Genomic DNA, 55,308 nt, shown 5'->3' with positions numbered 1-55,308 from the left:
CGCAGGTATGCCATGCCGATGGCGCGCATGCGCTCTTTTGCCGTCGCTGTTTTGGAGGCCGCGCCTCCCATGTCGGCCGACAGTTCGCGAAAACCGGTCTCGGCCACTGCGGCGAGCAAGGCCTCCTTGTCGGTGAAATGCCGGTAGGGCGCCATATGCGAAACGCCGGCGGCACGGGCGACCCCGCGCAGGGTCAGCGCTTCCAGTCCTTCATGCTCCAGGATGGCGATGGCTTCGCCGATCAGCCTGTTGCGCAGGTCCGTCCCTTGTGCGATGGGGAGGGGGGAGTGTTTCGTAGCCATGAGGCAGTCCGTTCGCTAAGTTTGTTTACATTGTACACACGGAATACATTGTTTACAGTGTAAGCTCGGGTAGTGGGTGCACACGAGTGTGCGCCCTGTCGCCGACCGTACGGACCAAGGAGTGCTTCGCATGTCGATAAGTGAAATTCTGCGCCACACGCCCACGTGGGTGTGGTTGCTGCTGGCGTTTTTGCTTTACCGGGGCCTTAAGGCCATGGTGCCGAGGACGATGGCGCCGAGGCGCATGCTGATCCTGCCGGTGGTTTTCTTCGTCTGGGCCGTGCACGGGATGCTCGGCGAGTTGGGGGCGCTCGGCTACGCCTTGACCGGATTTGGGGTCGCGCTGGTGGTCGGAGTGCTGTTCGGCCGTTATCTGGGCTACCGTCAGGCCGCGCCGGAATACGATCCGGGGCATGGAGTGATTCGCAGGCCCGGTTCGGTCGTTACCCTGGTGCTGATCGTCGTCGCTTTCGTCTCTAAGTACACGCTTTCGGTATATCTGGCCTATCGGCCGGAGTTGGCTGTGACGGTGGGGTACTGCGGGCTTTACGGCGCGCTGTCCGGCCTTACCGACGGCGTGTTCTGGGGGGTGATGTTCACGCAGCTCGGGCGCGCCATACGCGGTGCCGGAATCGCTCCTACGCCGGCGAACCTGCTGCAGGTCATGTTCGCGGAGTCGCCGGCGGCCGAAGTCTCCGGCCGGAGGCGTTAGCCGACCGGTTCGATGCCGGGCATGTTCACATAGCCCGGCAGCGCCTGGATGCGGCCCAGCCAGTTGCGTACCGACGGGTAGGGTGTGAGGGGGAGGTCGCCCTCGGGCGCCAGGGCGACGTAGGGATAGCATGCGATGTCGGCGATGCTCGGCGCACCGCCGCCGGCCAGCCAGTGCTGAGTGGCCAGCTGCTTCTCGAGCAGTTCCAGCGCGCTGCGCCCCATTGCCTGGCAGGCTTCCAGGTCGAACGGCCGCTGGAACAGAAAAACGGCTCGTGCTCGCGCCAGTCCGTAGAGAATTTCGTTTTCGGAGACGGCCAGCCACTGCATGGTGCGGCTCAGAGCGAGCGGCTCCTCGGGCAGCCAGCGCGTGTCGTGGCGGCGCGCCAGGTAGACCAGGATGGCCATCGAGTCCCAGATCACGGTGTCGCCGTCGACCAGCACCGGCAACTGCCCGCGCGGATTCAAGGCGAGGAACTCCGGCTGCCGGGTGTCGCCGCCGTTCAGGTCGACGGTGATGCGTTCGTACTCCAGGCCGAGCAGGGACAGCAGCAGACGGACCTTGTGGCAGTTACCGGAGAGTTCGAAGTCGTAGAGGTGTAATCGGTTCATGAGAGAGGCTTCCAGGAGATGCGGTTTTTGCCGGACCAATGAGTCTAGCCCGCCTGTGTCACCGATTTCCCGGATGAGCGCGCCAAAGATGGTTCTGAATGCTCGCTTGGACCGAGGGGCATAGTCGTCGCTATGCCCCGAGGGAGAGTGGGCGCTCAGGACCTTGTCGGGAGTGCTATTGCCGGGAAAGCCCGGCAGTGGGGCAGTGTGCATCGGTCGGCTTGTTGAAGATTTTACGTCAGATCGATCCATGTGAACTGATCAGGGCGGATTGACGGCAGAGTCCTATTCATACCGATTGCACGGCGCGCTACAAGCCGGGGATGCTGCTCAATCCACCGTATACGCCGAGTCCCGCGGTGACCGCGCTCACGCCGAGCACGAGCCACAGATAAGGGCCGCGCAGGCGGTGCCTGGGGGGCAGCGCCTTGATCGCCAACGCGATCAGAAAGCCCAGTACCAGCGGCAGCAGCAGTGCGTTCATCACTTCCACGCCGAGGCTGAGGGTGACCAGGTTTGGAATGAAGATTACCGCCAGCGCACCGACTATGACGGCGAGGGTGTAGATGGCATAGAACCAAGGCGCCTCCTGCGGATGATTTTCCAGCGAGTGGCGATAGCCGCTGACTTCGCCGAAGCCCCAGGCCGCGGCCAGAGAGACGACGATCGCTGCCACCATGCCGGCGCCGAGTATGCCGAGGCTGAATACCACGCTGCCCCAGTCCGTACCGAGAAACGGTGTGAGGGCGTGGGCGATCTGCCCCACGGTGTCCAACTGGGCGTTGGGGTTGGAGCGCCCGAGCGTGGCGGCGGTGGCGACGAGCACCGCCGCCATCACCGCCTGCGTGAGCACCGCGCCGATGGCGGTGTCCAGGCGTGCGTGCCGATAGTGTTCGGGACGCAGGCCTTTATCGGCGACCGCTGACTGCTGGTAGAAGATCATCCAAGGCATGATGACCGCACCGATATTGGCCGCGACCAGGTACATGTACTCGGAATTGCCTAGAGGGACATGGGCCAGTCCGGCCAGGATGGCGTGCGGATCGGGGCGGGCGGCCAGTGCGACGGCGAAGAACACCAGCTCGAACAGGCCCAGCAGGATGGCGATGCGTTCGACGCGACGGTAGGAACCGGTCCAGACGACCGCCAGCAGGAATACCGCCGCAATCAGTACGCCGACGGCGCGCGGCAGGCCGAAAAGCTCGCTGACGCCGGCAACGCCGGAGAATTCTGTCAACAACGCGCCTACGGTGGCGATTCCCAGACCGCTGACCGAGACCCAGGCCCAGGCCGGGCCGAAGGTTTCGCGGATCAGTTCGCCGTGGCCCTTGCCGGTGAAGATGCCCAGACGCACGGTCAGCTCCTGCACGATATACAGGATCGGCACCAGCACGAGTTGCAGCAGCAACAGCTTGTAGCCCCATTGCGCGCCGCTTTGCGCTGCGGTGATGACGCTGCCGACGTCGGTGTCGGCAAGCATGACGACCAGCCCGGGGCCGAGCACGGTGAGAAAAATCTTCCATGAGGAAATGGGGCGAGATGCGGGCTGGATCGTTGCGTCCATCGTGGACTCCGCGAGAATGAGAACGATTGTCGTTCTTGAGAGTGCGTGTCGCTGAAATAGTTCAACGCCGAACGTACACCTTGCATGCACAACGGCGTGGCGGCCGGGCGTCGTGACTGTGTGGGGCAAATAGGGCAATATCGCCGGATACATGCAAGGATTGCGGAGTTGTACGATGCGAGTGGGATTGTTCGCGACCTGCCTCGTGGATCTGTATCGGCCAAATGTCGGTTTTTCCGCCGTTGAGCTGCTGGAACGCGCTGGCTTCGAAGTCCAGGTGCCTGCGGGGCAGACTTGTTGCGGGCAGCCGGCCTACAACAGCGGCGACCGTGACGACGCGCGGCGGATCGCGCGCCAGGTGATCGAGCAGTTCGAGGCGTTTCCCTACGTGGTGGCTCCGTCGGGTTCCTGCGCCGGCATGCTCAAGCTGCATTACCCGCGCCTGTTCGAAAGCGATCCGCAGTGGCAGGCGCGTGCCGAGGCCTTTGCCGGAAGGGTGTATGAACTGACCGCCTTCCTGGTCGATGTCGTGGGCATGGGCGGCGTCGAGGCTCGTCTCGACGGCAGCTACACCTACCACGATTCCTGTTCGGCGCAGCGCGAACTCGGCGTACGCGAGCAGCCGCGCAAACTGCTCGCCTCGGTGCAGGGACTGGAACTGCGCGAAATGGAGGACACCGAGGTCTGCTGCGGCTTCGGCGGCACTTTCTGCGTCAAGTATCCGGACATTTCCCAGCGCATGGTTTCCGACAAGGCGGCAGCTGTGAAGGCCAGCGGCGCGGATACGCTGCTCGCCGGCGATCTGGGTTGCCTGCTCAACATCGCCGGCCGGCTCAAGCGCGAAGGCAGCGCGGTGCGCGTGTATCACGTCGCCGAAGTCCTGGCCGACCGAACCGACCTGCCCGGTATCGGCGACGGAGAGGACACATGAATCCGGCGAGCACGCAGTTCAAGGCCAACGCCCGCGAGGCCTTGCACGATGCCCAGCTGCAGCGCGCGTTGACCAATATCCGCAGCGGCTTCGTTGCCAAACGGCGTGCGGCGCTCGAGATTCTGCCCGAGTTCGAGGCGCTGCGCCGCGCCGGAAAGGCGATCAAGGAACACGCGCTGGATAACCTCGATCTCTATCTGGAGCGCTTTGAGCACGAGGTCGAGCAGGCCGGGGGGCAGGTGCACTGGGCGCGCGATGCGGCCGAGGCGCGCGAGATCGTGCTGCGCCTATGCCGGGAGGCCGGCGCCGGCACCGTGACCAAGGGCAAGTCGATGGTGGGCGAGGAGATCGCCATCAACGAGGCGCTCGAGGCGGCCGGCATCACCCCGGTGGAGACCGACCTCGGCGAGTACATCATCCAGCTCGCTGGCGAGCCCCCCAGCCACATCATTGCCCCGGCCCTGCACAAGACCCGCGAGCAGATCATCGAGCTGTTCCGCGAACATCATGTCAAGTACGGTCTCACACAGGCGCTCGAGACAGTGCCCGAGATCGTCGACGAGGCGCGCAAGGTGCTGCGCGACAAGTACTTCGCCGCCGATGTGGGCATCACCGGCGCCAACTTCCTGATCGCCGAGACCGGCAGCGCGGTGGTCGTGACCAACGAGGGCAACGGCGATCTGACCGCCACGCTGCCCAAGACCCACATCGTGTTGGCCAGCCTGGAGAAGATCGTGCCCACGCGCGAGGACGTGGCCGTACTGCTGCGCCTGCTCGTGCGCAGCGCTACCGGCCAGCCCTTCACCGCCTACACCAGCTTCTTCACCGGTCCGCGCCGCGCCGAAGATCCGGACGGCCCGGAACACTTCCACGTCGTGCTGGTCGACAATGGCCGCAGCGCCATCGCCGGCGACGCCGATTTTCGCGAGGTGTTGCGTTGCATCCGTTGCGGTGCCTGCCTCAACCATTGCCCGATCTACAACGCCGTCGGCGGACACGCCTACGGCTGGGTCTATCCAGGGCCGGTCGGCTCGGTGCTCACGCCGCTGCTGATCGGGGAGGAGAAAGCCGCCGATCTGCCCAACGCCTCCACGCTGTGCGGGCGCTGCGAGGCGGTGTGTCCCATGTCGATCCCGCTGCCTAAGATGCTGCGCAAGCACCGCGAGCGCCAGTTCGCCGAGCGCATCGTGCCGCCGCGCCAGCGTCTGGCGCTGCAGGCCTGGGCCTGGCTGGCGAGCCGTCCCGGCCTGTATCGCCCGGCCGTGCGCGTCGGCGTCGGCCTGCTGCGCCTGTTGGCCGGGCGACGCGGTCGGCTGCGCAGCGTGCCGCTGGCGGGCGCCTGGACTCAGGCCCGCGATCTGCCGGCCCCGCAGGGAGGCACCTTTATAGACGCCTGGCATAAGGGACGGCGCCGATGAGTGAGGCGAAGCAAGCGATTCTGGCACGGCTGCGCGCGAATTTGAGCGACCCTGAAACACGCCGCGGCGCCGTCGAGCAGCGCCTGGATGCGCATGCGCGCGGTCCGGCCCCGGCGGTGGATGCGGATGCGGCGGCGGATTTCATCGCCCGCCTGGAAGCGGCCGCTGCGACGGTCGTGCGCGTGCATGACGGCGATGCCGTCGTGGCCGAGGCGAGCGCCTATCTGGAACAGCGCGAGCTGCCGCCCCGTTTGTTGCTGGCCGATGATCCGTGGCTGCAGGGCGTGGCCTGGCCCCAGGCGCTGCAGATCGACGTCGGCGCCGCGGCGCCCGACAGTCTCGTATGCCTGAGCGCGGCCTACGCGGGTATTGCCGAGACGGGTTCGCTGGTGCTGTTGTCCGGACCGGTGACGCCGACCGGGCTCAATTTCCTGCCGGATCACTATCTGTGCCTGCTACGCACCGTCGACATCGTGCCCCGGATCGACGACCTGTGGGGGCGGCTGCGGGCCGAAGGGCGCGCCATGCCGCGGGCGCTGAACCTCATTACCGGGCCCTCGCGCACCGCCGACGTCGAGCAGACCATTCAACTCGGCGCGCACGGTCCGCGCAGCCTGCACGTACTTCTGCTGGACGAAGCCTGACCGCGCCGCCGCGTCAGTTGGCGCCGAGGCCGTGCACGATGTCGCGCGTTGCCCGGTACAGCGCCTGATACTGCCGATAGCGCTGGTCGTACAGTGAGTAGTACTCCTCATTCGGCTGCAGGGAAGTCTGCGGCGGATTCCAGGCGTGAATGCTGCCGGGCTCGACGAGTCCGGCGCATAGGCCTGCGAGATAGGCATCGCCGTAGCTGGCGCCCAGGGTGATGCCCGGAATGTGCTGGCGCGCGTGGCTTGCGTCGCTGACGATTTGCGGCCAGGTCTCGCTTTGTGCACCGCCGCCGACGGCCATGATGCGGTCGATCGGCGCACCGATGGCCTGGAAGGTGTCCAGGTTGTGGCGGATGCCGAGCGCGACGCCTTCGAGTACGCTGCGGTAAAGGTGGTCGCGGCCGTGTGCGAGCGTCAGCCCTGCCAGCACACCCTTGGCCAGCGGGTCGTTGATGGGCGTGCGCTCGCCGCTGAAGTAGGGCAGCAGCAGCAGGCCTTCGGCGCCGGGCGGTACGCGCTGCGCGCCGTCGAACAGTTCCTGGTAGGCGCTGTCCTCGGGCAGGTCGCGGGCGAAGTGGTCTCGGAACCAGCGGGTCAGGCTGCCGGTGGTGCTCATGCCGGCGGCCAGCGCGTATTGGCCCTCGAAGGCCCCGGCCGTGGTCCATACACGAGGGTCGGGGTGCGGTTCGTCCTCGATCAGGATGAAGAAGGTAGTGCTACCGTACATGATCATCAGGTCGCCGGGCCGGGTCACGCCTGCGCTGATGGCCTCGGACAGGGCGTCCACCGCGCCGACCGCGACCGGGGTGCCGGCGGCCAGTCCGGTCGCCTCGGCCGCCGCCGCCGAGATCACGCCGGCCTGTTCGTCGCTCCAGCCCAGCCGCGGCAGCAGATCCCGCTCCGCCAGACCGGAGCCCAGTGCATCGTTCCATTCGAGCGAGTGGATGTCGATCAGAGGCATGTAATGGCTGGCGGTATGCCTGTCCATCACGTGCTCGCCGGTTAGCCGATAGACGAGGTAGGAGCTGGCGGTGTGCAGCTTGTGCGTGGCTGCCCACACCTCGGGTTCGTGACGCTGCAGCCAGCGAATTTTGGGGCCGATCGCCTGGCTTGTGAAGGCCATGCCGCTGTGACGTATCACGGCGTCCTCGCCAAGGCGCTCCGTGAGTTCGGCAATCTCGCTCACGGCGCGGGTGTCGACGCCGTAGAGAATGCCCTTGCGCAGCGGGCGACCGGCGGAGTCCAGCGGCAGCAGGCAGGGGCCGATGGCGCTGACCGCCACTGCGGCAATATCGCTGCCGCGGACCGAATCGCCGTCGATCAGCTCTCGGCACAGCTCGAGAACGTCGTTCCACCACACCCCGTCGGCGTCCTGCTCGGCCCAGCCGGGGTAGGGGATGTCCATGGTGTGCGGGACCGTGGCAGATTTGACGATCGTGCCGTCGGGCCTGACCAGCACCCCCTTGCTGCTGTAGGTGCCGACGTCGATGCCGAGAAGCAGTTCGCTCATGGGATGACTCTCCGTCTATCCGAGTTGGACGTCGCCGCAGAGATGCACTTCGACGCCCATGGCGTCGAAGGCGGCGGCCTTGCATGCGAGTGCACGATCCGCGGCATCGGAATCCGGAGCATAGGCGATCTGGACGTGGTTGGCCTTGAGCCGGGCCATCATGGCGTCGCGGTCGACGCCGTGGGTGACGAGGTGGACGATGGGCCATTCTGGCGTGGTGGCTTGACTGCGGCGCCGGGTTTCGGCCTCGGGCAGGCGCAGCACCGTGCCGCGGCCGAGGTCGACGTGCAGTCTGCCGTCCATGATGAAGACGCGGCTCCAGACCACGTCGCCCGGCTTGCCGCTGCCGGAAAGCGTGCTGCCGCCCTTGGGAAAGTACATGGCCGGCTGGCGATGGCCGTGGGCGCCGGCATAGCCGCCGTCGATATGGCTTGCCGGCACGGCGCCGCTGATCTGCAGGGTCCAGACGAAGGCGTCGACGGCATCGCCCTGCGCATCGGGGCCGCGGTAGCGTTCGCCCCAGCGCAGATCGTGCAGCGTGGTGGCGGGGTCGAAATCCAGCGTGCGCCAGACGCGGTTGGTGACCAGCGCGTCGAGCGCAGCGCCCTCGTCGACTTCGTTGAAATGCGGCAGCGGCTGGCCGGCGTACAATTCGGCGCCGCTGTGCGCGTCGAATACCGGCGGTCGCTCGACGTTGTTGAGCATGCCTTCCACCAGATCGCTGGCGGGCGCCATGTCCTTGAGTCCCTGCTGATACTGGATGCCGATCACGTCGCAGCCGAAGGCGTGCGCCATGCGTACCGCCGCGACATACATCTTCGCCTGCTCATGGATCTGCGCGTCGGTCAGTTCGGTGGCTTCGTCGGCGCCGGTGTGGAAGGTGATGCCGCGCGCGTCCAGCCAGTTGCGGACCGCTGCGGCCTCGTCGTCCCCGACCAGACGCATCTGCGCCAGCAGGGCGGACTGACTAAGGCGTTCCTTGAAGATGCCCAGGGGGTTGAGCAGGGCGTCTTCCATGATCGCGTTGTACATGCCCATGCAGCCTTCGTCGAAGACGCCGAGAATGGCCTTGTCGCGTTTCAGGGTGCTGGCGACGTCATGTCCGAGAGCATGCGCGTCTGCCTTGAGCTGGGCCGGCTGCAGGTTGCGCACGTGGCTCGTGTCGTGCGTGACCGTGCCTTCGGCCAGCCACTGTTGCAGCTTGGCGCGAAAGGTTGCATCGCTGCCGAAATCTTCGCTCCACAGCGAGCTGTAGGCGCGCCCAGCCTTGGTGAGGCTGCCGTTCAGGTTCAGCACGCCGACGAGTCCCGGCCAGGTACCGTCCCAGTTGGCCACGGTCAGCACGGGGCCGCGGTGATGGAGCAGGCCGGGCAATACGTGGTGGCTGTACTGCCACACCGCCTCGGCGACCACGACCGGCGTTTCGGGATCGATGGCGTTGAACACGTCCAGGCCCATGCGCTGGCTGCTGATGAAACCGTGTTTCTCTGCGGGGTCGTAGGGGTGGGCACGCGTCAGCGTCACGCCCTCGGCGGCAAAGGCCGCCGTGAGCTTGCGTTCCATCTCTTCCTGCACGGGCCAGCACATCTGGTTGGCCGAAAGGCGCAGGTCTCCGCTCGCGACGAGCACGGCGCTGTCGATCCGTGAGTTCATGGTCTCTCCTCCCGACGTCGTGTCGGTTGTTCAGGCCGGCGATGCCGGCCTGTTGTCGTGGTATGCGGGGGCAGCGTTTTTCGGCGGTGTTCAGGCGAATCCGCCGACGACGGCGCCGACGCGGTCGAATTCCTCGGCGCTCAGGTCCATGCCGGCGAGCCGCCCGGCGCGGCTGCCGCGCCCGAGGTGTTCCATCGCGGCCTTGATGGCGGGAATGATGTTGCCGTTCGCCGCGGCGATGATCCCGGCTGTCTCGTAGATCGCGAGCTGCGCGCTTTGCATGCCGGCGCGATCGCCCGCGCAGGCTGCGCGGTACAGCTCCAGGTAGGGTTCGACGCGCACGTTGCCAAGGCCCGTGACCACGCCGGCCGCGCCGGCCGCCAGCGAGGCGGCGGCCAGCATGTCGTTGCCCTGGATGCAGGCGAAGCCTTCGCCGCCGATGGTGTAGACCACCTGATTGAAGGTTTCGAAATCGCCGGAGCTGTCCTTGATGCCGACGACGTTGGGGTGTTTCGCCAGGCGGGCGATGGTGTCGAGCTGCATCGCGTTGTGCGTGTTCTGGGGGATGTTGTAGAGAATCAGCGGTACCGGGCTGGCGTCGGCGATGGTTTCGAAATGGGTGACGATGGCCGCTTGCGAGACGCCGTAGTAGTAGGGGGTGGTGACGGCGACGAAGTCGGGTTCAAGGGTCTGAAATTGCTGCAGTTCGGCGAGCGCCAGAGCCGTGGAGGGCTGGATGGATACCGCGCAGACGGCCACGCCCGCGTTCGTGCCCTTTTTGGCCAGTTCGAGTATTTCCAGTTTTTCCGCCGTCGTCAGGATCGCGCCTTCGCCGGTGGTGCCGTTGACGAACAGGCCGTGGATGCCGGCGTCTGCGAGATAGGCAAGCTGCCTGTCCACGAGTGCGTGGTCGATGCCGCCTGCGTCGGTCTGGCTGACGGCCAGAGCCGGGATGATGCCTTTCAGTCGTGCTGCCTTGTCATTCATGAATGTATGTCCAGTTTCCTTACCAGATGAAGGTTGTCAGTGATGCGCCGTCGGGCCGATGACGCTGGGTAGCCAGGTCACGGTTTCCGGGATGTAGGTCACGATCGCGAGCACCACGATCATGGCGCCGAGCAGGGGCCAGATTTCCCGTATCACGTCCCTGAGGGGGGTGTCGGAGACCGCCGATGTGATGAACAGCAGCGGTCCGTAGGGGGGCGTCGAAAGGCCGATCATCATGTTGAGCACGATCATGACGCCGAAGTGCACCAGCGACATGTGCAGTTGCTGGATGAGCGGAACGACGATGGGTATGAACACGACGGTGATCACCGAGGTGTCCAGAATCATGCCGAGCGCGAGGAAAATGAGGTTGATCAGCAGAAGCAGCAGGTATTTGTTGTCGGTGACGGTCAACAGCAGGTGCGCGACCATCGAGGGGATCTGCTCGACCGCGATCACGTAGGAGAACACGAAGGCGCTGGCCACCAGCAGGGTCAGCATGCCGGTCATGCGCACGGTGTCGACGAGCACTTCCCACAGCGCCTTGAGACCGATCGCGCGGTAGACGAACAGCGACAGGATCAGTGCGTACAGCCCGGCGATGGCGCCGGAGCCGGTGGGCGTGACGATGCCGGAGTAGATGCCGCCGAGCAGGATCACCGGCGTCAGCAGCGCGGGGAATGCGCGGATGGTGAAGACGACGAATTCGCGCGGCGTGTAGTGCCGTCCGCGCGGATAGTTGCGCCGCCGCGAGACGATGACCACGTAGATCATCAGCGCTATCGCGAACAGCACGCCGGGAATGATGCCGCCGATGAACAGCGCGCCGACCGAGGCGCCGGACAACAGCGCATAGATGATCATCGGGATGCTGGGCGGAATGATGGTGCCCATGGTGGAGGCGGAGGCCGCGATGGCGCAGCTGAAGCCGCCGTCGTAGCCGAAGCGCTTCATGGCGGAGATCTCCATCTTGCCGAGTCCGGCCGCTTCGGCGACCGAGGAGCCGGTCATGCCGGAGTACACCATGGAGTCGATGATGGTGACGTGGGCCAGGCCGCCGCGATAGCGGGCGAGGAAGGAGTTCACCCAATTGAAGAGCATGTCAGTGATCTCGCCGCGGTTCAACACGTTGGCGGTGAAAATGAACAGCGGCACGGCGATGAGGACGTATTCCGAATACAGCGTCGTCAGCACCTTGGAGGCGACGATGCCGACGTCCTGGCCGTTGGCGGCGAGATAGAAGATGCCGGTCAGCATCAATCCCAGCGCGACCGGAATCCGAATGAGGAAAATGAGGGCGAATACGACGAACGGAACGAAGAAGTGCCAGCTCATGCCGCGTGCTCCTCATCCGCCTGTGCATGCCCGAGGAGGATTCTGACGTCCTGCACGATGTCGATCGCGGTGTAGGCGATGACCATGATCAGAAAGACGAGAAAAGGGGCGTAGACGACCGACATCGGGATATTCAGGATCGTCGTGGACATCATGCCCATGAAGCTGACGTAGCGCAGCGCCGGGAGGAAGGCGATGCAGAATCCGATACAGACGATGCCGTTGGAGGCGATGCGCACGTAAGGCTGCAGGCGCTTCGGAAAGCGGTCGTACACGAGTGTGAATGCCAGATGCTCCCGCTGGCGCATGGTGTAGATGCCGGCGAACAGCACCGACCACACGAATGCCACCCGGGTGATTTCGAATGCCCAGGTGGACGGGGCGTTCATCACGTAGCGGTAGAAGATCTGCAATATGAACGCCATGAACATGACCGCGAACGACAGGACGGGAAGATAGATCTCCACGCTGTCGCGCAGCAGCCGGAAGGCCTTTTTCATTGCCGTGTCATCCTGTGTCGAGCGTCCGCAAGGCATCGGCGCGGCGGCCGCGGGGCCGCGCGCGCCAAAGCCTTGCATGTTGGTTGTGGAAGGGCTGAATGCGCCGGTCAGTTGGCTGCGGCGTTGGCCTGCTTGATGTAGTCGTACAGGCCGTTGGTGTTCCAGTCCTTGGTCACCGCCGGGTGCGCGGCGTACCACTTTTCGGCGTGGTCGTAGAAGGCCTGAATGTCCGGGTGCACGATCTTCACGCCGTGCTCGGAGAAGAACTTGACGAGTTCCGCGGACTGTTCGCGCGTCTGCGAGTCCATATAGGCGCCGGCGGCCTTGATGGCGGCACGGACGTCCTGCTGCTGAGCCGGGCTCAGGGAGTTCCACTTGTTGAGGTTGATGGCGGGGAAGGTCGGCTCGAGGCAGTGATGGGTCAGGCTGATGTTTTTCGCCACCTCGTAGAACTTCATCGCCTTGTCCGTCGGCAGCGGGTTGTCCTGTGCATCGATCACGCCGGTCTGCAGAGAAATGTAGACCTGGGTGAAGGCCAGCGGCGTGGGCTGGGCGCCGAGCGCGCGGGCGAGGTCCAGGAAGGCGGGGGTGTCGGGCATGCGCAGCTTGACGCCTTTCAGGTCGGCAGGCGTGCGGATCGGGTGTCCGACATCACGGTAGTTCAGCTGACGCGCGCCGAGATACCAGGCATCGAGCGGCAGCACATGCATCTTGCGCGCAACATCGGCGTAGAAGGCAGTGACCTTCTTGCTGTCCATCACCTTGCGGAACACCGCGTAGTTCTTGAACAGATAGGCCGACTGGAACATGGTGAACGTCGGCACCTGCTTCTGCGTCGTGCCGCCGCCGATGAAGGCCATGTCGACGTTGCCCAGTTCCACCGCCTGCTCCTGCTCGCTCTTGGTGCCGAACAACTGGCCGGAGGCGTAGATGCGCACCTTGATCTGATCGTGCGAGCTTTTCTCGACGCGGTTCTTGAAGATTTCCAGTGCCTTGACCTGGAGCTGGGAGGGCGAGGCGACCGTGGCGAAGCTCAGTACGACGGGCGATGCGGCCATGGCCGGCGGTACCGCCAGGCAACATGCCGCCAAAACGGGAAAAAGTGTGTTCCTGATCGTTTTCATGAACTGCCTCCTGTTGCTTTTTGTGTCCCTGCCTTTGCAATCGGCAGGTGGTTGTTCGCGACTCGCGTCAATGACCTGGCTGAGGTTTTCCGGTGTATCCGAGTCTGCGGGAGATGTTGTCGGCCGTCTCCGTGACGAGCTTTGAAATGGATGAAAGCCGCTTGAAGGTATTGCGTTCGGCCAGGCCGGAAACGCTGACGGAAGCGAAGACGCGCCCCTCGAAATTGAAGATGGGTGCACTGACGCAGCGCAGGAAGTCTTCGTGTTCCATGTTGTCGATGGCGTAGCCCTGCTTCACGATCTTGCGCAACTCGTCGCGCATTTTCGATTCCTCGTGAATGGTGTTCTTGGTGTACTGGTGCAGGCCTTTTTCCTTGATGATTCTCGACTGTTCGGTTTCCGGCAGATAGGCAAGGATCGCCTTGCCGACCCCGGTGCAGTGCAACGGGCAGCGGGCGCCGATGATCGATGTCATGCGAAACCGCAGGCGCGATTCGACGCAATCCAGATACAGCACTTCGTCGTTGTCCAGTACGGTGAGGTGGACCGTCTCCTCCGTTTTCTCGCTCAGCTCGAGCAGAAACGGATGTGCAAGGCGGACGATGTCGAACTGGTTCTGCGCGCGATTGCCCAGTTCGATCAGACGGCTGCCCAGGCTGTAGCGTTTGGTGTCCGCGTTTTTTTCCAGCACGCCCTCTGCCAGCAGCGTTTCCGCAAGATCGTGCGCGCTGCTCTTGGCCAGGGAGAGCGTCTGGCATATTTCGGTCACACCGAGCTCGCCACGCCGGCTGATTTCCTCAATGATGCGGAATGCGTTAGAGACAGTTTTGACGATCATTGTTTGACGTTCGTATATACGAACTCTGTTCGGGAAGATGTCTGCAGTTTATAGTGCAGCAAGCCCGAGGAGTCAAACGTGGGGGATCGCGGTGTGCTCTGGCGGCTGTTTTCCGCGCCGCGCCATGTATGCAATCGATGCGAATGCAGCAGGCGCGCGCAGCTTGAACGGTAGGCGGATTGGCAGGAAGCCGTCGTGCGCGGCTGCCGAAAGCAGGCTAGTCGGCCAGCTCGGCGTGCCTGAAGCAGTCGGTGGTGTGGTCGTTGACCAAGCCTGTGGCCTGCATGAAGGCGTAGCAGATGGTGGGGCCGACGAACTTGAAGCCGCGCTGCTTGAGCGCCTTGCTCATGCGCTCGGATTCCGGCGTGCTGGCGGGTACGTCGGACAGCTGCCGCCAGTGGTTCTGGCGCGGCTGCCCGTCGACGAAGTCCCACAGGAAGTCGGCGAGCGAACCGCCTTGTTCGGCGAGTTCGAGATAGGCGCGGGCGTTGGCGATGGCGGCGGCGACTTTGAGGCGGTTGCGCACGATGCCGGGGTCGGCCAACAGGCGGGCGGTGTCGGCCTCGCCGTAGCGGGCGATGAGTTCGGGATCGAAATTATCGAAAGCGCGGCGGTAGGCTTGGCGCTTGTGCAGGATGGTGGCCCAGGACAGCCCGGCTTGCGCACCTTCGAGGATCAGCATCTCGAACAGATGCCGGTCGTCGCGGCAGGGTACGCCCCATTCCTCGTCGTGATAGGAGAGGTACAGCGGGTCGCCGGCGGGTGCCCAGCCGCAGCGAATGGGGGCGGTGTGTGCAGTGGTGCTCATGCGCGTGTCCTGTTTCGTCGGTACGTCAGCCTGTCGCCGAGACTGGCCCGGAGCCCCGCAGCGGGACTCCGGACGGGTAAGGCGGAAAGGACGCCGCAGGAGGCGAGCCGCTACATTCCCAGGTAGGCCTTGCGAACGTCCGGATTCTGCGCCACCTCGTGCGAAGACCCCTCAATTTCGACTTTACCTTCGGCGAGGACGTAAGCATAGTCCGACAAGGCCAGGGCGAGGTGTACGTTCTGCTCGACCAGCATGATGGTCAGGCCGGCTTCCTTGAGCTCGCGCAGCGTGGCGAACAATTGCTGGGTGAGCAGCGGAGAGAGGCCCAGCGAAAGTTCGTCGATGATCAGCACCTTGGGGTCGGCCATCAGGCCGCGGCCGACGGCGAGCATCTGCTGTTCGCCGCCGGAGAAGGTGCCGGCCTTCTGGTGGCGGCGTTCGGCCAGGCGCGGGAAGAAGCCGAACACGCGTTCGAGATTGCGCTTGTAGTCGCCGCGCGCGCGTGGCGAGAAGGCGCCCATCTCGAGGTTCTCCTCGACGGTCATGTCGGAGAACAGCTGCCGGCCTTCGGGCACCAGCACCAGCCCGCGGCGGGCCTTGTCGTGCGCGGTGAGCTGCGTGACGTCCTCGCCCTCGAACAGCACACGGCCCTTCCACGGCCGGATGCTGCCGGTGGCGGCGCGCAGGGTGGTGGTCTTGCCGGCGCCGTTGGCGCCGACCAGCGTGGTGAGGTGGTTGGGCTGTACGGCGAGGCTGACGCCCCACAGGACCTGGACTTCGCCGTAGCCGGATTCCACGGTTTCCAGTTGCAGAATGGCTTCGCTCACGTCGACATCTCCAGGATCTTGTGCGTGAGGTCGGGATCGCCGAGGTAGGCCTCGATGACGACCTCGTCGTTGGCGATTTCCTCGGGGCTGCCTTCGGCGAGCATTTCGCCGAAGTTGAGTACCATGACTCGGTCGGACAGGCCCATGATGGCCTGCATCAGGTGCTCGATCATGAGGATGGCGATGCCGCGTTCGTCGCGCAGACGACGAATGACCTCGATCATGCGCCCGACCTCGGTAGGATTGAGGCCGGCCAGGGTCTCGTCGAGCAGCAGCAGGCCGGGCTGGGCGGCGACCGCGCGGGCGATCTCCAGGCGTTTCTTGCCGGCGATGTTGAGTTCTCCGGCCAGGTGCTCGGAGCGGTCGTTCAGATCGACCAGCTTGAGCACGTCGTACGCTACCGAATGCGCGGCTTTGAGCGACAGGTTGGAGGCCCCGAAGCAGGCTCCCACTGTGACGTTCTCCAGCACCGTCATGTCGTTGAGCGGCTTGACGATCTGGTGCGTGCGCGACAGGCCCAGGCGCACCACGCGATAGGGCTGCATGCCGGTGATGTCCTGGCCGCGGAATTCCACGCGTCCCTCGTCCGGACGGATCACACCGTTGATCAGATTGAACAGCGTGGTCTTGCCCGCGCCGTTGGGGCCGATCAGGCCGTAGATCTCGCCTTCGCCGATGTGGAAGCTGACCTGATGTACCGCGCGTACGCCGCCGAAGCGCTTGCCGACGCCACTGACTTTGAGGATTTCGTTCATTCGAGCACCTTTCTCAGCTTGGGCAGCCTGCGGTACAGCCAGCCGGTGAAGCCGCCGGGCAGGAACAGCACGATGGCAAGCAGCAGCACGCCGGCGACCACCAGCTGGAACTGGGAGAAGGTCGGCGAGACCAGCAGGAAACCGCGGAACTGTTCGTAGACGAAAGCACCGAAGGCGGCGCCGAACACCGTGCCCTGGCCGCCGAGCATGAGCATGACGATGGCCTCGATCGACAGCGTCAGGTCGAAGGCCTGATCCGGCAGGATGACGCCGTTCTTGAAGAAGTACAGCGTGCCGACCATGGCCGGAATGAAGGCCGAGATGGCGTAGATCGCGCTCTTGTACCAGGGCGCGCGCACGCCGAGCACGATGGCGGCATCCTCGTCCTCGCGGATGGCGAACAGGCCCAGGCCGAACTTGGAGTTCTTGATCGCCAGGCTCAGCAGCAGTGACACGCCCATCAGCGCGACGATGGCGAAGTAGACGATCCACAACGCGTGGCGGGGGCCGCCGAGCGGTGCGAAGCTGCTGAACGACAGGTACATGCCGCTGGCGCCGCCGAAGGCCGGCAGGTTGGCCACCAGCGCCTTGACCGCTTCAACGATGCCGATGGTGGCCAGCGCGAAGTAGGCACCGCGCAGACGCAGGATGCCGAGGCCCAGCAGCAGCGCGAGCAGGCTGACGCAGGCACCGGCGATGAGGCTGGCCAGCCACAGCGGCCAGTGCAGCACGGTCACCATGTACATGCCGAGGTAGCCGCCCAGGCCGAAGAAGGCGATGTTACCGAAGTTGACGTAGCCGGTGTAGCCGATCATGAGGTTGAGGTTGGAGGCGAGGACGATGTAGACCGCACCGAGCAGCAGGCTCTCGCGCAGGCTGACGTCGCCGCTTATGCCGGGCACCAGCGCGAAGATCGCGGTGACGGCGAGGACGATCCAGAAAAACGGTCGTTTGTACATCAGCGTCCCTTCCCGATACGGAACAGCCCGCTGGGGAAAGCCAGCAGGATGAGCACGAATAAGGTGAATTCGATCACCGGCGTCCAGCTGACGTCGACGAACGGTGCGACACCGCCCTCGATGAGGCCGAGCAGGATGCCGCCGAGCAGCGCACCGGCCGGATTGCCGAGGCCGCCGAGCACGGTCACCACGAAGCTCTTCAGTTCGTAGCTGCCGCCGGACAGGATGGTGAACGGAAACAGCGTGGCGATCAGCGCACCGGAGGCACTCGCCACCGCGATGCCCAGGCCGAAGGCGATGGCCAGGATGCGGCGGGTGGGTATGCCCATCAGTTCGGCCGCTTGGCGGTTGCTGGCCACAGCGCGCACGGCCTTGCCGGTGCGGGTGTGGTACAGGAAGCCGTACAGCGCGGCGGCGATGATGATTGCCAGTATGGCGGCGAGGATCTGAGTGCCGGGGATGGTATATCCGTGCCAGCTGATCCCGGGGAGGCTGAAGTTCACGTTGTACGGACTGGTGGTCCACAGCGCTGTGCCGGCGCCGATCAGGATCATGTTCACGGCGAAGGTGGCGAGCAGGCTCATCAGGTCCGAGCTGCCGATGACGCGGTTGACCGCGATCCAGTAGACCATGACTCCGACCACGAAGCCGCCGGCCAGGATCGGGAGCAGCGACAGATAGGGGTTGAAGCCGGCCACGGAAACCAGGAAGTACAGCGCGAACATTCCGAGCGCGATCATGGCTCCGTGCGTTAGGTTGATCACCTTCATGACGCCGAAGATGAGGGTCAGGCCGATGGCGGCGAGGCCGTAGATGGCGCCTACCAGCAGGCCGCTGGCCAGCGAGGCAATGACGTCGTACATAAGAGTTCCCCTGCGTGGATGCTCCGGGCCGAGATGGCGGCCCGGAGCAGGCGTTCGTCGCTTACTGCGCGAACTTCTTCAGCGGGTAGATGATGGGCGCGGTCTGCGCGGCCGAGGGCCACACGACCTGGCTGACCAGCTTGCCGTTGGCGCCCTTCTGCCACTGTGCAAGAACCATGTCGTGGCCGATCTGCAGGCCGTGGTCCGCGACGCCGGTGGCGAAGTGAATGCGGCCGTAGAAGGTCATCGCATCCATGTGGTTGAGGGCCTTGGCGACGGCTGCCTGCTTGATGCTGCCGGCCTGCTCGATGGCGTGCTGCAGCACCAGACCCGCGGCGTAGCCACCGGCGGCATGGTAGCCTGGGCGGCTGTGGTACTTGGTTTCGAAGGCCTTGGTGAAGGCAGCCGGGGTGGGGCCGAAGTCAGGCTTGTAGGTTACCGACGGCTCCCACTGCGAGGGTACGGTCACGCCCATGGCGGCCTTGCCCATGCTGGCGAACTTCGGGATGTCCGGTGCGACCAGTAGCGAGATGAAGCCCAGCTTGACCTTCTTGTCGTAGAGCTGGCGAGCCAGGGTGCTGCCGTCGGCATAGTGGCCGCCGCCGATCAGCACGGTGGCGCCGGAGGAGACGATCTTGTTGATGATCGGTCCGAAGTCGGTGGTGTCGGAGGCGTAGGACTCGTCGAATACGACGTTCAGGCCCATGTGCTTGGCGGCCGCGGCGGCGCCTTTGGCCACGGCGGAGGAGAAGCCGTCGTTGGAGTACACCAGCGCGATCTTGGCGTTCGGGTCCTTGGCCTTGATCACGTCCAGCGCGCTCTTGAGGTACTTGTCGGCCGGTGTGTAGAGCTGGAATAGATCCTTGTTGCCCAGCTTGTAGGTCTTACCCTCGGCAGCGCCGGTGGTGATCATGATCTTGCCGAACTGCTCGGAGACCACGGCCGCCGTGGCGGTCAGGCCCGAGGAGTAGGGGCTGAACAGGAAGTTGGCGTTGTCCTGCAGGATCAGGCGGCTGTAGAGCTGTTGCACGCGACCGGCGGAAGATTGGTCATCGTAGTACTTGAGGGCGACCTTGTAGTGATCGCTGCCGACCTTGATGCCGCCGGCGGCGTTGACTTGGTCGCGCCACAGCTCGAAACCGAGCAGTTGGGGTTTGGAGTCGGCGTTGAGCTTGCCGGTCTCGGAAGTGGTGAAGCCGATGGTGAGTGTCTTGGTCTGGGCGTGGCCGAGTCCGGGCAGGACGAGGCTCGCGGCGATCAAGGCGTTCACAGCGAACTTGCGCATTGTTGATCTCCTCACTTGCTTATTGTCTTTTGTACTGCTGGATTGCATCCCTGCCGCTCTGCGGCAGGGCCTGGAGCGTTCTGAGCGTGACCGGCAGATCGCTGGCGCCACGTATGGTCCCGAGGGCCGGCTGTGGCTATCGCTCGGTATATCTAGTGGCAAGAGCCGTGCCAGGGCCCGGATTGGCGCCAAGCATGCTTGTGAAGAACCCAGGCAAGACCGGAATAGGCGGGATTCCGCCGAGAGCCTGGGATGAAAGTGGCGGTTTTCCGCCCATTTGCGCTCAGCGATATTGCTGGCGGTCCAGACCGTATTTGACGACCTTGTCGTGCAGTGTCTTGCGCGGGATGCCGAGCGCCTGGGTGGCCTCGCTGAGGTTGCCTTTGCACACGCGCAGTTCCTGCTCGATCAGGCTGCGCTCGAAGCCCTCGACCTGTTCGCGCAGGCTCATGGAGCAGTGTTCGGGCGCGGTGTGCACCAGACAGCCGATGTCGAAATCGAGCTGCTCGCCGAGCAGGACGTAGCGCTCGGCGGCGTTGCGCAGCTCGCGCACGTTGCCGGGCCAGGGGTGCGCGAGCAGGGTCGGCAGCTGGGCGGCGGTGAGCGGCGAGGTCTCCTTGCCGAAGCGTGCGCCGGCGACCAGGGCGAAATGCTGGAACAGCAGAGGAATGTCCTCGCGGCGGTTGCGCAGCGGCGGGATCTCTAGCGTGACCACGTTGAGCCGGTAGTAGAGATCTTCGCGGAACTCGCCGCGGTCGGCCGCTTCGCGCAGATCGACCTTGGTCGCGGCCAGCACGCGCAGGTCCAGCGGTACGGTCTGATTGGAGCCGAGGCGTTCCAGCGAACGCTCCTGCAGCACGCGCAGCAGACGCACCTGCATCGCCATCGGCATGCTCTCGATCTCGTCGAGGAACAAGGTGCCGCCGCTGGCGTGCTCGAGCTTGCCCAGGCGCCGGCCGCGCGCGCCGGTGAAGGCGCCGGCCTCGTGCCCGAACAGCTCGCTTTCCATCAGCTGTTCGGGCATGGCGCCGCAGTTGAGGGCGACGAAATTGCCGGTGCGCCGGCGGCTCAGCTCGTGCAGCGAGCGGGCGACGAGTTCCTTGCCGGTGCCGGTTTCGCCGAAGATCAGCACGTCGGCGTCGGCGTCGGCGACCTGGCGGATCAGTCCGCGCAGCCGCTGTATCGACGGGGAGCTGCCTATGATGCGTGGCCCGGGCGTGTTGTGTTCCTCGAGTTCACGGCGCAGGGCACGGTTTTCCAGTGTCAGCGCGCGTTTGTCCAGCGCACGCCGCACGACCTCGGTGAGGCGTTCCGGAGTGTAGGGTTTTTCCAGGAAGTCGTAGGCACCCTCGTGCATCGCGCCGACCGCCATGCTGATGTCGCCGTGCCCGGTGACCAGTACGACCGGCAGTTCGGGGTCGATCTCCAGCGCACGCCTGAGGAATTCCATCCCGTCCATGCCCGGCAGGCGGATGTCGCAGACCAGCACACCGGTGAATCCAGGACTCAGTTCCCTGAGCGCGGCCTCCGCGGTTTCGTAGCCGTTCAGGCGCAGGTCGGCGAGTTCCAGCGTCTGCTGGGCGGCGATGCGGATATGGGGTTCGTCGTCGACGAACATCACGTGTGCATTATCGGGCATGGCTGCGCTCCTCCTCTGGCGCGTGCGCGGCCGGCAGTTCGACGGTGAACTCGGCGCCTTCGTCCGCACAGTTCGCAGCACGGAGCGTGCCACCCAGCTCTTCGATGATGTGCATGGAGATGGATAGACCCAGGCCGAGACCTTCGCCCGACTGTTTGGTGGTGAAGAAGGGGTCGAATATCTGTGTCAGGTGTTCGCTGGCGATGCCCGGCCCATGGTCGCGCACCGTGATGCGGACCCTGTCCCTGTCCTGTCCGACGGCGATTTCCACGCGCGGGTCTGGCATGTCCTGCATGGCCTGTGCGGCGTTGCTGACGAGGTTGACGAACACCTGCTCCAGGCGCACGAGATCGCCCATGCAGTAGATGTCCTGCGACGCCAGTTCGGTCGCGACTGTCACGCCCTCGCGCTTGAGCCGCGGCGCCAGCAGGGCCAGTACGCCGTCGATCACGGCGGTCACCGAGACGGGTGCACGCTGGCCCGAACTCTTGCGGGCGAAGATCTTGAGCTGCTGGATGATGCGGCCCATGCGCTCGGTCAGGCCACTGATGCGCCCGAGGTTGTCGCGCACGTCTTCGGGTCGCTGGCGCTCCAGGAAGGCGGCGGCGTTGTCGGCATAGAAGCGGATCGCCGTGAGCGGCTGATTGAGTTCGTGATTGATGCCGGCGGCGAGCTGGCCGATGGCGGCCAGCTTGGCCGCTTGCACCAGTTCGTCGCGGGTCTGACGTAGAGCATGCTCGGTGTGTCGGTGTTCCTCGATCTCGCGCAGCAGGCGGGTGTTGGTGGCGAGCAGGTCGCTGGTGCGTTCGGCGACACGCTGTTCGAGCTTTTCGTGCGTGCGCTGCTGTTCGATTTCGTGGCGCTTGCGTTCACTGATGTCGTGCAGCGTGATGATGGCGCGATGCCCTTCGGGCAGGCGCATGGCGTTGATGCTTGCTTCCACCGGCAGTGTTTCGCTCGGGGCGCGCCGGGCCGCCAGTTCGACGGCGGGAAGCAGGGCGCCGCCGGGGATCGTCTGTGGCAGCAGTGCGCTGAAACGTTCGGCTGCCGTGGGGGTGAGCAGCTCGGTGAAATCGCGCCCGGCGACGTCGCCCGCGTTGCGGCCGAACAGTGTTTCGGCGGTCGGGTTGAAGAATTCGATGCGGCCGCGGTCGTCCAGGGTGATGAGGCCGGCGCGGGCGTTGTCGATGATCGTGCGCACGCGTGCTTCGCCGGCGGCGGCAGTCAGCGAAGCGGCGTGTTCGAGACGCAGGCGCTCGGCTACGCGGGCGCGGCGCTGCAGCAGGATCAGCACGCCGAGCAGCGCAGCGCCGAGCATGAAGCCGGCGAGCAGCACGGCGTGCAGCACGTAGCTGCCGACGGACCTGGAGTCGGACAGGATGTATACGCGCCAGCCGGCCGCCGGCATGTCCACGCCATGGGCGAGATAGGTGATGGACGAAGTGTCGCTGCGGAAGGTGAGAAGTTCGGCCTCGGGGGCCACGGTTCTGCGCGAGACGATGGGCAGCGTGTGCAGCGGGTGGTCGGCATAACGGCGACCGGCGATGATACGGTCGCGCGCTGTGGGAGCCAGGGGCACAAGGGTGTGATAGCGCCAGGCCGGTTTTGTGGACAGGAAAACGACGCCGTGTGGGTCGGTGACCAGAAACTGGTCGCGGCCGTTGCCTTGCCCGCTTTCGAGTGACTCCAGCGGGACTTTAACGGTGACCGCGCCAATGACCCGGTGGCCGTCGTGCACAGGGTAGGCGAAATAATAACCGCGTCGGGCGGACGAGGTGCCGAGTGCGTAGTAGTGGCCCAGGCGCCCGCGCATGGCCTCTTGGAAGTACGGCCGGAAGCCGTAGTTCTGGCCCACGAAACTGTCGGGTTTGTTCCAGTTGCTGGAGGCGAGGGTGAGGCCGTCGCGGCTGATGACGTAGATGGCGGAGGCGCCGGAGACGGAGGCGACGAAGGTCAGGTGGCGGTTGAGGTGCTCCAACGCCTGTTTGTCCTGCGGATGGTCGAGCAGGGTTCTTACGCCCGGATTGGCGGCCAACAGCCTGGGAAGATAGCGGTAGCGGCCGAGTTCGCGCTGGATATTGGCGATGTAGAGGCGCAGTTCGCGGTCGCCGCGGTCGCCCAGCTGGGCCAGGGCCGTGCGCTGTGCGAACTGCGCGGTGGCCCAGAGAATGCCGCCGCAGCCGAGGACGGCGAGCGCGATGGCGAGCGTTTTCCACCGGCGTGCGCGGGGGCTGGCCGACGGCCAGAACCAGGGGCGGAAGCTGGGAAGGATAGCCACGCGAGGATCGTCCGCACATCGTTGTCGAGCCGGCGGCGCGTGCGGCGGCGGGCGTCGACACGGGCCATGAGCGGGGCGGGTTGGCGGAGCGCGCCCGACGGACACGCATTCTACACGCATCCCGGGCGGCGGCGCGCAGCGGTAAAAAAAGCGCCGGCATGGTGCCGGCGCTGAGGGTCGCGGGACACGACGGGAGGAAATCGTCTCAGCGCTGTTGGTAGCCGTCGGTCAGCGTGCCGAGGAAGGCGACGATGTCGCGCATGTCCTGGCGCGTGAGCGCAGGGGCTTCGCCGCGATGACGATTGAACGGCGGGTCGATGGTGTCGATGTTGGCGCGGTACCTGACAGGCAGATCGTTGAATTTGTCCACCTTGCCGTCGGCACTACGCGGATAGATTTTCTGCGGGTCGGTGTCGCGGAAATCGTAGAACTCCAGCACTTGCATCAGCGTGTGATAGACGCCGTTGTGGAAGAACACGTGGCGTTTGGCTACGTTGCGCAGGGTGGGTGTGAGGAACATACCGCAGTACTGGGTTTGTTTGGCCAGATCCTTGCGGAAGGGGCCGCAGAGCCCCAGATCGAAATAGTGCGGATTGCGGTTGGCCGGAATGTGCGGGTTGCGCGGTACGCCGAGCGCTTCGTACTGGTGGTCGGTGAACAACGGTGGCAATCCGCTCAGCGTGGGTTTGTCTAGGTGGCAGGCGGCGCAGTCGCCCTTGTCCGGATCGTTGAACAGCAGATAGCCGCGCAGCTGCGCGGAGTCGAGTCGCGCCTTGCCTTCCAGCCAGGCGTCGTAGCGGCTGCTGTAGGGGTGAAAGTCGGGAGACTCGATCTGGTAGCGGGCGAGCGCGGACAGCGCTTCGGCCACGGCCATGCGCGGGTCGGCAAATATATTCTGGCCGAACAGTTGCTTGAAGATGCCGGCGTAGGGTGCGCGGGCGAGTTTGGCAGCGACGCTGGCCGGTGTACCCGCGTCCATTTCGAAACTGTTGAACAGCGGGCCGCCGGCCTGCTGTTGCAGGGTGTTCACGCGGCCGTCCCAGAACAGGCCGCCCTGAGGGACCAGATTGGCGGCGCTGGCAGTGGTGCTCTGCGCGGTCTTGGTCGCGCGCCGGGCATGCGCGCTTTTCGCGATCTTCTGGCTCAGGGTGACGGTTTCGTTTTCCTCGTTGTCCGGCCCGATACTGAAGGCAGGCTGGCGTTCGAGGTACATCAGGCTGGGAGGGGGACGGTAACCGGGCGTTTTCAGGTTGGGGCCGCCGTACATCACCGGAAGGTCACCGGGCGGGCCGTAGGCGTGTTGCGGGCTGTGGCAGGAGGCGCAGGACATGCGGCCGGAGCCGGATAGCGTACGGTCGTAGAAGATGTCCTTGCCCAGTTTCGCCATGGCCGATAGCGGATGGACCGCCGGACGTACCAGTTTGACCGGACGCGGGTTTTCGCCGTGAGCGAGGCGCCAGGTAGCGACGGGGTGGGTGAGCCACGCGCTGAGCGGGATCAGCGCGTGGAACTCGACGACGGGTTCGAGCAGCGTGAATGCCCCGGCGAGCAAGAGCAGGGCGGCTGCGCTCGCGGCCAGACGCGATCGGGTGAGAACGGGTTTCGGCATGCTGCGAGACCTTCTGCGGGAAAGGGCCCAGTGCCGCTCGCGGCACCGGGCGAAGGGCTGATGGTTCAGCTGTGTGCGATTGGTTCGCCGGTCCTGGTGTTGAGGAACAGCTTGGGATCGCTGCCTGTGCCGGTGAAGTTGAACATGTTCATGAGGCTGCCGGCGCTGGCATCGAAGGAGCCACCGCCCAGGCGTTCGCCGCCCAGCCAGTTGTCTTCGATGAAGCGGACCACGGAGGCCTGGGTGATACGCGAGTGGCTCACGTAGTTCTGCTTCGCCCAGGGCGAGATCACGATGAAGGGAATGCGTGTGCCGGGGCCGCAGCGGCCGTTGACCGGCTTGCCCTTGAGGCCCGCCATCGGCGTGCCGCGGCCGCACTTGCCGGCGCCGTCGAGCTGGTCGGCCTGCGCGTTGAAGGACGGGTTGGTGGTGTAGGCGAAGGCGTGGTCGTACCAACCGTCGGAGTCGTCCCAGGTGACGATTACGGCGGTGCTCTTCCAGTCGGGCTGTTTCTGCAGGAAGTTGACTACCTTGGTGATGAAGGCCTGTTCGTCCAGCGGGTCGGAGTAGCCGGCGTGGCCGTCTTCATAGGCAGGCGCCTTGAGGTAACTGACCGCGGGGAAGTTGCCGGCCTTTACGGCATCGAAGAAATCGTGCATGCCGTACTCGTGGTTGGCCGGATCGCGCTTGTGGGTGCCGGGCTCGTAGGTGTGGCCGATGGCGGCGACCGAGCTGGGACGCGCGTGCGTCGGGTTGGACGTGGACTTGAAGTACTGGAACCAGTCGTGGTGAGGAATGTAGTCCTTGACCGTCTGGCCGACCGTGGCCGAATAGGTGCTACGCTTGCAGCCGGTGGTGCCGTTGGCGTTGGTCTTTTCCAGGTCGAAGCCGCCCATGAAGCCGCCCCAGGTGATGTCGGCGGCATTGAGCAGGTTGCCGATATTCTTGCCTTCCATCATGACTTGGTTCTTGGGTTTGGAGCAGACGTCGTAGGCCGGGTCGACGTCGTTGATCATGGCGTAGCCGCCCTGGCCGTCCTTGATGTAGTAGGAGTAGGTCTTCATGGTGAACGGCTTGTGCGTGGTGTGCACGATCTTCATGCCGTCGGTCTGGCCGGAGACGACTTCCAGCGCACCCGGCGTGGACGGGCCGTAGGTGTCGGTGTAGGCGTTGTCGCTCATGGCGAAGTGCTGGGCGTAGTTCCACAGCGCGGTGACGGTGTTGCCGTCATAGTAGCCCATGACCTGGCCCCGGGTGCCGAAGGCGCCGGCGCCGCCGGGCGTGCTGCGGCCGGTGTATTTCGGGAACAGATCGGCCTTGCCGCCGTCATAGGCCATCTGTTCGGCGGTATAGGCGTGGTTCATGTCGGCGGTGGCGGCCTGCGAACGGTCGAGGCGGAAGGGTTCCGCCGCGTCCTTGCCGTTGGCCGGATTGGTCGCGTTCGGATTGGCGGACAGCAGACCGGCGGTGACGAGGTTGTTGACTTCGGGCGTGCCGTACAGCGCCTGGAAGGCCGGCTCGCCGGGCGGGTTGGCGGCCTTGGGATAGGTTGCGAAATAGTGATCGAAGGAGACGTTCTCCTGGTAGATCACCACGAGGTGTTTGATCGGAGTCAGCGTGTCGGCATGGGCCACGCCGGCTGCGGCGAGCAGCAGGGCGGGCGCGAGTGCGCGGGGCAAGCGCATGGTGGTTCTCCTGTGAGCGAGTTGGATCGCGTGCCGGATCCCCCCATGCCTGAACTCCGTACGCGATATTCGTGTTTCATCTGTAGCCCGGTATTGCCCGCCCCGGGCGGCGCTCTGCGGCGCCTGCTCCGGGGCGGGCAATAGCATGCGGTGCATATGTGACGCGCGTATGAAGAGACCGCGCCGGCAGCGAAATTGCGCCGAAACGGATGGTGCCGACATGCCGCGGGAGGTGCTACAGGCTGAACATGCGCTTGAGTGTGGGTTGGCCGATGAGGTGATGGACGACGGCCAGCAGGACATGGCCGGCCAGGTAGCCCCATATCAGGTTGCCGCAGAGCGAGTGCAGCTGGACCACGAGATAGAACAGCAGTGCGGGGGCCGGGTTGGAGCCCGCCAGCAGGTACAGCAGGACGCCGGTGAGGCCGGCGCCGGTGGCCGCCAGCAGTCCGAGCCCGTGCACCAGGCCGGCGAGCCCGCCGCGGTCGTCGCTAGCCGGAAACCGCCAGCGGGCGAGCGTGCGCAGATCGTCGACGATGTCGCGTCTTCCCTCCTCGCCCCAGGGGAACAGGTGCGAGAACAGGCGCTGACGGTCGAAGGGCATCCACAACCAATGCAGCATGACGACGGCCGCGGCGATCAGGCCCAGGTATTGATGCAGGCTGAAGACGGCCAGGCCGAATGCGGAGGTGTGGTGGTGAAACGGCGGCGACATGATCAGGCTGGTGAACATCTGCAGCGATATGGTCAGCGCAAGCGCGCCGTGCAGCCAGCGCAGCGGACGGCGCCACTCATGATGAACGGCAGGCAGTGGTTTCCAATCGAATTGCATGACGATAGCCCTTTGTATTGGTATGCCGCCAATGCTGCTCTGCGCCGGATTAAACAATGCTTGAGGCTTCATTACGGAGCCGTAAGTGTGTGCCTGCCCGCGTGGTGATAGCTTGAAATCCGGCATCAACCATAGTGGAGACAAGGTCATGAGCTGTAAGTTCGTCAAGGAAACCGACGAGGAACGGGCGGCGCGCCGCCGCTTTCTGAAACATGCCAGCGTGATGCTCGGCGCAGGGCTGGCGGCCCCGGCGGCGGCACGCGCGGCGCAGGGCGAAGTGGTGGACATCAGCCGCATCCCGGTGGATGGCATGGGTACGCTGAATTTCAACGGTCAGCCGGTGGTCATTCTGCATCGCAGCAAGTCGACCATCGCTTCGCTGGAGCGCAATCAGGGCAATCTGGCGGACCCGAATTCGAGCCGTTCGCAGCAGCCCGGATTCGCCGACAACCCGTATCGGTCGAAAGTGCCGGAATGGCTGGTGATGGTCAATATCTGTACGCATGCCGGTTGCCGTACGCACTATCAGCAGAGCATGGAAAGGGGCGCAGGCGGTTTTCACTGTTTCTGCCACGGCTCTCACTTCGATGCCGCCGGCCGGGTGTTTCGCGGTCAGCCGGCGCCGTGGAACATGGAGATTCCGGACTACGAGATCGACGTCAAGCGCAAGCGCGTCCATTTGCTGAGTTCGCAGCGGGTACGGCGACTCTATTGAACGGGGACAAACGGGCGGATTGGGCGCTATGATGGGGAACATGAAAATCCTGCTCGTGGAGGATGACCGCGAGGCCGCTGCCTATCTGGTCAAGGGGCTTACCGAGAGCGGACATTCGGTGGAGCATGCGGCCAACGGTCCCGACGGTCTGCACCTGGCCCTGACCGGCAGCTACGACGTGTTGATTCTCGACCGTCTGTTGCCCGGCCTAGACGGTCTCTCCCTGCTGTCGGCGCTGCGCGCGGCGAACGATGCCACGCCGGTGCTGTTCCTCAGCGCGCTCGGCGAGGTTGACGACCGGGTCGCCGGGCTGCGCGCCGGCGGCGACGATTATCTGGTCAAACCCTATGCATTTTCCGAATTGCTCGCCCGGCTCGAGGGGCTGGACCGGCGGGTGCGCCAGGAAACGGCCAGTTCGCGTCTGGAGGTGGCCGATCTGGTGCTCGATCGCGACCGTCACCGCGTCACCCGCGCCGGCCAGACCATTCGCCTGCAGCCGCGCGAGATGCGCCTGCTCGAGTACCTGATGCGTCACGCCGGCAAGGTGGTGACGCGTACCATGCTGCTGGAGCAGGTCTGGGACTACCATTTCGATCCGCAGACCAACGTCATCGACGTACATATCTCGCGGCTGCGCGCCAAGATCGACCGCGATTACGATCCACCGCTGCTGCACACCGTGAGGGGAGCCGGCTATCGCCTGGGCGTGACTGAAGAATGAATGTTGCCGTTCGTATACGGCAGTGGTTGCGCCTGCTCAGAACGACCGTCTTCCGCCTGGCCTTGGCCTACGCGCTGGCCTACAGCATGCTCACTGGCATTGTGCTGGGTGGTGTCTATCTCGTCAGCAGTCACTTTCTCAGGCAGCAGGTCGACACCGAATTGCTAGACGCGCGCGACGTCTTGCGCCGGCTGTTGCGAGATGAGGGCAAGAGCAAGCGCGACCTGCGTGAACTGTTGGGACGACCGGGCAGTCATCTGCCCGGGGCGCGTCTGTATCTGCTGATCGATAAGCATAGGCAGGTCATCGCAGGCAGCATGCCGGGGTGGCCGAAAGGACTGTCGCTGGACGAGGGATTTGTGACCTTCTCGTCCGTCTCGGGCATGTACTTCAATCAGATGCATGATGCGGACGATTCGCTCATGCGTGGACTCGTTACCCATCTGCACGACGGCGGCTGGCTGCTGATGGCGCAGCCGCTGGGTGAGGCCGACACGTTTGCCGATACCATATTGGCATTGCTGATGTTGGCACTGGCGGTGATCAGCGTGCTCAGCATTGCCGGCGGAGCGCTTATGGGCAGGGGCGTGTTGGCTCGGATCGACGCGGTGCGCGAAACGGCTGCCGAAATCATGGCCGGCGGCCTCGATCAGCGTATACCGGTCGCCGGGCGGCGCGACGAATTCGTCGAACTGGCGGAACATTTGAACGCCATGCTGGCGCGCATCGAGGCCCTGATTCACGGCATGCGCGCGGTCACCGACAACGTGGCCCACGATTTGCGCAGCCCCCTGAACCGTTTGCGCAGCCACCTGGAGGTGGCTCTGCTCGAGTCACGTTCGTCCGATGAGTATCGTCAGGTGCTGGAGGAGGCGGTCGACGAACTCGAAGGCGTGGTGCGGACCTTCAATGCGCTGCTGAGCATCGCCCAGGCCGAATCCGGGGTGCGTCGCGAGCATCTGACCGATGTCGACCTCACTGCGCTGGGTTCGGATCTGGCCGAACTCTATGAGGCTTCGGCCGAGGATGCCGGATTGTCCCTGGTCGCAGAGTTGGCGCCGGCGGTGCGCGTGCGCGGCCAGCGGGAGTTGCTGGCGCAGGCGCTGAGCAATCTGCTCGACAACGCCGTCAAGTACAGCCCCGCAGGTGGGCGTATCCTGCTGAGCCTGACGCGCGAGGGCAGGACTGCGCGGCTGCGGGTGTGCGACAGCGGGCCTGGGATTCCGGCCGCGAGCCGCGAGCAGGTGCTGGAACGGTTCGCCCGCCTGGATGTCGCAGTCCGGGCAATCAAACGTAGCTTGCGAACGGTTGTTTCGGCAAGCTGCGCTCAGCGGTTCGCTGATGGCCTGGGCCTTCCGACTGAACTACTCTACTGTCGGGCTCAATAACCACTAGTCGACACGTGACGGCCAATCAGCACCGCACAAGATTTCGGATTCGGCGTTCAACTTTGCTGCGAACGCTTTGTCTGCTTGCGTTGATCGTCTCTCCCGGTTCATCGGTTTACGCAGAGCGGGCAGGACATGCGCAGGCGGGCGCAGCTCAGAGCCGGTCCTCTCCAGATCGATGGCTGCGCTTCGGGGTACTGCCCTTGCAGAGTCCGACCAAGCTGGCCGAGATGTTCATGCCGCTGGCCGTTTATCTGCAGAGCCGTTTGCACCGACCCGTACAGTTCGTGACGGCGCCCGATTTTTCCACCTTCATGCGGCGCGTCGCAGCGAACGAATACGATATCGTGTACCTGAATCCTCTGCTGTTCGCGCAGGCCGAACATGACGGCTACCGCGCGGTGGTCAAAGTGGCCGGCGAGCCGTTCACGGGTATCCTGGTGGTGCGCAGGCAAAGCCCGATCCGACGGGTCACGCCGGCCGAGTTCGACAAGGGTTTGACCATCGGTTTCCCGGATCCGCGGGCGTATGCGGCCACGGTCATGACGCGCGGTTATCTCAGGCAACGCGGTATCGATGTCGATAAGTGCTGCAGAGTTCGCTATTTCGGTTCCCAGGATTCGGCGCTGGTCGCGCTCGATTCTGGGATCGTGGACGTCGCCGGTACGTGGTGGCCGTCATTGCGATCCATGCCGGCGGCGGTGCGCGCGAATCTTCGCGTCATTGCGGAGACGCCGCCGCAGCCGCAGATGCCCATCGCATTGAGGGTGAAGCTTCCCGTCGAACTGCAGCGCAAGATCACGAAAGATCTGCTCGAACTCGCGAAAACGCCGCGTGGACGCCAGGTGCTGGAGTATCTGGGGTTTCCCGATGGTTTCGCACCGACCAGCGACGTCGATTACGCGAAGGTGAAGTAGGCGAATACGATGGGCAAGGGACAATGGTTTGCGCGGGTGCTCCGGGGCGATGGGGAGTCCGAACATTGGAAAGAAGGGGTTCCCTGGTATGCGACTTTACGTGCGCGCCTGATTCTGTCGGTCGCCCTGGTTCATGTCGTATTGATGGGGGCGTTCGTCTGGGAGGCGGTGCAAGAGCAGTCGACCAGCATCCGCGCGGAGTTGGAAAGCCGGGGTCACTCCCTGGTCAATCTGATGGCGGTGGCGAGTACGAATGCCCTGCTGTCCGAGGATTTGGCCTCGCTCGCTGAGGTCACGGCGCGCGTCAAGCACCAGTCCGACGTGGCCTACGGCGTCGTCGTGGACGAGCGCGGCGAAGTCCTGGCGAGTACTGTGGAGGGCGAGGTGGGGCATCGGTTTGCCGCGGTCCGGCAGCGTCTCGGCGTGGACGCGTCCCACTTGCTCGATTTGGCCGAACCGATTCGTGTCGCAGGTCGGGAGGTTGGACGGGTGTACCTGGGGCTGTCTACCCAGGGCATGCGGGCGGAACTGGCGCGCATTCGCAACGAGGGCCTGTTGTTCATCGTGGCGGCGCTTTTGGTCGGCAGCGCCGCCGCCTGGCTGCTGTCATTCGCGGTGACGCGCAATTTGCAACGTCTCGGGGTTGCCGTGCGGCGGATTTCGGCGGGCGATAGCGAGGTCCGCGTCGTTGTGCGCGGCCGCGATGAAGTCGGCGTGTTGGGGCGTGCCTTCAACGGTATGCTCGATTCGCTGAACGCGGCTTCGCGTGCCGCCTCGGTCGAGCACGAAAAACGCGTCGAAGCGGAGCGCCTGGCCTGTGTGGGCGAATTGGCCGCCGGCATCGCGCACGAGATCCGCAATCCGCTGGCTGCCGTGATCAATTCGGTCAGCCTGCTTTCCGAACAGGAGCTCGAGGCGGACGACAGACAAAAGGTTCGCCGGATTCTGAACGACGAGGCCGGGCGCTTGCAGCGCATTCTCGAGAACTTCCTGCATTTCTCCAAAGTGCGCGAATCGCGCCCCGTGCCGGGCGATCTCGGTTCCCTGATCGGCGAGGTGATTACCTTGTTCTCGCAGGACCCGGACGTGGCCGGGCGGATCGGGCTCGACAGCCGTATCGCATCGGGCAGCGAATGGGCCGTGTTCGATCAGGATCAGTTGAGGCAGGTGTTGTGGAATCTGATGCGTAATGCGGTCGAGGCCATGCCCGAGGGCGGAACACTCAAGGTTGAGGTCGAGCTGGGCGGCGCGCGGCGGATCGCCGTGCGCGTGTGCGACACTGGTTCGGGCATTGGGCGCGATCTGCTCGACCGTGTCATGCACCCCTTCGTCTCCAGCCGAAAACAGGGCACCGGGCTTGGGCTGTCGATCGTGCAGCGCATCCTGGTGCAGCACGGTAGCAGCCTGCGGGTACACAGCGAGCCGGGGAAAGGAACCGAAGTGAGTTTTGAACTGGAGGCTGCATAAACGCATGGCGTCAATCCTGATCGTCGACGACGAATACTCCGTGCGCACCACGCTGGGGCTGATGCTCAAGGCTCGTGGACACACGATTCTCGAAGCGGATTCCGTGGCGCAGGCGCTCGGCGTCATGGGCCGGCATCGGGTGGACCTGATGATCACCGATCTGCGCCTGGGCGACGGCAACGGCCTGGAACTACTCGACTCGCTGCGCGAATTGTCGCCGCAGGCGGAGTGCATCGTCATGACCGCCTTCGCCTCCGTGGAGAACGCGGTGGATGCGATGCGTCTCGGCGCCTACGACTATCTGACCAAGCCGGTGAATCCGGACGAGTTGCTGCTACGCGTGGTCAAGGTGCTCGAACGCAAGTCGATGAGCGACGAGCTGAGCCGGCTGCGCGCCGAACTCGACGGGCGGGCGGATAGCGAGTTGGTGGCCGAGAGCGACGCCATGCGCAAGCTGGTGGAAGTGGCGCAGCGCATCCACAGCCAGGACGTGCCGGTGCTTATCACCGGCGAGACCGGTGTAGGCAAGGAGGTGCTGGCGCGCGTGGTGCACCGCATGAGTTCGCGTGCCCAATGTGCCTTCGTCGCCGTCAACTGCGCCACGCTGCCGGAGGATTTGCTCGACTCCGAGCTGTTCGGCCACGCCAAGGGTGCGTTTACCGGCGCGCTGACGGAATACGACGGTTTGTTCCGGCAGGCGCACGGCGGCACTTTGTTCCTCGACGAGGTGGGCGACGTCAGCCCGCGCCTGCAGGCCAAGCTGCTGCGCGTGCTGCAGGAGGGTGAAGTACGCCCCGTGGGCGGTAACCGCCCGGTGCAGGTGGACGTGCGGGTCATCGCGGCTACCAATCTCGACCTTGCGGCCATGGTGCAAAGCGGCGCGTTCCGCGCGGATCTGATGTTCCGGCTCAACGTGCTGCTGTTGGCCATACCGCCGCTGCGCGAGCGACGCGAGGACATCCCTCCGCTGCTGGAGCGTTTCATCGGACAGATGCGTCGTAAGATGGGGCGCCCGCTCGAGCTGAGCGCGGTGGCGCGGCGCAGGCTCATGACCTTCGACTGGCCGGGCAACGTGCGCCAGTTGCGCAACGTGCTGGAACGCAGCTTCGCCCTCACCGATGCCGATCTGCTCGATGGCGATGCCGTGGCGCTGGACAGCACCCTGGACATTCAGCTGCCCGCGGCCGGCGAGTTGCAGCCGGACGACGGTACGATTCGGTCGCTGGCGGAGGTAGAGCACGCGTATATCCGGCGCGCGCTGGACGCCTGCGAGGGCAATCAGGTTTCTGCCGCGAAACAGCTCGGCATCAGCCGCTCTACCTTGCGGCGCAAGCTGGGCCTGGACTGAGGCGGCAAGGAAGCTGCTGTCTCATTCTGAAACAGCCTGCTGTCGCAAAATCGGTCTTGCGGACAGCGGCGCTGGAAGCTCTTTTCCGTCACTTGTCTGAATAATAAGAATATTTTTAGTTGGCATAAGCGTTGCTTCATGAGTCCTCGAGATCGCAGGACGAATCGGGAGCGACTATGTCGATTTTCAAAAAAACCATCGATCCGGTCATCGCGCTGATCATCATCGCGTTTCTGGACATTTTTCTGTTTCTAGTCGTCGGCGCTTGGACGGTCGGCGGCGGTGAAACCATGATCACCGGTCTGGTCGCCAAGCTGTTCATGGGCGAGAACATCTTCAGGATTCCGTTCTGGAAGTTCGCCTTCGAGCCGACCCCGTACTACTGGAAGATCTACATCAGCCTGGGAATGCTGTGCGGCGCCATCGTCGGCGCGGTAGGCAGCAAGGAGTTCTACTGGCGTATCCCGCGCCACCTGAGCGAGTGGCTCATGATCACCGTCGGCGGTCTGCTGATGGGCATCGGCATCCGCCTCGCGTTCGTCTGCAATGTCAGCACCTTCTTCGGCCTGACGCCCGAGATGAATCTCGGCGGCTATCTCTCTGTCAGCGGCATCATCGTCGGCGCTTGGGTCGGCTCGCTGATCTACAAGCGCGTGATGGAGGGCTGAGACATGGAACTTTCTTCCCTGACGCAATGCCTGGCCGCCTTCGTGTTCGGTTCCGTGGTCGGTTTTCTCGTACAGCGTTCGCGCTTCTGCAACACGGCCGCGCTACGCGACGCGATGTTGTTCAAGAGCTATCGCAACACCAAGGCGTTGCTGGTCTGCATGATGATTCTCACCGTCGGCTTCACCGCATTCATCAGCGTGGGCGGCGGTCATCCGATGCACTTCGAGGTGGGGCTGAATCAGGTCATCGGCCTGTTCCTGTTCGGCATCGGCATGGTGCTGGCCGGTGCGTGCACCGTGTCGACCTGGGTCAAGGCTGGCGAAGGCAACGTCGGTGCGATCTGGGCGTTGCTGTTCACCTTCATCGGCATGTTCCTGTTCTCGCTGTTCTGGTCGGTTTCCTGGTGGCCACCGGCGCCCCAGACCATGAGCGGCGCCGTGCATCTGGCCGGCCTGCAGCTCGGCTTCGCGAACGCCCAGACCCTGCAGCAGCAGACCGGCATACCGGCCGTCGTGTTCGGCCTGATTCAGGCGCTGGTGCTCGGCGGCATCTACTACGCCATCGTGCGCAAAGAGCGCGCCATGGCCGCGGCCCGCGAGCGTTCGCAGGCTGCGGCCGCAGCGGCGAAGAGCGCTGCAACCGCGGCGCCGGCCGCCGCCGGCACGGCCGCTGTGGAAGACGGTTTGGCGGCTGCGGGCAGCGAAAGCTGAGGCTAACGACTGTATGAACGAACGGGCGAACCAGTCGCCCCAAGAGGAGGAAACCGAGATGGGATTGTTCGGCAGCAAGAAGACGACCGAGGGCACGAACGGGGCGGGGGCTGCGGCCACGCTTGAGGACGGCCAGAGCGTGCAGCTCGACGAGTTGGTGGACTGTCTGGGCGATTCCTGTCCGCGCCCCCAGCTCATGACCAAGAAAGCGGTGGGCAAGCTGGGCGCGGGACAGGTGGTCGGCGTGAAGATCGACAACCCGACGTCCATGGAGGCCGTCGTCGCCATGGTGCCGGAGCTGGGCGGAACGCTGCTCGGCGCGCCCAAGGGCGAGCGCGGCTGGACGGTCGTGATCCGGAGAGACTGAGATGACCCGCGGGCAGTTGACGATGGGCGTGTTGGCGGTGTTGGTGGCGGCGTTGACGCTGGCGAGCGTGGCCTACATCACCATAGTCCGTCCGCCATACCTCAAGGCTACGCGCTACGGCGTGCCGTACTACACGCCGGAGGTGATCAATCCGGTAACCAACCAGCCGGTCGACGTGAACCGACTGGTGCAACGCTACCTGGGAGAGTGAGGCGATGAGTCTGTCCAGCTGGATTCAGATCGGCATGTTCTGCGTGGCGTTCGGCATCATGTGGGTCGCGTTCACGCAGGATCCCTTAGGCAAATGAAGAACAGCGGAGCCTGGCGATGAACAACGCGAAGATTCTGATTTTCTGCGGCGCCACGCTATTGGCGAGCGTGGGCGTCGCGGCGGCCCTGGTGCCGTTCGCCTCGGTGTCGCCCGACCGCGTGCAGCAGGCGCAGATCCCGATGCCGGTCGAGAACTTCGATCAGCCCATCGCGGTCGGACACGGGCACGGCGACGTGAGCGTCTCGCAACTGATGGAGTACTACGTCGAGCATCCGCCGAAGGCGGTAGCGACGGGACAGGACGCCGCTGCGCCGGCGATGCAGTTCGGGGGCTGCTGAGAGGTGAAGCGGCTGCTGGCGATCTGTGCGCTTTGCCTGAGCGCCACGGCGGCGCAGGCGGCGGGCCTGGCCTACACGACCGACACGGGACTGCTTAAGAACCGGGCGGTGGTGTTGCTCGACGTGCGGCCCCTGGCGCAGTGCGAACGCAGTTCGGTTGAGGGGGCCAAATGCCTGCCCGCTGAGGACCTGCTCGGCCCTCACGGCAGCCTGCCGGATTTTCGCCAGATCATGTGGCTGTTCGGTACCGAGGGGCTGGCAGGGGGAGAAAGCGTGCTGGTGCTCGGCAACCGGCCGGAGCGCCGCGACTTCGTGGCGGGGCTGCTCTATCTGGCCGGACAGCGTGAGGTGCGGGTGATGCGCCGTCCGCTGGAGGCGGTTCTGAAAACGGATGGCGTTGCCACGGCGCGCGGTCAGCGCCGATCGCAGATCGCCGATCCGATCTACCAGGCGGCGCCGCGCGACGGGCTGATCGTGTTCCGGTCGGAGCTGCGCCGGGCATTGGCATCGGCGAATCCGCCGCGCCTGCTGGATGGCCGCCCGGCCGACGCTTACGCCGGGAGGCGGATCGAGGCCGCGCGTGGCGGACATATCCCCGGTGCCGAATCATTCCCTTACGCCTCCCTGCGTAACGGATCGGCGGTGCTGCCGCCGGCCAAAGCCTTCGCCGGCGCCGTCGTCTATGCCGCCGGACCGGAGAGCGGCATCGCCTACTTCGCGCGTTTGCAGGCGGGGTTGGACGCGAACGTTCAGGTGTACATAGGCGGCTGGCGCGAGTGGGCGGCGCATACCGCGCTGCCGGCGGACGACGTCACCTATGCCGGCCCGAGTCGCGTGACGCTGAAGCTGTCGAACAATCCGCCGGAACGCTGGCCGACGATTTTGCTGGCCCTGGTCGCCGCGTTGGGCGGCGGGATGTTGGCCGCGGGCACCGTGCTGTTAACGAGAAGGAGTCATTCATGGAGTTGATGTTCGTCGTTTCGTGCCGCGAGGCCGGTGAGCAATTGCGGCAGCTGGCGTGTGCCTGCCGCCGCCGGGGCATCGATTGGGGATGCTTCTTCACCGGCGCCGGTGTCGGCGTGCTGCTGAACGAGGGGATGTCGGAGGTAATCCAGTGCGCGCGCAAGGCGGTGGCCTGCGAGCACTCCTGGGAGCGTTTCGGCGGCGCCGACGACTGCCCGGTCGAGCTGGGCAGCCAGACCGACCACAGCGCGATGATCGCCGAAGCCGGCAAAGTCGTCAGCCTGTAGCGAGGAGTGTAACTGCGATGGATATCAAAAAGATCGTTCTGCTCGGGCGCCGCGACCAGACCGAGGCCATGCGCGTGGCGGCCGGGTTGACCATTTTCGGCCATGAGGTCCGGCTGGTGTTCGTGGGGCGCGAGGTGGCCGATACGGAGGAGAACCGCGCCCAGGCCGAGCTGCTCGAACTGGCCGACGTGGAGCCGCAAAGCACGTTGCCCGATTCGGAGCTGCCGCATCTGAGCGAGGCGGCGCTGGTCGAGCTGTGTCTGCGCTCGGACGCCGTGCTCAGCCTGTGACGGCGACGCTATCCAAGGAGGAGATGTGAACGTTGTGGTGTTGGATACCGGGATGTTCCCGGAGCAGGAAACGCTGACGGCGGCGCTCGACGACCTGACGCCGGCGCATTACGTGTACCGCTACGATCTGCGCGTCTCGCGCAGCGAGGAGGAGTGGGATCAACTCATGGACGAGGTGTTGTCGGCGGACCGTGTGTTCACGGTCTGACTCACTGCAGAGGGAGGGATCGAATATGACTATAAAGAGGATTTTGATCGGAACGGCGCTGGCCGCGGCTTCAGGCCTGGCGTTCGGCGCGGAGTCGGCACCGGCGCTGGTCAGCCCCGCCTGGGTGGCGGCAAACGCCTGCAAGTCCGGCGTGGTGGTCTTGGATATCCGCAGCCCGGTGGGCGGCGGCGGCAATAAATTCACCTACCTGCGCGGGCATGTACCCTGTGCGGTCTACAGCAACTACAAGACCGCAGGCTGGCGGGTGAAGGAGAAAGGCGTGCCGGGCATGCTGCCGTCCGTGGCCAGCCTGAACAAGCTGATCGGCGGTCTGGGCATCGACAACACGGCGCACGTGGTCATCTACGCCGGTGGCGGCAATGCGCTGGACATGGGCAGCGCCACGCGCGTGTTCTGGACGTTCAAGGTGCTGGGGGACGACAACGTTTCCGTTATGGACGGCGGCTACAAGGCCTACGTGGCCGGCAAGCATCCGGTCAAGCGCGGTGCGCACAAGCTGTCTTCGGCACAGTTCTCCGGTCATCTTGATGCCGCGCTGCTGGCGACCGAGGCGAACGTCGAGCAGGCGATCAAGACGGGTAACGAGAAGCTGATCGACAATCGGCCTTCGGCGCAGTACCTCGGTATCGTGAAGTCCGGAGCGGACAAGCGCGCCGGCACCTTGCCGGGCGCTTCCAATCTGCCGCAGAGTTGGTTCACGGTGAACGACGGCGGCAAGTTCCGCTCGGCGGCCCAACTCAAGGAGCTGTATCGGCACGCCGGGGTGCCGACCAGCGGCCGGCAGATCAATTTCTGCAATACCGGCCACTGGGCTTCGCTGGGCTGGTTCGTGAGCTACGAGCTGCTGGGCAACAAGCAGGCGAAGGTCTACGACGGCTCGATGACGCAGTGGTCGCGTAATCCGCAACTGCCGATGGTGACGAAGGTCAAGCTGTCGCAGGCGAACTGAGCGGAGCACGCATGCGACATCGCTCGATTTCGACGCTGCTGGGCAAATTGCTGCCCTGTATTGTCGTTGCGGTTCTGGCGGCGCCCGTCACGGGTGTCGCCGGGCCTTTGCGGACGGGGAACGCCGCCCGCAATTTCTCGGCGGTGCTGCTGGATCTGCAGGGCGACGCGGGGCGTCTGGACGCCGCGCGCCTGCCCGCCGTGCAGCGACCCGTCGTCGAGGCACGGGTGAGCGCTTTCCTGAATGTCCTGCCGCTGCTGGCGCGCGAGTATCTGGCCGCCGACGGACGACTCGAGACGGCGACCGTGGCGCGCCTGCACGCATTGGAGTCCGCGTATCGGACCGGTGACAAGGCCGGTTTCCGGCGCCGTCTGGAGGCCTTGCTCAGCGATTTTCCGCTGGACACGCGCAGACTGACGCAAACGCCGGTTTCGGATGCCCAGATCCGTTGGGCAAAACGCACCTATCGCGCGCAATGCATGTCGTGCCATGGCCATCAAGAGCCGGACTCGGCCATGCCGGCACCGAATCTGTTCGCCTGGGCGCACGAGATGAAGCCCGAAACGTTCGCGGCGCGGCTGATCGTCGGCCTGCGCGGCACCCCGTCCATCAATCTGCGCAATCCGCTCAGCGAATCCCAGATGGCGGCGCTGATCGCCTATTTTCGCCGTAACTAGGCGGACCACGCAGAACCCTGTATCGCTGCGTCCTACGTGCAGGCTGGATGGCACCTTCCAAAGTACGACAAGTGACATCTCCACCCGGCGCCCGTATAGAATCGTCGACATGATCTGCGACGTTTCCACTTTCATTGTTCCACGCCGATGGCTCTGAAACCCACGCTGCGCTGGGCGCTGGCCGCAGCGGTCGTGCTGGTGTTTCTGCTGCTGCTGGTATTGTCCCTGGTGCTTACCGACCTGCTGCTGCGCGTGTGGGAGCGCCTGGCGCAGACGCCGCCCTGGGTGTTCTACACTTGGCTGGCGGTGTTCCTGGCCCTGGTCGGCGCCGGTGTCTGGCTGATCGTGAGGCTGTTGCGCCCGCCGCGCCAGGCGTTGGCTCCGACCGCGTCGCCGTTGACCGAAAGCGAGCTGGACGAACGCCTGCAGCAGGCGGCGGAACGCGGGGTGGACGTGGAGACGGCACGTGCGGAGCTGGCCGAGCTGGGCCGGCGGCGCGAGGCGGGGTCGTTGTACGTTGCGTTGTTCGGCGAGGTCAGCGTGGGCAAGAGCAGCCTGATTCGCGCACTGGTCCCGGATGCCGAGGCGGAGGTTGGTGTGGAGGCCGGCGTGACGCGCGACGTGCGTCACTACCGCTGGCGTTCGCCGGAAGGCGACGAGCTGGTGCTGGCCGACGTGCCCGGCACCGGCGAGGTCGGCGGCGAGCTGGAGACGCTGGCGCGCGAGGAGGCGCAGCGCGCGCAGCTGGTGGTGTTCGTCGCCGAGGGCGACCTCACGCACAGCGAACATCAGGCGCTGACCGCTCTGGCCGAGCTGCACAAGCCGCTGGTGCTGGCGGTGAACAAGCAGGATCGTTATGACGCCGGAGAGCTTGAGACGATCCTCGCGCGCATACGCGAGCGCTTGCGCGAGGCCGGCGTGCCGGCGCCGGTGGTGACGGTCAGTGCCGGCGGCGTGCGTGAGGTGGTGCGCGAGCTGCCGGACGGTGGCGAGGCGCGCGAAACGCGTGCGCTGGTGCCGCAGGTCGAGGGTCTGCGCAAGGCGCTGACACGCGCGGTGGAAAGCGATGCCGGGCTGTTCGACCGGTTGCGCGACGGGGCGGTCTTCGCGTTGGCCGCGCACAAGCTGGAGCAGGCCGAGCTGGGTTGGCGTCGCGAGCAGGCCGACAAGCTGATCCGCAAGACTTCGCGCAAGGCGGCGCTGGCCGCACTGGCGACGGTGGCGCCGGGGGCGGACGTGCTGGTGCAGGGCTACCTCGGCACGGGGTTGGTGCGCGGGCTGTGCGAGCTGTACGGCGTGCCGGTGCAGGAAATCGATGTGGAGCAGTTGCTCAAGCTCCTGCAGACTCGCCTGGGCCGGGTCACGCCGCTGGTGCTCAGTGTGGTGGGCAACGGTCTCAAGGCTTTCCCGGGGCTGGGCACGGTGGTCGGCGGCGTGGTGCAGGCCGTTGCATACGGATTGATTTTCGATGCTTTGGGGCGTGCGGTGGCGCGCACCTTGGAGCGCCGCGGCGCGCTGAGCCAGGGTGCGGTGGAGCAGTCGTTCAAGGAGGTGCTGGGTGAAGATCTGGAAGCGCGTGCGCGCGGCCTGGCCGCCTGGCTGGTCGAGACGCGCGGCCGACACGGAGACTGAGCCGGAAGCGCCGATGGAGGGCGAGGCCGGCGCACGTCATCTGGCGCTGGCGCGCGAGAGTTTGCGCGAACTGCTCGACGATCCGCGCGTGCCCGAGACGGTGCGTGCCGGACTGGCGGAGGATTACGAGCGCGTGCGCCGCCTGCTCGACAAGCTTGAGGAGGGCACGGTGCATGTCGCTGTGTTCGGACGTGTCAGCGTGGGCAAGTCGGCGCTACTCAATGCGCTGCTCGGTGCCGAGCGTTTCGCGGTCAGTCCGCTGCACGGCGAGACGCGCGTCAGCGCGCACGCGCAATGGGACGCCTTCGATGCCGGAGGCGTGTATCTGATCGACACGCCGGGCATCAACGAGGTCGATGGCGAGGAGCGTGCGCGCCTGGCGCACGACGTGGCCGCCGAGTCGGACGTGGTGTTGTTCGTGGTCGACGGCGATCTGACCGAGGTGGAGTTCGAGGCGCTCAAGCAGGTGGCCGGCGAGCACGCCGCGGTGCTGCTGGTGTTGAACAAGGTCGACCGCTACACCGCCGACGAACGCGAGCGCCTCAGCGAGGTGCTGGCGCGGCGCGTGGCGGGGGTGCTGCCGGAGGGGCGGCTGGTGTTGGCCAGCGCACGCCCGGCCGAGCGGGTACGCGTGCGGGTGGATGCCGAGGGGCGCGAGACGGAGTCGGTGGAACGTCCGCCTGCGGACATTACCGCGCTCGAGGAGCGTCTGTGGGCGGTGCTCGAGGTCGAAGGCAAGACCTTGGCCGCACTCAATGCGGGCCTGTTTGCCGGCCGCTTGAGCGAGCGGGTCACGGCGCGCGTGCTGGAAGTGAAGCGTGAACTCGGCGAGCGCGTGATCCGCATGTACAGCCTGGCCAAGGGGGTGGCGGTGGGTTTCAATCCGCTGCCGGGGGCCGACCTGGTGGCAGCGGTGGCGCTGGACGTGAGCATGGTGGTGCACCTGGGCAAGGTCTACGGTCTGCCGCTGTCGCGCGCCGAGGCTGGAAGGCTGGTGGCGGTGATCTCCGGCCAGCTGATCGCGCTGATGGGCTCGGCTTGGGCGATCAATCTGGTCGCCTCGCTGCTCAAGCTGGGCAGCGGCGGCTTGTCGACCCTGGCGACGGGGACGGCGCAGGGCGCCGTGGCCTGGTATGCGACCTACGTGGTCGGCCGGGCGGCCGAGCGTTATCTGGCGGCCGGCAAGTCCTGGGGCGAGGGCGGGCCCAAGCGGCGGGTGCGGGAGATCCTCGATTCACTGGATCGCGACTCGCTGCTGCGCGAGGCGCGCGAGGAGCTGCTGGCGCGGCTGCGACGGGCTCCTGCGCAGGAGTAATTAGTTGGTTCTAGCCGTGCCGAGGAAGGGAAAGCGATCGACGAGGCGAAATGGAGCTTGCGGCATTGCTTGGTGGTACAGCGCCAGGTTCTCGACGTGCCGTGGTTCGGCCAGCGCCGATGCGAACCAGCTGTGTAGCTGTCGCTGCAGACGGTCGGCCTCGGCGGCCGGCAAACGGCCGGTCAGGGTCAGGTGAAAGCGGAATTCCTCGCATACGTAGGGATAGCCCCAGCGCGCGAGCAGCGCATCCTGGTGGGGGGACAGCCCGGTTTGGCGACGCTGGGCCAGTTCCTGTTGCGTCGGCGGTGCGCGCAGATCGTCGAACGCGCGCACGCAGTCCTCACCCAAGCGATGCAATTCCGGCGATTTCGCGTCTGGTGTAAGGGCCAGGAAGCCGCCGAGGCTGCGCACGATCAGCGGCGGCAGTTCGAAGGGCGTCCGGTTTGCCGCGAAGGCGCGTAGACGCTGTCGCAGCTCGTCTTCCAGACGAGTTTCGCGCAGGCGCATGGGCGGCTTGAGTGTGGCATGCCAGCCGTAGCGGCGCGGCGTGGCGGTCAGGGACGTCCATTCCTGTGCATCTAAGCCGGCCGGCGGGGCGAACTCGCGGCCGTCTTCGGGATCGCGTCCGAGCCAAGCGATACCGCGCTCCCACAGTACGTCGCTTCTTGCCGGAGCATAGTAGATCGCCCAGCGGGCCGTATCGGACATGGCGCTACCTTCGTTTTGCCGCGTTATTGTCTGGCGATGGGTCGCAGATATTCTGCGAAATAGACCAGCGAGGGCGTCTGCGCGTCGATGTCCTTGGCCGCGTCGTCCCAACGTCTGAGTCTAACCGCATCCTGTGCATACGGCCTGTCGGCGAAGGCACGTGCGGCGTCGGGAGTCATCGGTCCGCCCTGCAGCGCCAGGCTCGCCACGGATTCTTCCGACAACTGCCCGATATAGCCCGTTTCCATGCAGCACAGGTAGCGTTTGGCTTCGACGTGGAGGTGTACCGGTTCCCACACGTCGGCGTCGAAGACGGGCTTGAGCCAACCGAGGGCGCGATACTCGTGGCGGTCGTCCAGACCATGAGCGCTGGCATGTTCGCCGAGATCGTGTGCCAGATGGCCGATGTCGTGGAACAGTGCCGCCGCCACCAGGTTCGCGGGTGCGCCTTCCTCCAGCGCCAATGTCGCTGCCTGTAGGGCGTGCTGCAGCTGGCTGACGTCTTCGCCGTCGTAGCGGGCGTGGCCGTGGGTTCCCAGCGTTTCGATCAGCTGCGCGAAAGTCGTGGCGGGCATAGGCGGTTACCTGGCAAGAAGTTGGGATGAAGAAAATCAGCTGCGCCGGGGGTGGCGGCCGAGGCGGTTCAGGACAAGCAGGGCGATGACGGTCGCAGCGAGCAGCAATACGCTCAGCGCCGCGCCGGAGAAGATCGAGCCGCGGTTGGTCAGGGCGTAGACATCCACCGGGGCGGTCACCCAGCCGGGCGGGTAGAGCATGATGGTGGCGCCGAGTTCGCCCATCGACAGGGCGAAGCCGAGGCTGGCGGCCGCGGCGATGTACGGGCGCAGCAGCGGCAGGGTGACGCCGAAGAGAATTCTGGCCGGGCTGGCGCCGAGGCTGGCAGCGACCTGTTCGTAGGCTTCCGGCAGGCGGGCGAGGCCGGCGCGAATGCCGCTGTAGGCGTAGGCGGTGATCAGTGTCACATGCGCGATGATGACCAGCGCCGGACTGCCGTTGAGCAGCAGCGGCGGACGGCTGAAGGCGACCAGCAGGGCCAGGCCGACGGTGACGGTCGGCAGCGTGATGGGCGTGATGTAGACGGCGTCGATGACGCGTTGCGCGGCGCCGTTCAGGCGCCGGCTCGCCAGCGCCCCCCAGGTGCCGAGGACGACGGCGCACAGGGTGGCGCTGGCGGCAGTGGCCAAGCTGGCGAATAGGGCGTGGCCGCGCGCGTCCTGCAGTGCGTCGAGCAGGTTGCCGAAGCCGAGCTGGCTCGGCAGCACGCCGTTCCACTGTCCGGCTAGCGCGGCCAGCAGCAACATGAGCAGCGGCAGTCCGAAGAACACCGCGGAGAGCAGGAAGAACGTGCCCCAGGCCAGGCGTCGAGCGAACTTAGAGTGGAAGAGCATGGTCGCGCTGCAGGCGGTTGAAGGACAGGCGGTACAGGGCGTACAGCGCCAGCGACAGGACGATGCTGACTACGGCGATGACGCTGGCCTGGGCGTAGTCGAATTCCTGGATGGCCTTGCCGTAGATGAGCATGGGCAGGGTGATGACGCCCTTGGCCCCGAGATAGAAGATGATGCCGAATTCGTTGAGCGTGAGCATGAGCGTGAGGCTGCCGCCGGCGAGCAGGGCCGGCAGTGCGGCTGGGGCGATGATTTCGCGCAGCACCTGCCAGGGGCTGGCGCCGAGGCTTTGCGCCACTTCGATCTGCGCGCGTTCTATGGTGCCGAAGGCCGCCAGCAGCAGGCGCAGGACGAAAGGCGTGTAGAAGGTCGTCTCGGCCAGCACCACGCCGGTGGTGGTGTAGAGGAAATTCAGCGGTGGCACGCTGGTGTGCAGAAGCTGCATCAGGCTGGCGTTGACCAGGCCTGCGGCGCCGTAGATAAAGGTCAGCGACAGTGCGATGAGGAACGACGGATAGGCGAGAAACGCGTCGATGAAGCGGCTCAGCAGGCTGCTGCCGGGGAACGGCACGAAGGCGAGCAGTACCGCCAGCACGCCGCCCAGAAGCAGGCATCCCAGCGTCGATAGCAGGCCGATCTGCAGGGTGTGACCGAGCGCGGAGAGGAAGATCGGCGCGTGCAGCACGCGCAGATAATGCGCGGCGCCGCCGCTCAGCGATTGCTGGACCAGTTCGTACAGCGGGAAGAAGAACACCAGACCGAGCACTGCCAGCGGCGGCAGCAGCCAGAGCGTGCGGGGCAGACGGAGTCCCCGGCGTATGCGCAGCGGCAGCGGTGTGGACATCAGACGTCCCGGGCCAGCAGCCAGCCGGCGGTTGGCGCGAAAGACAGTGTGGTACGGTTGCCGACGGCGGGAGGCGGCAGCGCCGCGTTGGCCTCCACGTGCAGCGTCTGGCCTTCGGCTTCGAGTTCGATGCGATAGTGCGAGCCTTTCCATTCGGCACCGAGCACCCGGCTGTCGAGGCGATTGTTCATACCGGCGGCGGGTTCCAGGCTCAGCAGGTGCGGACGCAGGCACAACCAGCCGGGGCCGGGGGCACCGGTCCAGTCATCGGGGCGCGGTACGCGCAGCACCTGCTTGCCCAGGCAGACGTTCAGCATGTCGTCGTTGTCCGGATGCTGCGGGATTTCCACGGCGAGCAGATTGGTCTGGCCGAGAAATTCAGCGGTGAAGCGGTTGGGCGGCCGATCGTAGAGGCGCTTGGGGACATCCAGCGCCAGAAGTTCGCCGTCGCGCAGCAAGCCGACGCGGTCGGCCAGCGCCAGCGCCTCGCTTTGATCGTGGGTCACGAACAGCATGGTCAGGTCGGGCAGTTCGCGGTGCAGCGTGATGAGTTCACCCAGCATTTCCCGACGCAGTGGCGCGTCCAGCGCGGAGAGTGGCTCGTCCATGAGCAGCACGTCGGGACGGATGGCCAGCGCGCGGGCCAGTGCGACGCGCTGCTGCTGTCCGCCGGAGAGGTCCAGCGGCCGGCGCCGCGCATATTGGCGCATGCCGACCAGTTCCAGGTAGTGCTCTATGCGTGTCCGCATCTCCGCGCGTGGCAGGCGGCGCGCCCGGAGCCCAAAGGCGACGTTGTCGGCCACGCTCATGTGCGGAAACAGCGCGTAGTTCTGCACTACGATGCCGAAGCCGCGCTGCTGCGGGGAGAGGCCGGAGATGTCGCGGCCGTGCAGTCGGATGTGTCCCTCGGCGATCGGTATGAAGCCGGCCAGCGCGCGCAGGGCGGTGGTTTTGCCCGAGCCGGAAGGGCCGAGCAGGGCGAGCGCTTCGCCGGCGTGCAGCGTGAGGTCGAAGCCGCTGAGCGCGGTTTGCCGGCCGTAGCGGATGCCGACCCCGTCGAAGCGGATGTGCTCGATAGATGCCGCGGGTTCGCGTTCGGCATGGCTGCCGGGAGCGGATAACGCTCCCGGCAGCGGCAGGCTGGGGGTGCCCGCGTTCATCAACTACCGGTGACCTGCTGCCAGCGGCTGATGTCGCCGCTCAGTCCGCCGAGGACGGCGTTCCAGTCCGGCGTCCACACGGTCACGCCGTGCATGATCTGCTGCAGTTGCTTGTAGGCGGCGTCGTGCGGATGCACGTCGGTGCGCGCCGGGAAGCCGCGGGCCAGCGAGGCGACGCGATCCTGCGCCCAGCGGCCGAGCATGAAATCGATCAGCTTGCGTGCGGCCTCGGCATGCGGCGCGTTCTTGACCATGGCGATCTCGTACGGCAGGGCGAAGGTGTAGCGCTTGCCGTCGGCCGAGGTGGGGAAAAAGATGGCGATGTTGGGGTAGGAACGGGTCTGCGCGAAGTTCATCTGCACGTCACCGTTGGCCACCCAGAGTTCGCCCTTGTTGACCAGCGCGGCCAGACGGCCGGTGGAAGAGGAAGGGCCGACGTTGTTGGCCTGCAGTTTCTGCAGGTAGCCGAAGCCGGCGTCCTTGCCGCCGAAGGCCTTGATCGCCTGGAACATGAACGCGGTGCCGTCGCCGGCCTGGCCCGGGGTGGAGTACTGCAGGCGCTGGCGGAAGCGTGGGTCGAGCAGGTTGTCATAGCTGGTGGGCGCGTTCTTGAGCACCTGCTTGTTGTAGATCATGCAGGGGTAGTTGTTGACCATCGCGTACCACAGGCCCTTGCTGCTCTTGAGATCGGCGGGGATGTGCTGCGCACCGGCCGGCTCGAAGGACTGCAGCACGCCTTCGGCGGCGGCCTTCTGCATGAACGGCGGCAGGGTGACGAGCACATCGGCCTGCGGGTTGTAGCGTTCGGCCATCACGCGGTTGACGACCACGCCGGAACCGCCTTCGATGTACTGAACCTGGATGCCGGTCTTCTCGGTGAAGCGTTTGAAGACCTCTGCGTACCAGTTGGGTTTGCCGTCGTGCAGACCGTCGGCGCTGTAGACGGTGACGACTTGGGCGCCCAGCGCTGTCGAAGCGGACAGCGCCAGGGCAGCGAGTACGAACAGGCGAATCAAGGACTTCATGGCCGTGCCTTTGCTGGTGGTTGATGAATGGCAGAGGCTAAACAGGGCGTGTGAAATCAGGATTTATGCACGGTGAATTTGTGGTTGAGTCGCCATGGATCAATCCGGCGATTGGCAGGAATCACATCGGCTCCCGCCAATCGCCGTACATGGAGTCGAGTTAGGCGACGATGCGACCCGCCCGCCATACGCGGCGGATGACGGGGCCGTGCACGTTGGGCGTGAAACGCACGAGGTCGGCGCGCAGTCCAGGGGCGATGGCACCGCGGTCATGCAGGCCGAGCATGCGTGCCGGGGTGGCGGTGACGGTGGCTAAGGCCGCGGAAGGCGCGAAGTCGGACTCGCTCAGTCGCCACGCGGCGTGCAGCAGGCTGCGCGGCATGTAGTCCGAGGAGAAGCAGTCCAGCAGGCCTTCGGCGGCCAGTTCGTCGGCTGAGACGTTGCCGGAGTGCGAGCCGCCCCGGACCATGTTCGGTGCGCCCATGATGGTGGCCATGCCGTGTTCGTGTGCCGCGCGCGCGGCCTCCACGGTGGTCGGGAATTCGCTGATGCGCACGCCCTCGGCATGGGCCTCGCGCACGTGCGCTGCGGTGGCGTCGTCGTGACTGGCCATAGGCAGGCCGGTGTCGCGACAGCGGGCGCTGACATGGTCGCGGTTGGGCTGGGCATGCTCGGCCTGGATGCTGAGGCGCTGTTCGATCTGACGCGCCAGCTCGGCTTCGGTGATGTCGTATTTGCCCAGATAGTATTCGCGATACTTTTCCATGCTGACGAACTGGCGCTGTCCCGGCGTGTGGTCCATCAGCGATACCAGACCGACTTGCGCCCGCCCGACGTAGTGGTCGAATTCCTCGGTCATGCCGGGGACTGCGACTTCGCAGCGCAGGTGCACGCGGTGCTCGGCGCGCAGCAGGCCGGCGCCGATCGCGTGGTCGAGGTGGTCCAGCACATCGCCGCAGAGATCCTTGCGGTAGGCCTTGCCGGTGTCGTGGCCAATGGCGATGGCGTCGAACACGGTGGTGATGCCGGCGCCAGTGATCGCCGCGTCGTGCGCCAGCAGTGCCTGCATGGTTGGCCAGCGTACGCCCGGACGGGGGAAGGTCTGGGTTTCGATGTGATCGGTGTGCAGCTCGATCAGGCCGGGCACTACGTAGTCGCCAGCGAGATCTTCGGCGGCGGGCAGGCTGGTGTGCCCAGGGTCCACGGCGGCGATGAGTCCGTCGCGCAGCAGCAAGGTGCCGTGGACGACTTCGTCGGGCAGGACGATTCGGGCGTTGGTCAGGATGCGTTCGGTATTCATGCGGCCTCGCGGGTTGTGCCGACGGTGTGTTCCCGGGCGCACAGGGCGTTGCGCGCCTCGGCGTCGTGGAAGATGCCGATGATGGCGCAGCCACGGTCGCGCGCCTCCTCGATGAGTTCGATGACGATGCGCCGGTTGTCCGCGTCCAGCGACGCGGTGGGCTCGTCCAGCAGCAGCACGGGCCGCGGCAGCACCAGGCCGCGGGCGATGTTGACGCGCTGCTGCTCGCCACCGGAGAAGGTGGCCGGCGGCAGCGGCCACAGCCGTTGCGGAATCTGCAGGCGCGCGAGCAGCGCTTCGGCGCGTTCGCGCGCTTCGTCGGCGGCCATGCCGGCGGCCTCCAGCGGTTCGGCGACGAGGTCGACGCTGGCCACGCGCGGGATCACACGCAGGAACTGGCTGACGTAACCCAGCGTGCGGGCGCGTACATCGAGTACTTGCCGCGGTTCGGCGTCGGCCAGTTCGCACCAGCCGTCGCCGTGGCGGATGCGGATGCTGCTGCCCGGCTCCGGCAGGTAGTTGCGGTAGATGCAGCGCAGCAGGGTCGACTTGCCGCTGCCCGAGGCGCCGGCCAGCGCCAGGCATTCGCCGCGGCGCAGGTCCAGGCTCTGGTCGGCCAGCACCGGCAGGCGCACACCGCCCTGCAGGTGGGCGATGAAGGATTTTGCCAGCCGTCGCACTTCGAGCACGGTCTGAGGGTCGTGGAGTTCCATGTCGCTATCCCTTCAAGATCGAAGACACCAGCAGCTGGGTGTAGGCATGCTGGGGATCGTCGAGGACCTGGTCGGTAAGACCTTCCTCGACCACTCGGCCGTTCTGCATGATCATCAGGCGGTGCGCGAGCAGGCGGATGACCGCCAGATCGTGGGTGACGATCACCACCGCCAGTCCGAGTTCGTGCACCAGGCGGCGCAGGATGTCGAGCAGGCGCGCCTGCACCGAGACGTCCAGCCCGCCGGTGGGTTCGTCCATCAGCAGCAGCCGCGGCTGGGTGACTAGGTTGCGCGCCAGTTGCACGCGCTGCTGCATGCCGCCGGAGAATTCGCGCGGCGGGTCGTCCATGCGTGCGCGCGGGATTTCCACCGCTTCCAGCCAGTCGCCGGCGGTCTCGCGCAGCCGGCCGTAATGGCGCGTCCCGGTTTGCATCAGGCGTTCTGCGATGTTGCCGCCCGCCGAGACGTCCATACGCAGGCCATCGCGCGGGTTCTGACGCACGATGCCGATGTCGGTGCGCAGCAGCCGGCGGCGCGCGGCTTCGCCGAGCGCGTGCAGATCGACGATGCCGTCCCCGCGCGTCGCGTAGCGCACGTTGCCCGCGCCGGGCGCGAGATCGCCGGCAAGCAGGCGCAGCAGCGTGGTCTTGCCGGCGCCGGATTCGCCGGCAATGCCCAGTACCTCGCCGGGGTGGAGGTCGAAGCTCACCTCGCGGCAGCCGGCGCCGCCGCCGTAGCGGTAGCCCAGCCGATCGACCTGCAACAGCGGTGCGGCGCTCATGCGGTTTCTTCCCTTGCAACGGCCTGACGGCGGCCGCAGTAGTCGGTGTCGGAGCACACGTGCAGGCGCGTGCCGCGGTCGTCGACGATGATCTCGTCGAGATAGCTGTCGCGTGCGCCGCACAGTGCGCAGGCTGCGTCCCAATGCTCCACTTCGAAGGGATGGTCTTCGAAGTCCAGGCTGCGCACGTCGGTGTACGGCGGCACGGCATAGAGTCTGCGCTCGCGCCCGGCGCCGAACAGCAGCAGGGCGGGGTTGTGGTGCAGCTTGGGGTTGTCGAACTTCGGAATCGGGCTGGGCGACATGAGGTAGCGGTCGTTGACGCTTACCGGATAGTCGTAGGTCTGGTGGATGCGCCCGTAGCGCACGATCTGTTCGTACAAACGGGTCTGCATGGCGCCGTACTCGGACCAGGCGTGCATGCGCCGGGTTTCGGTCTCGCGTGGCTCGAGCCAGCGCAGCGGCTCGGGGATAGGCACCTGGAACACCAGCACCTGGCCCTCGCGCAGCCGCGTCTCGGGAATGCGGTGGCGGGTCTGGATCAGCGTCGCCTCGGCCGTGTCGGTGGTGGTGCGCACGCCGGCGGTGCGGGCGAAGAAACGCCGTATGCTGACCGCATTGGTGGTGTCGTCCGCGCCCTGGTCGATGACCTTGAGCACATCGTCGCGGCCGAGCACGGCGGCGGTGACCTGGATGCCGCCGGTGCCCCAGCCGTAGGGCAGGGGCATTTCGCGCGAGCCGAAGGGTACCTGGTAGCCGGGGATGGCCACGGCCTTGAGCAGGGCGCGGCGGATCATGCGCTTGGTCTGCTCGTCGAGGTAGGCGAAGTTGTAGCCGGCCAAGCCGGCGGCGGTCGTTTCTGGCGCGTTCATGCTGGGTGATCCGTTGGCGCGTGTTTTTGGTGCTGGGTTTGGAGTCCGGCCGTTGGAGGTTGCGCGGGGTTTCGGGCGCGAATCGGCGCATGGCGACTTCGCTTGAAATCAGTGACGCGCCCGAGAGACTTTCTTTGAACGCCCAAAGAAAGTCTCCAAAGAAATGCGCCCCCAAGATCGCTTGTCCCTACGGGCAACCTCGCGAACGCACGCTTGAACGGGGCGCGCAGCCAAGCACCCTCCTGGCGCAGGCTGCTTGGCCGGCGTCCTGCCGGCCAACCCCGTTCAACCGCACGCTCGCGAGGCAAGTGATCAGGGGGAAGGCACGTCAAGGGCAAAACAGAGCGAGTCGGAAGCTCGCTGTACTCGGTTAGTCGAGTCGTTGCGCGTGCATGCGAGTTGCGTCCGGTTGGTCTTTGGGTTCCCGTTGAGCCCTTGCCTTGGCCGTGCGTTGCAGCACGGGCTCGGGCGGCAGGACGCCGCCCGAGCAGCCTCGTGCCCTGATGGCACGTGGCTGCGGTGCCCCGTGGCGCAAGGTACGGCCGAGGTTGCCCGTTAGGACCAAGGACTTCCGGGTGGCTTTCTTTGGCGGCTTTCTTTGGACAAGCAAAGAAAGCCACTCGCACGCGTGCGCCGTACGACAGACAAGAACTCAAATGCCCATAGCGTGCGAAACGAGACCTCCCACGCCAGATTCGCGCTAGATCAAGTTCACCAGGAATATCTGCACTCACTGAACCCGCCGCGTTCATACGTCGTCCTCCGACGCCGCATCCTCCCAGCCGGCACGCAACGCGCGCAGGGTGTCCAGCTCGGACTGGAAGTCGACGTAGTGCGGCAGCTTGAGGTGCTCGACGAAGCCGGTGGCCTGCACGTTGTCGGCATGCATGAGGACGAACTCCTGATCCTGCGCGGGAGCTTTCGCCTCTTCGCCCAGCTCGGCGGCGCGCAGCGCGCGGTCGACCAGCGCCATGGAGATGGCCTTGCGCTCGCCATGGCCGAAGCACAGCCCGTAGCCGCGGGTGAACTGCGGCGGGGTTTCGGTGTTGCCGGCGAACTGGTTGACCATCTGGCATTCGGTCAGCTCGATCTCGCCGAGTTCGATCGGAAAGCCGAGAGATTCGGGTTCGAACTCGACGGTCACCGCGCCTACGCGCAGCTCGCCGACGAAGGGGTGGCTGTCGCCGTAGCCGCGCTGGGTCGAGTAGCCCATGGCCAGCAGGAAGCCCTCGTCGGCGCGCGCCAGGGTCTGCAGGCGCAGGTCGCGGCCGGCGGGAAAGGCCAGCGGTTCGCGCGACACGTCGCCGGCCTCCGCGGCGCCGTCCTCCGTACGTTCGGCTTCGATCAGGCCGTCGCCGTCGAGTACGTCGGTGACCCGCGGCATCGGGATGTCTTCGGACGTCGCCGAACTCTGCGTGGCGGGCGGCGGCGTGCCGCCGGCGGCCAGCGTGAAGTCGAGCAGGCGGTGGCTGTAGTCGAAGGTGGGGCCGAGCACCTGACCGCCGGGGACGTCTTTGAAGATGGCGGAGATGCGCCGGCGTACGCGCATGCCTGCGGTGTCGACTGGGTGTGTGTTGCCCCAGCGCGGGAGGGTCGTGCGGTAGGCGCGCAGCAGGAAGATTGCTTCGATTAGGTCGCCGTGCGCCTGCTTGATCGCCAGCGCGGCCAGCTCGCGGTCGTAGAGCGAACCCTCGGCCATGACGCGGTCGACGGCCCGTCCGAGCTGGTTTTCGAGCTGCGCCAGCTCGAGTTCCGGTTGCGTCGGGTCGCCGCGGCGTTCCTCGGCGAGCCAGCGGTGCGCGTTGGCGATCGCCTGTTCGCCGCCTTTTACCGATACGTACATGTTAGGGCCTGCTCATACTGTGAACGATCTGCTGCCGGAGCCGCTTTCCTTGGCCTGCCGAGCGCCGCGAACACGGCGTGGCTCGGCTATAGGTGTGAGCGGCAACATCACCGGACGCAGAAAGCGGCTCGGCCCTACGGTTTGTGTCCGCTTGGTCGCCACTCGGTGTTGCTCGTCGTTCATTTGGAGTCATCAAACTTCTCTCCTCGCGCCTTGACTGGCGGTCAATCGAACACAACAGCAGGCCGTTCATAGTGTGATCAGGTCCTAGGCTTCGATGCGGGTGGTGCGCGGAAGGCCGCAGAGACGCTTGCCGCTGCACAGGAAGACGTCCAGTCCGCGCGGGAAGCGGCGGGCGGCATCGCGCCAGTAGTCGAGCAGCGCCGGCGGCAGGCCGCGAACCTTGAGGGTGACGCGCTCCGCGATTCCGGGGCCCGACAACTCCAGCGGATCGCCTTCGCCCAGCGCCTCGACCGTGAGCACGAGGGTGGCGGATGCGTCCGGATAGGTTTCGCTGCCTTGAGCGAAGTCCAGCGGGTTCGGCATGCCCTCTCGCGCGTCGAGGAAGGCGAAGACGGCTTCCGATGGACGCTCTGCGATCGGCGCGCCGCAGTGGAAGCGCAGATAGTCGGCGGCGACTTGCGTGGCGGCGCTCAGCCATAGCGGCGTGTCGTGGTCGGCGAGCGCCAGCGCCAGCGCTGCGGCTGCGGCGCAGAGGCCGGGCGCAGGGCGCGCGCTGGACAGCTCGCGTATCGAACCGGGCCGCGCCAGCGCTTCAAGCGCTTCGCGGAAACAGGCTTGCGAGTCATGCACCGGATCGTCGAAGCCGCGTAAATTCTCCGTGCTGATCATTGCGACTCCCTCGCCAGGGTGAAGAATTCGACGCGCGTGGCGTCGGCCTTGCGCCGATCCTCTTCGGCACGCAGGTGCAGGCTTTTGCGCACCGGTTCCAGCAGCTGGGTCACGATGTGGTCGCGGTGTCGTCCTGCCTGCAGCAGTGCGTCGAAAACGGCTACCAGTTCGGCGCGGCGGTGGTCGCGGCCGAGCACGTAGCCCTGGCCTATGAACTCGCCCAGGCCGGCCACGGCGCGGGTCACGCTGATTTCGCCGAGATTGAAGCGCCGTCCGTCACCGCCGGCGCGGCCTTGCGCCATGACCAGGCCGGTCTCCGGCCTTTTCAGCAGAATGTAGTCGGGGTGCGGCAAGGGCAGTGCTTCCCAGGCCGCGTCCAATTGCTCGCGGGTGGCGCGGTTGAGCAGGCTCAGCCAGCGCTGGCGGTCTTCGGCGGTGTCCATGTGGCGTTCGTGCATGTGGTTGCGAGTAAATTGGTATAGACGTATAGACTATTTGTAAATAGACTGCCGGGCAAGTGAAGTTTTTCTTGCCTGACGGTGGATGTATGGACGGACACGGTATGCCGCGTTGGCGGCAGATTTACGGGACGCTCGCCGAAGAGATGCAACAGGGCATCCTGCGTCCCGGGCAGCGTCTGCCTACCGAGCCCGAGCTGGCGGAGCGCTTCGGCGTCAATCGTCACACTCTGCGCCGCGCGATGGCGGAGCTGCGCGACGACGGTCTGGTACGTATCGAGCGCGGTCGCGGCACTTTCGTGCAGGAAGAAGTGATCGACTACCCGGTGACGCGGCGGACTCGCTTTTCCGACATCATGATCATGTCCGACCATGAGCCGGGCCAGCGCGCCTTGCGCGCGCTGGAAATGCCGGC

General features: G+C 65.6%; 58 protein-coding genes (1 of these 58 only partly in view). 24 read left to right on the top strand and 34 right to left on the bottom strand.

Annotation, left to right across the window (positions count from 1 at the left end; translation table 11 throughout):
* Positions 1-302: the beginning of a TetR/AcrR family transcriptional regulator gene (locus tag P8014_RS10035; RefSeq protein WP_337817183.1), read on the bottom strand. The gene continues 331 nt to the left of window position 1, outside the view; the window shows 302 of its 633 coding nt (coding positions 1-302); its start codon is at positions 300-302; its stop codon lies off the left edge, out of view.
* A gap of 130 nt (positions 303-432) precedes the next feature.
* Between P8014_RS10035 and P8014_RS10030 the strand changes: the two genes are divergently transcribed.
* A complete protein-coding gene (locus P8014_RS10030) occupies positions 433-1,014 on the top strand; it encodes a DUF6622 family protein (RefSeq protein ID WP_337817182.1) in 582 nt (193 codons plus the stop codon).
* Here P8014_RS10030 and P8014_RS10025 read toward each other — a convergent pair.
* Entirely contained in the window at positions 1,011-1,625 is a 615-nt protein-coding gene (locus P8014_RS10025) for a glutathione S-transferase (RefSeq protein WP_337817181.1), read from the bottom strand. The genes P8014_RS10030 and P8014_RS10025 overlap by 4 nt on opposite strands.
* Positions 1,626-1,935: 310 nt before the next feature.
* Positions 1,936-3,189, bottom strand: coding sequence for a divalent metal cation transporter (locus tag P8014_RS10020; RefSeq protein ID WP_337817180.1), 1,254 nt, complete (start codon positions 3,187-3,189; stop codon positions 1,936-1,938).
* A gap of 175 nt (positions 3,190-3,364) precedes the next feature.
* On the opposite strand from P8014_RS10020, the gene P8014_RS10015 reads away from it, so the two are divergent.
* From P8014_RS10015 to P8014_RS10005, 3 genes are read left to right on the top strand one after another with little or no spacing between them, the layout of a single operon-like run.
* The gene (locus P8014_RS10015) at positions 3,365-4,120 is read left to right on the top strand and encodes a (Fe-S)-binding protein (protein WP_337817179.1); all 756 of its coding nucleotides are present in this window, start codon (positions 3,365-3,367) and stop codon (positions 4,118-4,120) included.
* The gene (locus P8014_RS10010; RefSeq protein WP_337817178.1) at positions 4,117-5,538 is read left to right on the top strand and encodes a LutB/LldF family L-lactate oxidation iron-sulfur protein; all 1,422 of its coding nucleotides are present in this window, start codon (positions 4,117-4,119) and stop codon (positions 5,536-5,538) included. Before P8014_RS10015 ends, P8014_RS10010 begins: the two co-directional genes overlap by 4 nt.
* Positions 5,535-6,182: a lactate utilization protein gene (locus P8014_RS10005; protein WP_337817177.1), complete on the top strand. Its 648-nt coding sequence runs from the start codon at positions 5,535-5,537 to the stop codon at positions 6,180-6,182. Before P8014_RS10010 ends, P8014_RS10005 begins: the two co-directional genes overlap by 4 nt.
* A gap of 13 nt (positions 6,183-6,195) precedes the next feature.
* Here the strand turns inward: P8014_RS10005 and P8014_RS10000 are convergent, their stop codons facing one another.
* The 18 genes from P8014_RS10000 to P8014_RS09915 all read right to left on the bottom strand — a co-directional run bounded on the left by P8014_RS10000 (position 6,196) and on the right by P8014_RS09915 (position 27,675).
* The gene (locus tag P8014_RS10000) at positions 6,196-7,698 is read right to left on the bottom strand and encodes an FGGY-family carbohydrate kinase (RefSeq protein ID WP_337817176.1); all 1,503 of its coding nucleotides are present in this window, start codon (positions 7,696-7,698) and stop codon (positions 6,196-6,198) included.
* A 15-nt stretch (positions 7,699-7,713) separates the two neighbouring features.
* Positions 7,714-9,351 (bottom strand): hypothetical protein, encoded by a 1,638-nt coding sequence (locus tag P8014_RS09995; RefSeq protein WP_337817175.1) that lies wholly within the window; start codon positions 9,349-9,351, stop codon positions 7,714-7,716.
* 90 nt (positions 9,352-9,441) lie between these two features.
* Entirely contained in the window at positions 9,442-10,338 is an 897-nt protein-coding gene (locus P8014_RS09990; RefSeq protein ID WP_337817174.1) for a dihydrodipicolinate synthase family protein, read from the bottom strand.
* 36 nt (positions 10,339-10,374) lie between these two features.
* Positions 10,375-11,673 carry a TRAP transporter large permease gene (locus tag P8014_RS09985; protein ID WP_337817173.1) on the bottom strand — a complete coding sequence of 433 codons (1,299 nt, stop codon included), beginning with the start codon at positions 11,671-11,673 and terminating at the stop codon, positions 10,375-10,377.
* Positions 11,670-12,173: a TRAP transporter small permease gene (locus P8014_RS09980; protein ID WP_337817172.1), complete on the bottom strand. Its 504-nt coding sequence runs from the start codon at positions 12,171-12,173 to the stop codon at positions 11,670-11,672. Before P8014_RS09980 ends, P8014_RS09985 begins: the two co-directional genes overlap by 4 nt.
* A gap of 107 nt (positions 12,174-12,280) precedes the next feature.
* The gene (locus P8014_RS09975; RefSeq protein WP_337817171.1) at positions 12,281-13,231 is read right to left on the bottom strand and encodes a DctP family TRAP transporter solute-binding subunit; all 951 of its coding nucleotides are present in this window, start codon (positions 13,229-13,231) and stop codon (positions 12,281-12,283) included.
* A 133-nt stretch (positions 13,232-13,364) separates the two neighbouring features.
* Entirely contained in the window at positions 13,365-14,135 is a 771-nt protein-coding gene (locus tag P8014_RS09970) for an IclR family transcriptional regulator (RefSeq protein WP_337817170.1), read from the bottom strand.
* A 217-nt stretch (positions 14,136-14,352) separates the two neighbouring features.
* Entirely contained in the window at positions 14,353-14,943 is a 591-nt protein-coding gene (locus P8014_RS09965; protein WP_337817169.1) for a DNA-3-methyladenine glycosylase I, read from the bottom strand.
* A 110-nt stretch (positions 14,944-15,053) separates the two neighbouring features.
* A complete protein-coding gene (locus P8014_RS09960; protein ID WP_337817168.1) occupies positions 15,054-15,770 on the bottom strand; it encodes an ABC transporter ATP-binding protein in 717 nt (238 codons plus the stop codon).
* Complete coding sequence (locus tag P8014_RS09955; protein ID WP_337817167.1) at positions 15,767-16,525, bottom strand: ABC transporter ATP-binding protein; 759 nt, start codon at positions 16,523-16,525, stop codon at positions 15,767-15,769. Before P8014_RS09955 ends, P8014_RS09960 begins: the two co-directional genes overlap by 4 nt.
* On the bottom strand, positions 16,522-17,484 hold the full coding sequence (locus P8014_RS09950; protein WP_337817166.1) for a branched-chain amino acid ABC transporter permease: 963 nt from the start codon (positions 17,482-17,484) through the stop codon (positions 16,522-16,524). Before P8014_RS09950 ends, P8014_RS09955 begins: the two co-directional genes overlap by 4 nt.
* On the bottom strand, positions 17,484-18,347 hold the full coding sequence (locus P8014_RS09945; protein WP_337817165.1) for a branched-chain amino acid ABC transporter permease: 864 nt from the start codon (positions 18,345-18,347) through the stop codon (positions 17,484-17,486). The genes P8014_RS09950 and P8014_RS09945 overlap by 1 nt, the downstream gene beginning before the upstream one ends.
* 61 nt (positions 18,348-18,408) lie before the next feature.
* Entirely contained in the window at positions 18,409-19,632 is a 1,224-nt protein-coding gene (locus P8014_RS09940; RefSeq protein ID WP_337817164.1) for an amino acid ABC transporter substrate-binding protein, read from the bottom strand.
* 283 nt (positions 19,633-19,915) lie between these two features.
* Entirely contained in the window at positions 19,916-21,271 is a 1,356-nt protein-coding gene (locus P8014_RS09935; protein WP_337817163.1) for a sigma-54 dependent transcriptional regulator, read from the bottom strand.
* A complete protein-coding gene (locus P8014_RS09930; RefSeq protein WP_337817162.1) occupies positions 21,261-23,549 on the bottom strand; it encodes an ATP-binding protein in 2,289 nt (762 codons plus the stop codon). The genes P8014_RS09935 and P8014_RS09930 overlap by 11 nt, the downstream gene beginning before the upstream one ends.
* A 205-nt stretch (positions 23,550-23,754) precedes the next feature.
* Complete coding sequence (locus tag P8014_RS09925) at positions 23,755-25,158, bottom strand: cytochrome c peroxidase (protein ID WP_337817161.1); 1,404 nt, start codon at positions 25,156-25,158, stop codon at positions 23,755-23,757.
* Between the two features lie 65 nt (positions 25,159-25,223).
* A complete protein-coding gene (locus P8014_RS09920) occupies positions 25,224-26,843 on the bottom strand; it encodes an alkaline phosphatase family protein (protein WP_337817160.1) in 1,620 nt (539 codons plus the stop codon).
* Between the two features lie 235 nt (positions 26,844-27,078).
* Positions 27,079-27,675, bottom strand: a complete 597-nt coding sequence (locus P8014_RS09915) for a cytochrome b/b6 domain-containing protein (RefSeq protein ID WP_337817159.1) — start codon at positions 27,673-27,675, stop codon at positions 27,079-27,081.
* Between the two features lie 148 nt (positions 27,676-27,823).
* Between P8014_RS09915 and petA the strand changes: the two genes are divergently transcribed.
* The 19 genes from petA (at position 27,824) to P8014_RS09820 (ending at position 42,928) form a co-directional block, all read left to right on the top strand.
* Complete coding sequence (gene petA / locus P8014_RS09910; protein WP_337817158.1) at positions 27,824-28,390, top strand: ubiquinol-cytochrome c reductase iron-sulfur subunit; 567 nt, start codon at positions 27,824-27,826, stop codon at positions 28,388-28,390.
* Between the two features lie 40 nt (positions 28,391-28,430).
* Positions 28,431-29,111, top strand: a complete 681-nt coding sequence (locus tag P8014_RS09905; RefSeq protein ID WP_337817157.1) for a response regulator transcription factor — start codon at positions 28,431-28,433, stop codon at positions 29,109-29,111.
* Entirely contained in the window at positions 29,108-30,499 is a 1,392-nt protein-coding gene (locus P8014_RS09900; protein WP_337817156.1) for an ATP-binding protein, read from the top strand. The genes P8014_RS09905 and P8014_RS09900 overlap by 4 nt, the downstream gene beginning before the upstream one ends.
* Before the next feature lie 14 nt (positions 30,500-30,513).
* A complete protein-coding gene (locus tag P8014_RS09895) occupies positions 30,514-31,416 on the top strand; it encodes a phosphate/phosphite/phosphonate ABC transporter substrate-binding protein (protein ID WP_337817155.1) in 903 nt (300 codons plus the stop codon).
* Positions 31,417-31,425: 9 nt separating this feature from the next.
* A complete protein-coding gene (locus P8014_RS09890; protein WP_337817154.1) occupies positions 31,426-32,883 on the top strand; it encodes an ATP-binding protein in 1,458 nt (485 codons plus the stop codon).
* Between the two features lie 4 nt (positions 32,884-32,887).
* Positions 32,888-34,231, top strand: coding sequence for a sigma-54 dependent transcriptional regulator (locus tag P8014_RS09885; protein ID WP_337817153.1), 1,344 nt, complete (start codon positions 32,888-32,890; stop codon positions 34,229-34,231).
* Between the two features lie 131 nt (positions 34,232-34,362).
* On the top strand, positions 34,363-34,899 hold the full coding sequence (locus tag P8014_RS09880; protein ID WP_337817152.1) for a YeeE/YedE thiosulfate transporter family protein: 537 nt from the start codon (positions 34,363-34,365) through the stop codon (positions 34,897-34,899).
* 3 nt (positions 34,900-34,902) lie between these two features.
* The gene (locus P8014_RS09875) at positions 34,903-35,610 is read left to right on the top strand and encodes a YeeE/YedE thiosulfate transporter family protein (protein ID WP_337817151.1); all 708 of its coding nucleotides are present in this window, start codon (positions 34,903-34,905) and stop codon (positions 35,608-35,610) included.
* A 13-nt stretch (positions 35,611-35,623) separates the two neighbouring features.
* Positions 35,624-35,977 carry a sulfurtransferase TusA family protein gene (locus P8014_RS09870; protein WP_337817150.1) on the top strand — a complete coding sequence of 118 codons (354 nt, stop codon included), beginning with the start codon at positions 35,624-35,626 and terminating at the stop codon, positions 35,975-35,977.
* A 1-nt stretch (position 35,978) separates the two neighbouring features.
* Positions 35,979-36,188, top strand: a complete 210-nt coding sequence (locus P8014_RS09865; protein ID WP_337817149.1) for a hypothetical protein — start codon at positions 35,979-35,981, stop codon at positions 36,186-36,188.
* A gap of 116 nt (positions 36,189-36,304) precedes the next feature.
* A complete protein-coding gene (locus P8014_RS09860) occupies positions 36,305-36,586 on the top strand; it encodes a hypothetical protein (RefSeq protein WP_337817148.1) in 282 nt (93 codons plus the stop codon).
* Between the two features lie 3 nt (positions 36,587-36,589).
* Positions 36,590-37,555 (top strand): rhodanese-like domain-containing protein, encoded by a 966-nt coding sequence (locus P8014_RS09855; protein ID WP_337817147.1) that lies wholly within the window; start codon positions 36,590-36,592, stop codon positions 37,553-37,555.
* On the top strand, positions 37,546-37,836 hold the full coding sequence (locus P8014_RS09850; protein ID WP_337817146.1) for a hypothetical protein: 291 nt from the start codon (positions 37,546-37,548) through the stop codon (positions 37,834-37,836). Before P8014_RS09855 ends, P8014_RS09850 begins: the two co-directional genes overlap by 10 nt.
* A 17-nt stretch (positions 37,837-37,853) precedes the next feature.
* Positions 37,854-38,126, top strand: a complete 273-nt coding sequence (locus tag P8014_RS09845; protein ID WP_337817145.1) for a hypothetical protein — start codon at positions 37,854-37,856, stop codon at positions 38,124-38,126.
* Positions 38,127-38,151: 25 nt separating this feature from the next.
* Positions 38,152-38,334, top strand: coding sequence for a hypothetical protein (locus tag P8014_RS09840; RefSeq protein ID WP_337817144.1), 183 nt, complete (start codon positions 38,152-38,154; stop codon positions 38,332-38,334).
* Between the two features lie 25 nt (positions 38,335-38,359).
* Complete coding sequence (locus P8014_RS09835) at positions 38,360-39,304, top strand: sulfurtransferase (protein ID WP_337817143.1); 945 nt, start codon at positions 38,360-38,362, stop codon at positions 39,302-39,304.
* An 11-nt stretch (positions 39,305-39,315) separates the two neighbouring features.
* Entirely contained in the window at positions 39,316-39,981 is a 666-nt protein-coding gene (locus tag P8014_RS09830) for a cytochrome c (protein ID WP_337817142.1), read from the top strand.
* Between the two features lie 147 nt (positions 39,982-40,128).
* Complete coding sequence (locus P8014_RS09825; protein WP_337817141.1) at positions 40,129-41,613, top strand: GTPase; 1,485 nt, start codon at positions 40,129-40,131, stop codon at positions 41,611-41,613.
* On the top strand, positions 41,540-42,928 hold the full coding sequence (locus P8014_RS09820; protein WP_337817140.1) for a GTP-binding protein: 1,389 nt from the start codon (positions 41,540-41,542) through the stop codon (positions 42,926-42,928). Before P8014_RS09825 ends, P8014_RS09820 begins: the two co-directional genes overlap by 74 nt.
* Here the strand turns inward: P8014_RS09820 and P8014_RS09815 are convergent, their stop codons facing one another.
* From P8014_RS09815 to phnG, 13 genes are all read right to left on the bottom strand, one after another.
* Complete coding sequence (locus P8014_RS09815) at positions 42,929-43,636, bottom strand: DUF1045 domain-containing protein (RefSeq protein WP_337817139.1); 708 nt, start codon at positions 43,634-43,636, stop codon at positions 42,929-42,931.
* Positions 43,637-43,659: 23 nt separating this feature from the next.
* Complete coding sequence (locus P8014_RS09810) at positions 43,660-44,211, bottom strand: phosphonate degradation HD-domain oxygenase (protein WP_337817138.1); 552 nt, start codon at positions 44,209-44,211, stop codon at positions 43,660-43,662.
* A gap of 36 nt (positions 44,212-44,247) precedes the next feature.
* Positions 44,248-45,045: an ABC transporter permease subunit gene (locus tag P8014_RS09805; RefSeq protein ID WP_337817137.1), complete on the bottom strand. Its 798-nt coding sequence runs from the start codon at positions 45,043-45,045 to the stop codon at positions 44,248-44,250.
* The gene (locus tag P8014_RS09800) at positions 45,029-45,889 is read right to left on the bottom strand and encodes a 2-aminoethylphosphonate ABC transporter permease subunit (protein ID WP_337817136.1); all 861 of its coding nucleotides are present in this window, start codon (positions 45,887-45,889) and stop codon (positions 45,029-45,031) included. Before P8014_RS09800 ends, P8014_RS09805 begins: the two co-directional genes overlap by 17 nt.
* On the bottom strand, positions 45,889-47,049 hold the full coding sequence (locus P8014_RS09795; RefSeq protein ID WP_337817135.1) for an ABC transporter ATP-binding protein: 1,161 nt from the start codon (positions 47,047-47,049) through the stop codon (positions 45,889-45,891). The genes P8014_RS09800 and P8014_RS09795 overlap by 1 nt, the downstream gene beginning before the upstream one ends.
* Positions 47,049-48,074: a 2-aminoethylphosphonate ABC transporter substrate-binding protein gene (locus tag P8014_RS09790; protein WP_337817134.1), complete on the bottom strand. Its 1,026-nt coding sequence runs from the start codon at positions 48,072-48,074 to the stop codon at positions 47,049-47,051. Before P8014_RS09790 ends, P8014_RS09795 begins: the two co-directional genes overlap by 1 nt.
* A 160-nt stretch (positions 48,075-48,234) precedes the next feature.
* A complete protein-coding gene (locus P8014_RS09785; RefSeq protein WP_337817133.1) occupies positions 48,235-49,374 on the bottom strand; it encodes an alpha-D-ribose 1-methylphosphonate 5-triphosphate diphosphatase in 1,140 nt (379 codons plus the stop codon).
* Positions 49,371-50,087, bottom strand: coding sequence for a phosphonate C-P lyase system protein PhnL (gene phnL / locus P8014_RS09780; protein ID WP_337817132.1), 717 nt, complete (start codon positions 50,085-50,087; stop codon positions 49,371-49,373). The genes P8014_RS09785 and phnL overlap by 4 nt, the downstream gene beginning before the upstream one ends.
* Positions 50,088-50,091: 4 nt before the next feature.
* Positions 50,092-50,868: a phosphonate C-P lyase system protein PhnK gene (gene phnK, locus P8014_RS09775; protein WP_337817131.1), complete on the bottom strand. Its 777-nt coding sequence runs from the start codon at positions 50,866-50,868 to the stop codon at positions 50,092-50,094.
* The gene (locus tag P8014_RS09770; protein ID WP_337817130.1) at positions 50,865-51,740 is read right to left on the bottom strand and encodes an alpha-D-ribose 1-methylphosphonate 5-phosphate C-P-lyase PhnJ; all 876 of its coding nucleotides are present in this window, start codon (positions 51,738-51,740) and stop codon (positions 50,865-50,867) included. Before P8014_RS09770 ends, phnK begins: the two co-directional genes overlap by 4 nt.
* Before the next feature lie 748 nt (positions 51,741-52,488).
* Positions 52,489-53,583, bottom strand: a complete 1,095-nt coding sequence (locus tag P8014_RS09765) for a carbon-phosphorus lyase complex subunit PhnI (RefSeq protein ID WP_337817129.1) — start codon at positions 53,581-53,583, stop codon at positions 52,489-52,491.
* Between the two features lie 267 nt (positions 53,584-53,850).
* A complete protein-coding gene (gene phnH / locus P8014_RS09760; protein WP_337817128.1) occupies positions 53,851-54,435 on the bottom strand; it encodes a phosphonate C-P lyase system protein PhnH in 585 nt (194 codons plus the stop codon).
* The gene (gene phnG, locus P8014_RS09755) at positions 54,432-54,878 is read right to left on the bottom strand and encodes a phosphonate C-P lyase system protein PhnG (RefSeq protein ID WP_337817127.1); all 447 of its coding nucleotides are present in this window, start codon (positions 54,876-54,878) and stop codon (positions 54,432-54,434) included. The genes phnH and phnG overlap by 4 nt, the downstream gene beginning before the upstream one ends.
* Before the next feature lie 119 nt (positions 54,879-54,997).
* Between phnG and P8014_RS09750 the strand changes: the two genes are divergently transcribed.
* A partial coding sequence (locus tag P8014_RS09750) for a GntR family transcriptional regulator (protein ID WP_337817126.1) occupies positions 54,998-55,308 on the top strand: 311 nt, incomplete at its 3' end.

Source organism: Acidihalobacter sp., assembly GCF_037381185.1.
In the GTDB taxonomy this organism is placed as follows: Bacteria; Pseudomonadota; Gammaproteobacteria; order DSM-5130; family Acidihalobacteraceae; genus Acidihalobacter_A.
The sequence above is the reverse complement of the archived record's forward strand: the minus strand, read 5'-3'. Positions and strand labels throughout refer to the sequence as shown.

What these genes read in the sequence shown, in the direction of transcription:
- P8014_RS10030 (WP_337817182.1), top strand. Translation starts at nt 433, where the DNA reads ATGTCGATAAGTGAAATTCTGCGCCACACGCCCACGTGGGTGTGGTTG.
- P8014_RS10025 (WP_337817181.1), bottom strand. Translation starts at nt 1,625, where the DNA reads ATGAACCGATTACACCTCTACGACTTCGAACTCTCCGGTAACTGCCAC.
- P8014_RS10020 (WP_337817180.1), bottom strand. Translation starts at nt 3,189, where the DNA reads ATGGACGCAACGATCCAGCCCGCATCTCGCCCCATTTCCTCATGGAAG.
- P8014_RS10015 (WP_337817179.1), top strand. Translation starts at nt 3,365, where the DNA reads ATGCGAGTGGGATTGTTCGCGACCTGCCTCGTGGATCTGTATCGGCCA.
- P8014_RS10010 (WP_337817178.1), top strand. Translation starts at nt 4,117, where the DNA reads ATGAATCCGGCGAGCACGCAGTTCAAGGCCAACGCCCGCGAGGCCTTG.
- P8014_RS10005 (WP_337817177.1), top strand. Translation starts at nt 5,535, where the DNA reads ATGAGTGAGGCGAAGCAAGCGATTCTGGCACGGCTGCGCGCGAATTTG.
- P8014_RS10000 (WP_337817176.1), bottom strand. Translation starts at nt 7,698, where the DNA reads ATGAGCGAACTGCTTCTCGGCATCGACGTCGGCACCTACAGCAGCAAG.
- P8014_RS09995 (WP_337817175.1), bottom strand. Translation starts at nt 9,351, where the DNA reads ATGAACTCACGGATCGACAGCGCCGTGCTCGTCGCGAGCGGAGACCTG.
- P8014_RS09990 (WP_337817174.1), bottom strand. Translation starts at nt 10,338, where the DNA reads ATGAATGACAAGGCAGCACGACTGAAAGGCATCATCCCGGCTCTGGCC.
- P8014_RS09985 (WP_337817173.1), bottom strand. Translation starts at nt 11,673, where the DNA reads ATGAGCTGGCACTTCTTCGTTCCGTTCGTCGTATTCGCCCTCATTTTC.
- P8014_RS09980 (WP_337817172.1), bottom strand. Translation starts at nt 12,173, where the DNA reads ATGAAAAAGGCCTTCCGGCTGCTGCGCGACAGCGTGGAGATCTATCTT.
- P8014_RS09975 (WP_337817171.1), bottom strand. Translation starts at nt 13,231, where the DNA reads ATGGCCGCATCGCCCGTCGTACTGAGCTTCGCCACGGTCGCCTCGCCC.
- P8014_RS09970 (WP_337817170.1), bottom strand. Translation starts at nt 14,135, where the DNA reads ATGATCGTCAAAACTGTCTCTAACGCATTCCGCATCATTGAGGAAATC.
- P8014_RS09965 (WP_337817169.1), bottom strand. Translation starts at nt 14,943, where the DNA reads ATGAGCACCACTGCACACACCGCCCCCATTCGCTGCGGCTGGGCACCC.
- P8014_RS09955 (WP_337817167.1), bottom strand. Translation starts at nt 16,525, where the DNA reads ATGAACGAAATCCTCAAAGTCAGTGGCGTCGGCAAGCGCTTCGGCGGC.
- P8014_RS09950 (WP_337817166.1), bottom strand. Translation starts at nt 17,484, where the DNA reads ATGTACAAACGACCGTTTTTCTGGATCGTCCTCGCCGTCACCGCGATC.
- P8014_RS09945 (WP_337817165.1), bottom strand. Translation starts at nt 18,347, where the DNA reads ATGTACGACGTCATTGCCTCGCTGGCCAGCGGCCTGCTGGTAGGCGCC.
- P8014_RS09940 (WP_337817164.1), bottom strand. Translation starts at nt 19,632, where the DNA reads ATGCGCAAGTTCGCTGTGAACGCCTTGATCGCCGCGAGCCTCGTCCTG.
- P8014_RS09935 (WP_337817163.1), bottom strand. Translation starts at nt 21,271, where the DNA reads ATGCCCGATAATGCACACGTGATGTTCGTCGACGACGAACCCCATATC.
- P8014_RS09925 (WP_337817161.1), bottom strand. Translation starts at nt 25,158, where the DNA reads ATGCCGAAACCCGTTCTCACCCGATCGCGTCTGGCCGCGAGCGCAGCC.
- P8014_RS09920 (WP_337817160.1), bottom strand. Translation starts at nt 26,843, where the DNA reads ATGCGCTTGCCCCGCGCACTCGCGCCCGCCCTGCTGCTCGCCGCAGCC.
- P8014_RS09915 (WP_337817159.1), bottom strand. Translation starts at nt 27,675, where the DNA reads ATGCAATTCGATTGGAAACCACTGCCTGCCGTTCATCATGAGTGGCGC.
- petA (WP_337817158.1), top strand. Translation starts at nt 27,824, where the DNA reads ATGAGCTGTAAGTTCGTCAAGGAAACCGACGAGGAACGGGCGGCGCGC.
- P8014_RS09905 (WP_337817157.1), top strand. Translation starts at nt 28,431, where the DNA reads ATGAAAATCCTGCTCGTGGAGGATGACCGCGAGGCCGCTGCCTATCTG.
- P8014_RS09900 (WP_337817156.1), top strand. Translation starts at nt 29,108, where the DNA reads ATGAATGTTGCCGTTCGTATACGGCAGTGGTTGCGCCTGCTCAGAACG.
- P8014_RS09890 (WP_337817154.1), top strand. Translation starts at nt 31,426, where the DNA reads ATGGGCAAGGGACAATGGTTTGCGCGGGTGCTCCGGGGCGATGGGGAG.
- P8014_RS09885 (WP_337817153.1), top strand. Translation starts at nt 32,888, where the DNA reads ATGGCGTCAATCCTGATCGTCGACGACGAATACTCCGTGCGCACCACG.
- P8014_RS09875 (WP_337817151.1), top strand. Translation starts at nt 34,903, where the DNA reads ATGGAACTTTCTTCCCTGACGCAATGCCTGGCCGCCTTCGTGTTCGGT.
- P8014_RS09870 (WP_337817150.1), top strand. Translation starts at nt 35,624, where the DNA reads ATGAACGAACGGGCGAACCAGTCGCCCCAAGAGGAGGAAACCGAGATG.
- P8014_RS09865 (WP_337817149.1), top strand. Translation starts at nt 35,979, where the DNA reads ATGACCCGCGGGCAGTTGACGATGGGCGTGTTGGCGGTGTTGGTGGCG.
- P8014_RS09860 (WP_337817148.1), top strand. Translation starts at nt 36,305, where the DNA reads ATGAACAACGCGAAGATTCTGATTTTCTGCGGCGCCACGCTATTGGCG.
- P8014_RS09850 (WP_337817146.1), top strand. Translation starts at nt 37,546, where the DNA reads ATGGAGTTGATGTTCGTCGTTTCGTGCCGCGAGGCCGGTGAGCAATTG.
- P8014_RS09845 (WP_337817145.1), top strand. Translation starts at nt 37,854, where the DNA reads ATGGATATCAAAAAGATCGTTCTGCTCGGGCGCCGCGACCAGACCGAG.
- P8014_RS09835 (WP_337817143.1), top strand. Translation starts at nt 38,360, where the DNA reads ATGACTATAAAGAGGATTTTGATCGGAACGGCGCTGGCCGCGGCTTCA.
- P8014_RS09830 (WP_337817142.1), top strand. Translation starts at nt 39,316, where the DNA reads ATGCGACATCGCTCGATTTCGACGCTGCTGGGCAAATTGCTGCCCTGT.
- P8014_RS09825 (WP_337817141.1), top strand. Translation starts at nt 40,129, where the DNA reads ATGGCTCTGAAACCCACGCTGCGCTGGGCGCTGGCCGCAGCGGTCGTG.
- P8014_RS09815 (WP_337817139.1), bottom strand. Translation starts at nt 43,636, where the DNA reads ATGTCCGATACGGCCCGCTGGGCGATCTACTATGCTCCGGCAAGAAGC.
- P8014_RS09810 (WP_337817138.1), bottom strand. Translation starts at nt 44,211, where the DNA reads ATGCCCGCCACGACTTTCGCGCAGCTGATCGAAACGCTGGGAACCCAC.
- P8014_RS09805 (WP_337817137.1), bottom strand. Translation starts at nt 45,045, where the DNA reads ATGCTCTTCCACTCTAAGTTCGCTCGACGCCTGGCCTGGGGCACGTTC.
- P8014_RS09800 (WP_337817136.1), bottom strand. Translation starts at nt 45,889, where the DNA reads ATGTCCACACCGCTGCCGCTGCGCATACGCCGGGGACTCCGTCTGCCC.
- P8014_RS09795 (WP_337817135.1), bottom strand. Translation starts at nt 47,049, where the DNA reads ATGAACGCGGGCACCCCCAGCCTGCCGCTGCCGGGAGCGTTATCCGCT.
- P8014_RS09790 (WP_337817134.1), bottom strand. Translation starts at nt 48,074, where the DNA reads ATGAAGTCCTTGATTCGCCTGTTCGTACTCGCTGCCCTGGCGCTGTCC.
- P8014_RS09785 (WP_337817133.1), bottom strand. Translation starts at nt 49,374, where the DNA reads ATGAATACCGAACGCATCCTGACCAACGCCCGAATCGTCCTGCCCGAC.
- phnL (WP_337817132.1), bottom strand. Translation starts at nt 50,087, where the DNA reads ATGGAACTCCACGACCCTCAGACCGTGCTCGAAGTGCGACGGCTGGCA.
- phnK (WP_337817131.1), bottom strand. Translation starts at nt 50,868, where the DNA reads ATGAGCGCCGCACCGCTGTTGCAGGTCGATCGGCTGGGCTACCGCTAC.
- P8014_RS09770 (WP_337817130.1), bottom strand. Translation starts at nt 51,740, where the DNA reads ATGAACGCGCCAGAAACGACCGCCGCCGGCTTGGCCGGCTACAACTTC.
- P8014_RS09765 (WP_337817129.1), bottom strand. Translation starts at nt 53,583, where the DNA reads ATGTACGTATCGGTAAAAGGCGGCGAACAGGCGATCGCCAACGCGCAC.
- phnH (WP_337817128.1), bottom strand. Translation starts at nt 54,435, where the DNA reads ATGATCAGCACGGAGAATTTACGCGGCTTCGACGATCCGGTGCATGAC.
- phnG (WP_337817127.1), bottom strand. Translation starts at nt 54,878, where the DNA reads ATGGACACCGCCGAAGACCGCCAGCGCTGGCTGAGCCTGCTCAACCGC.